This is a genomic window from Bradyrhizobium sp. LTSP849, assembly GCF_000938255.1.
Classification (GTDB): Bacteria; Pseudomonadota; Alphaproteobacteria; order Rhizobiales; family Xanthobacteraceae; genus Bradyrhizobium.
In genome coordinates this window covers 170,365-226,639 of sequence record NZ_JYMR01000004.1, presented here as the reverse complement: position 1 = coordinate 226,639, position 56,275 = coordinate 170,365, and the positions used below count along the sequence as shown (strand labels likewise).

Sequence of the window (56,275 nt, the reverse complement as noted above, 5' to 3'; positions counted from 1 at the left end):
CTCGGTGCCGACTTCGCCTATATCGGCTCGGCCTTCATTGCGACGAAGGAAGCCAACGCGGTCGAGAACTACAAGGAGATGATCGCGGGTGCGAGCGCCGACGACATCGTCTATTCCAACCTCTTTACCGGCGTGCACGGCAATTACCTGAAGCCCTCGATCCTCGCCGCCGGCATGGATCCGGAAAACCTGCCGACCTCCGACCCCTCCAAGATGAATTTCGGCACCGACGCCTCCGGCGAGCGCGCCAAGCCGAAGGCCTGGAAGGAGATCTGGGGCTCGGGCCAGGGCATCGGCAGCGTCGACAAGGTCTTGCCCGCCGCCGAGCTGATCGCGCGCTTCAAAAAGGAATATGACGAGGCGATCGATCCGCCGTTGTAGGCACCGTCGTCCCGGCATCTTTCATCTGTCGTCCCGGCGAAGGCCGGGACCCATAATCCCGACGGGTCGTCGTTGCGCTCGATATCAACCACGATTTCGCTTCACAACTGCTCCCTGTGGCTATGGGTCCCGGCCTTCGCCGGGACGACACTTTTTGCTGAACTCCGAATGTGCACCACGGAGAAACGATGACCGCGATCTACCGTGTCGACGGCAACAGTGTCGTCACCAGCCCTGATGCCGCGGGGCCGTGGGACCGGCGGATGCAGCATGGCTCGGCGCCGGCTTCGCTGGTGACGTGGGCGGCGGAACGCATCCCGACGCCGGTGCCGATGGCGATCGCGCGCGTCACCATCGACCTGATGCGCCCCGTCCCGGTGGCGCCGCTCACGATCGAGACCGAAGTCTTGCGCGAGGGCCGCAAGATCCAGCTCTGCGAGATCAAGCTGCTCGCCGACGGCGTGCAGGTCGTCGGCGCTACCGTGCTCAAGGGCAAGACGCAGGCGCTGACGCTCCCTGACGACGTGAGGGAGCTGCCGGTCAATTTGCCCTCGCCGGAGGACTCGCTCGCCGAGGACGGCCACGCCGCAACAAGCCCGTTCGTGCGATCGGTCTCGATGCGCGCCGCGCGCGGTCGCTTCGGCCAGGCCGGTGCGGGCGCGATCTGGTTTCGCGTCGACCATCCGCTGATCGCGGGCGAAGCGATCTCGCAGGCGATGCGCGCCGTGGTCGCCGCGGATTTCTCCAACGGCACCGCCTCGACGCTCGATTTCCGCGAATGGACCTACATCAACGCCGACCTTACCGTGAACTTTGCGCGCCAGCCGGTCGGTGAGTGGATCTTGCTCGACGGCGAATCCTGGATCGGTCCCGACGGCGCGGGCCTCGCGATGTCGCGGCTCGCAGACAGGCAAGGTTATTTCGGTCGAGCGGTGCAGAGTCTGGTGATCGAGAAGCGGTGAGCGTGACGGCTTTGGCCGCGCCAAGTCCGGGTGCTATTTGTCCTGGTGCCACTTGAATGGCAGACTTCCGCCGCCGCGGAAGGGATGCCCTGGTCGCGAACCTCTTCTTGTCCGGAGGCTCTCTTGTTCGACGCCAGCGTCCTGCCAGTTCACATGCCGTAGAAGATCTTGATCTCCCACAGCACCACAACGGTAGCCGTGATCAACGTGACCGCAGCCACCGCACTTTCCAAGGAAGCGACTCTCATTTGATACTCCGCTTCCCAGCCCCGTTCAGCGATCTAGTTGATTCGTAGATTCGCCGGCAATTGCGCGCGCACCGCCTCCACACGCTCTATGGCGCGCTGTTGTTTGCCGGCCACAACAACCCCGTAAAATCCCGGGTGAGGATGCTGCCGCGCGCCGGCTTTCGCGCGGCATGTGCGCGGGGAGGGAGAGCAGGCTTCGGCCCACCAGCACAGTTAATCCCGCATAGCTCCGGCCCGCCGCGCTTAACGGCAGATTAACCATCGTTCGCCCAGAATCCCCCTCACGGCCGCCAATCAGGACCGAGAGGGACAGGCTATGGACTTCGATTTTCTCAACTCCAAGACACAGGCTTCGCTGGACGAAATCCGCGTCCGCGTGGCGCATGCGCTGGCCCGTCATCCGATGTGCCGCAATGTCCGCTTTGACATCCTCAGCGTTCCCCGCACCCGCCGGGGCGGCAACTGGACGGTGACGCTGCAATCGGTCGAGCCGCGCGCCGTCTGGGAGGCCTCCGAGATCGTCGCCGACATCCAGGATGCCTACGATCTGGCCGCAGCTGCTTGATTTCACTCGGTTTTTGGCCATGTCGCCGCAGGCATGGCAATTGTCGCCTGAAAGGCACACTCAAGCCTTAATTATTGCCGTTTTTCCCGGCATTGCTAACAACATCGTGAAGCGGCCTCCCGGAGAGACGTTTGTCCAGAGCCATCACCATCATTGTGCTGACCTGTTTCCTCGTCCTCGGCGCCGCCACCACTGCCATTCTCGGGCGCGACAGCGTGCCCAGCGTCAGCGCCGAGATGATCACGCAGGCCCCACCGAAGCCGCTCGCTGCCAACCGCGCCGCCAAGGCCGACCGGCTGGTTCCGACGCTGGCCCTGGCCTCGGCCGCGATCGACCCGGTGCAGGTTCCCGCCGACAAGCTGTCGCAGGCCCCCGTCCTGACCGAGCCGTTGCGCCAGGCCTTTGCAGCGGCCGCGCCGTCTGATTTCCCCAGGCTCAAGGGGAGCGAGACCAAGGTTGCCTCGTTGGAGGCGCCAGCCACCGCAGAGGCGCCAACCGGTGCGCTCTCCGAGGCCCCTGCCAAGCCGAAGGTCGCCGCCAAGCCGCAGCCGCAGAAGTCCTATTCTTTGCTGTCCGAAGTGCAGATCGCTGGCATCAGGGATCGCCTGAAACTGTCGTCCTCGCAGGAATATTACTGGCCCTCGGTCGAGACCGCGCTGCGCAACGTCGTCCGCAAGATCTCCGCCAACAAGCTCTCCAATCCGAATGCGCCGGGCGTGCCGATCGATCCGAATTGCGACGAGGTCCAGCAGTTGAAGTCGGCCGCGATGCCGCTGCTGTTCCAGCTGCGTGACGACCAGAAAGAGGAAGTGCGCAAGCTCGCCCGCATCATCGGGCTCGAGAAGGTCGCGCAGCAAATCTGACGCCCGATTTCCCCTCGGGGAACCACTGATATCAGGAACATCCGGCAATCCTCACGCGTTGCCCGCTCCGAACAGGGAGTGGACCAATGCGCGCCTCGACAGCCTATTTCGTCGGTGCCGGATCGATTGTCGCCGCCATCGCCATTGGTCTCGGCGGCGGTATCGTCGCCGGCAACATCATGCATCCGATCGCGCCCAAGCAGGGGCCGGATACCGGTAAGATGGCGCAGCGCGCTGAACCGGCTGCGAGCCCGACGACCACGACGAGCGCGCCGTCAGAGCGCGTTCAATATCTCACCGGATCGCAGACCTTCGGCGGAGTAATCGCGGCGCCTGCGCAGGCGCAGGACGAAGCGAAGCCAGAAGCAAAGCCTGATGTGCAGACCACTCAGGCGAGCGCGGAACCTCCGGCGCCGCCACCGCCGCAGACAACAGCCGCGGTCGAGCCGCCGAAACCGACTCCCGCATCGCCTCCGCAAGTAACAAAACCCGTTGAGCCGCAGGCGTCCACAGAGCCGGCCTCTCCACCTGACAACGCCTATGCCAAGGCCAGGGATTCTGACGTGAAGCGTGCGGCGTCCGAGCGGCGACGTGTGGAGCGGCGCGAACGTTGGGCCGAGCGTCGCCGCTATGACCCGCGCGACGCGAGCGGCGCACGCGATCAGACCAATTGGGATGATGTCGCGCGCAACGTCCGCCAAGATTCCGATGTACGCGATGTTGCCCGCCGTCCGCGCAGTGGCTTCATGCTGTTCGGGACTGACGATTAACACCTGACGCATCTCGCTGCGCACGCGATCGTGAGCGGGGGTTCGTTCTACGGCAGCGCTTGCCGCAAATTTCAACTTCCGGATGATCTCCGTCCAAGGCATGATTGACGCTGCCAGCCAGAGGCCGCGTCATGGGAGTAGCGCTGCTAGCTTGGGAACGCTTCTTCGGTCCGCACGGCGAACGCGTGACCGTGCCGGCGCCCGTCGATGGGCGCGGCGCACCCTGGTTGCTCGATTTCCTCGCGACACATGTTCGCGCACTCCGCAATGTCGGCTTCACTGCGATCCAGCTGCCGCCGACGTCGAAGGCGCAGGGCGGCGCCGGTCCCGGCTGCGACGGTTACGGCGTGTTCGATCCCCGCGACATCGGCAGCAAGAACCAGCAAGGCTCGCTCGCCACGCGCTACGGACCGAAAGCGTCGCTGACGCGTCTGGTCGCCGTCGCGCATGCCTGCGATATCGACGTCTATCTCGATCTCGTTCTGCATCAGCGCAGCGGAGAGAACGGCGGCCCCGGTGTTTTCCGCTATCTCGGCGCGGACGGTGAGACGCTGAATGGCCGGAATACCACCGCGCCCGGCTGGTTTCGCGGTGTGCCGCCAGACGATCTGCCCGACGACGACGTGCCGAGCCCGCCCGACGATTTTCCGTTCGGTCGCGAGCTATCCTACCAGCGCTGCCGCCCGCCGCGCGTCACGATCGAGGATGCGCTCGACTTCGGCGAATGGGTGTTTCGCACGACCGGCGCAGACGGTGCGCGCTTCGACGACGTCAAGGGCACCTGGGCGCCCTTCGTCCGGGAATTCATGACCCATGGCGTGATGGCCTCGAAATTCTTCTACTCGGAGTATTTCGACGGCAATCGCGCGATCCTCAACGGCTGGGCGACGCAACCACCGCTCAGCGGCCGCTCGCTCGTGGCCGACTTCCCGATGCACTGGGCGCTGCAATCGGCCTGCGACGGCGGCAATGCGCGCGTGCTCGACGGCGCGGGTTACACCAGCTGGCGTCCCGATCTCACCTGTACCTTCGTCGACAATCCCGACACCGATACTTCGCCCGGCCAGCAGGTCATCAGCAACAAGCTGCTCGCCTATGCCTTCCTGCTGTCGATCGAAGGCTACCCGTTCGTTTACGGCAAGGACTACTTCCCGCCGAGCGTCTGGCCGGGTGCCTACGGACTGAAGCCGTGGATCGACAATCTCGTCTGGATCCACGAGCACCTTGCCAACGGGCCAACCGCCGGCCGCTTTCTCGATGACAAGGTCGTCGTGCTCAACAGGACCGGCGCCCCCGGCCTGCTGACCGCGCTGAATTTCGACACCATGAACGCGCGTGCGATCCGCTGCCAGACCGCGTTCGGGGCCAATGTGGATCTGCACGACTACACCGGCCATCACGACGATATCCGGACGGACGGAAATGGCGTCGCGAGCTTCACGATTCCGAGCAACGCCTTCAGCAAGGGCCAGAGCTATCTGTGTTTCTCGCGCGCCGGCCTGAACCTCGCGTCCATCCGGCATCCGCGCCACACCACGCAGACGATCTTTGGGGCGGCCGATCTCGACACGAGACCTGCCACCAATGCCGAGACCGAGACAGGACAAATCTGGGTGGAGCAGGGCTCGAAGATCGCCCTGCGTGTCGGCCTCGATCGCCACGGCGTGCCGGCAGATGGTTCGCTCAAGGTCACCGTCACCGACGCGCGCGGGCACAGCGTGGTCGAGGCCTTGTGCACCGGCGACCACGTCAGCGCGGAAGGAACGACTGGTGTGACGGGCGAACATCATATCCGTGTCGCGGGCCGGCAGCTACCGGAGCACGGCGCAGCGTTTTCAATCGATCTTACCTACCTTGCTCCACAAGTCATTTGAGAGGGTCTCATGTCATTGCATCTGTTGTGGACGTCCGCCGACAGTCTCATTGCTGCCTTTGCGCTCTCATTCATCGTTCCAGGGCGACACGTGCTGCCGCTCGCGCTGATGTTCGGCCTCTGCGACGGCCTCGGCTCGGCACTCGGGGTCAGCGTGCCGCTCGCGGGTGGGATTGCCGCGGTCCTGCTGATGGCGTGTGGCGCAGTGCTGGTCGTGCGCCATCCGATCGCGCAACGTCTCCTGAACGCGCCGGGCTGGCTCTATGTGCTGCCGCCGTTGCTGGCGATCGACAACGTCGTGTCGCCTACGCCCGAGGCGCCGGTTCTTGCGGCGCTGTCGAGCGCGATCATGGCTGGGCTCGGCTTTGCCTGCGGGGCCATCGTGCTGAACTGGTGGCGTGCAGGCCTGCGTGACGCGCGACCGCTTGCGGCGGCTTGCCTGATCGCAGCCGGCAGCCTGCTCGTTTGGGGAGCCTGACCATGGCCGCCTCCGTCACGACCCGCAGCTATGACCAGGCCAGGACCGGCGCGAACAATGCCGAGACGGTGCTGACGGCGACCGCCGTCCGCACCAAGGGCATCGCAAAACTCTTCAGCATTCCGATTCCCGACGATCCGCGGCTCGAGGCGCAGCCGCTGGCGGTTGGCGGCGTGCAGACGCCTGATGGCAAAACCCGCGATCTCATATTCCAGGCCACAATGGGCAACTGGGTCTATGCGTTCGATGCGGCGACCGGCGAGAAGGTCTGGGCGACGAATCTCGGCCGGCCGATCGTTGGAACGCGCGCGATCGACGGCCATTTGACCAACGTCAATTGGGGGATTCTCTCGACCCCCGTGATCGACGAGGCCGCCGGCATTCTCTACGCCTGCACCTGGATCAGCGACGACGGCAGTGTCGCCAAGGGCCAGCATTTTCTCGCAGGCTTGCGGATCAGCGACGGTTCGAAGGTGCACGGGCTGTTGAACCTCGAGGGCGCAGTTTATACGCCGCCGGGCGGCCTGACCGTGCAGAAATTCGTCTCGGCCGAGCGCAAGCAACGCAGCGCGCTGACACTGACACAGAATCATGTGCTGATTCCCTTCGGCACGATCGCGGAGACGTCGAAGACGGCGCGCGGCTGGCTGATCGCGGTCGATGTCCATGCCTGGCACCTTGCGGCCGCATGGTGCTCCACCGTCACCGACATCGGCGGCGGGCTGTGGCAGAGCGGGGCCGGTCCCGCGATCGGGCCCGACGGTGCGATCTACGTCATCACCGGAAACGGCGCGTTCTCGCCGCAGCATGGCGATTTCGGCGAGAGCATCGTGCGGCTGGCCTTGCACACGGGGCAACATGCGCGTTTCGAGGTGGTGTCGTGGTGGTCGCCATGGACCGATGCCAACCGCGTCGGCGCCACAGCCGCCGCGGCGCTCCACGACGATGATGATGACGAGCACGCGCTGCCGTCCAACGTCTCACTGACTTCGGTGATCGGCCATGCCAGGCGGATGGGAATGGCTCTGAAGCCTATTCATGCGCGTGAGATGGCGCATGTCGCAGTGACCTCCGGACCCAACGCGATGGATGCGCAGATCGCGCCAGTGGTTGCGCAGCAGATGGATGCGATGAACGAGTCGATGTGGAGCGACCAGGATTTTGGATCGGGCGGTCCGGTCTACGTCGCCTCGTCCCACGCCGTGCTTGCCGCGGGCAAGGATGGCGTTCTCTACACCGGCAATGCCGATGCGCTCGGCAACACGCAGCCGGATGATCTCGCGGCCGGCCATTTCGCCGCAAACTATGCCAAGCTGCGCATGCCGCCAATCCTCTATACTTACTTCGATCCCGCCGTGCCGCCGGCGCCGGCCTCGCCCATGCAATTGAATCTGTTTCCAGGTGGCGCAACGCGGCATCTGCACGGCACGCCGCTGCTGTTCTCGTCCGCCGTCCACGGTACGATGCATTTCGTTGGCGGCGAGAACAGCGCGCTGAGGGCCTGGTCGATCGCGGCCGACGGGACCACGACCTATCTCGCCGGATCCAACGAGATCGCCTCGCCGCAATCGCCGCGTCCGCCGGGCGGCATGCCCGGCTGGAGCATCACGCTCGCCGCCAACAACGGCGCGGACGGCATCATCGTGGCAATGGTGCCCTACCAGGACAGCAACATGCTGCGCAGCCCCGGCCGCTTCCTGGTCTATGACGTGCAGAACTTTGCGACCAACCCGGATGGCTCGAAGCGGCTCCAGGTGATCTGGGACAGCGAGAACTGGGGCCCGGAGCACGCCTTCACGCACCCCAAGTTCAATCGCCCGATCATCTGGAAAGGCCGCATCTATCGCCCGACCTATGACGGGCGCCTCGATGTTTATGGACTGACCAACTAGCTTTGTCGCGACCGGCTTATGCCGACCGCAGGCGCATCGCGAGGTGGTGCGACGCTACTTGCTCGCCAGCGGCGACGCCGTCTTCGCCGAGGGCAGCGGCGGTGCGGGCAGCCGCTGCACCGTGATCTTCGCCGTGCCGGTGTTGTTGTGGTAGTACAGATCCGGCGGTCCCTGGAGGACCTGGAGCCACGACGGGACCATCGATTCCGGCATGAGCTGCGGGAAGATCTGCACCGCATCGTTGACGTAGAAGAACAGCTCGCCGGAGTCGGGCGCGACGAACTCGGCGACGACGCGATCAGTCAGCCCTTCCTTTTTCCAGACCTGTCCTGCATCATCGAGCATGGCCTGCGGGATTGGCTCGAAATTGCCGAGGGTTTTCAGCCCGCCCTTGAACTGGTCGATGTCGTCGAGGCTGACTGGGTATTGATCCTGTCCTTCAACATCGTCCTCGGCAGGAATCGTCGGCTTCGTCCGACGCGGCAAAGCGTCAGCCGGGATCACGTTGACGGCCTGCAACGGCAGATCATTCATTCCTTTCGTTCCGATGCGAACCACTGGCTGGAACCAGTTTGCCGCGTACAGACGCAACTCGGGCAAAGCGACGTAGTGGCGCAGCCCGTGCGTCTGGAAGCCGTTCGCTCCACTCATGGTGGTGCGGTCGAACCAGGGGTCCTTGACCTCGACAAAGACGCGGTATTTGCGGCCCTTCTCGACGGCGAGCCCGCTCCACCAGCAGAAGGCCTTGGTATCGAACAGCGTCGTTGCGTCGGTCGGCTCGTCGCGTACTGGCGTGCCGATCTGAGGTGGGGCGGGATCCTGGCTCGTCATGCAGACCTTTCCGAGCGCAACGCGTCCGGTGAACAGGCTGTTCGACAGCACGAGCGCCGTCGAGCCGAAGACCGCAAACAGGAAAACCGCTGGCACCAGCCCTTTGGTGATGACCCGGCCTGTCGGTCCGGCATGCATCCGCATCCAGTGGCCGAACTTCAGGAGCGGGCCCGGCTCGTCGATGTGACTGCGGCTCGCCTTGCGGCGCGGCGTATTCCAGGCGAGACGCGCCCGCTCCTGGATGGTGTCGCGCAGCTCCGAGTTCTTGTTCCAGACCCACCAGGTCAGTGCGACCACGATCGAGGTCAGGAAAGGATAGTAAATCGCGATGTTGAGCCAGGGCGCGGCATAGGACGGCAGCACGTCCCTGATGAGATTGGCGAGCGGAGCCACCACGGCGCCAAACACCCAGTCGATGTTGGCGATGATGGAGATCCCCTGGTGGCCCACCGGCTGCTTGGACCATTGCACCAGCGGATACGCGATCAAGGGCCAGACGGCGATCACGCCGACCATGAACAGCAGCGAGAAATAGGCGACGCGTCGCCACCACACTGTGTCGCGCGTGAGCGAGGCCATCGCGGCGTCCGGCATGCTCATCGCGGTGAAGGCGTCGGCCTCCTTTAGCCGTCGCGGTCCCCTGGCCTTCGCCAGATAGGCCGTCTTCATCGTCTCGCGAGTTCCCTCGTCGGTGAGGTCGAGCTCGTCGCCATTCGGCATCAGCACCCGGGCGTCGGCCGGAAGCATGATCGGCGCATAGTCGTCGCAGCCGTGCAGCATGCGCTCGACCACGGCGAAATGCACCACAGGCGCGCCGCCATTCGCCGCGCCTGGCAGGACCGGACGCGGGCCGTAGCGGTACAGCACCGCCGCGCCACTGCGTGAATCATGCCTTGGCCCGATCGCCGATTGATAGTCCTCGAAGTGCTGGATGGTGCCGCTCTGGAAGCGGAGCCTGCCGGCGAGTTGATCGACCATCCAGACCAGCGGCACGAAGGACAATGTGCAATCCGGATAGCCGCCGCCGATGTCGGAATGGACGCCGGCAAACCACACCTCCTTGACGGTCTGGTCGGGCGCCAGGTGGCTCTGATCGATCCGCAGCGGATGGAAGGTGGTGCGCTCGTCGTCGAGCGCGAGCGCGTGACAGATGTGCTTCGCCTTGTGCGAGGGCCGGTGATTGCGGAACGAGATCGGCCAGATCGCCCAGTCGATCGCGACGCGCAGCTCCTCGACTGGAACGCCAAAGGCCTCGACCGTGTCGAACAGCCCGAGAAATTCGATGTTGACGTCCTTGCGGCCGTTCATTGCCGCACGGACATCGGCGTAGGAGCGGTGTCCGCAGATCGAATGATAGAGATGGAGCAGGACGTCGCGGATGAAACGTGCGATCCAGATCGTCGGCAGGCTCTTCTTCATCGGCACGGTGTCGCTGCGGTATTCCCGCCAGGCGGACATGACGTTGCGCTCCATCTCCGCATGCGACACCGGGGTGTCGCCGATCACCGCAGGCACCAGGCCCTGGCTCGCGATCAAGGCTGCCAGCGTGCGCGCGGTGAAGGCGCCACGGCTGAAGCCGAAGATGTAGATCTCGTCGCCCTCGCGCCAGTTCCAGCACAGGAAGCGATAGAGCTTGCGGACGTTGGAAGGCACGCCAATGCCGGTGGCGCCGTCGATGGCCGCAAACGGCGCCCAGCCGGCGGTGCCGACGCCCTTGATGTAGTGCGCGATCTGATCTGGCTGGGTATGGTCCAACGCCTCGTAGAGGCGCCAGACGCTGGATTCCTGGGTCGTGAACGCGTTGCCCGTTCCGTCCGCGAACAACACCAGCTTGCGCTTCGCCTGACTGGCGCCGGCATTGGCCTGGTTGCGCGCGTCGTCTTGAGCGGAATGAACGGCACGATCTTCCACGTCGTGGTGCGACATGAGCCCCTCCGGCAATTGCGGGAGCGCGTCCGATTCCGGATCGGGCGGCGCCCGAATTCAATCAATGGTTTGCGTAATTAAAATGTGAGTGCATTCTGTGCACAAACCCGCCGAGGTAGCAAGTGCGATTGCGGTGCCTCGCCGTGGCGGCTCGCCGCGGAATGAAGGAAGAAAAAGCCCGGGACATCTGGCGCGAAGACGCGCTTCGCGCTTTTGCCCGGGCATGACATGTTTTGTGAAGCGGCCGCTCGTGACGCTGTGCAACAGCGCAGAGAGGTCGCGTGGCTCAATCCTTACCGGCCGTTGCCGCGGCAGGCGCCGCCGGGGCCGATGTGATAGCCGCGCGGGCAGGCATGCGCGGCGGGATCCGCGAAGTTCTTCAGGCAGCCGCCATTGGGGCCGCGGTGCCAGCCGGCGCCGCAGCCGCCGGCAATTGCGATGACATCGCCATTGCCCTGCGCGCCGAACGGCGCCAGCGGCATGGCTTGGGCAGAGCCCGCGATCGCGCCGAGCGCGAGCGCCGCGGCAAAAATGGTCCGTATCATGCGTTGTCCTCCTGGATGTCAGTGGGTAGCGGCGAAGGCGATGCCGGCGCGCACTTCGGCGATCGCCTGGTCGATCAGTCCCAACGCCCTTTCGCGATGGCCGCCCTTGTTAGGCTCGGCCTTGGCGAGTTCGGCGCGCGCCGATTGCAGGATTGCGACGGCTTCGTCCATGTGCGGCTGTGCGCCGAGCGCATAGCCGATGCAGAGGCTGCTTGCGATGGCGCCGCCGAGCACGAGGCTGCGGGGTAGAGAGGTTCGCATGTCGTTGTCTCCTCCAGCGGGCGTCGGCTGGGGCCGCCCGGTTGCCCGGACGCGATTCGCGTGTGGCGGGATGTCGCATCCGCGGCCTGAATAGGATGAGGGCGGGCCGCCCGTCTTGGACTATCCGGCGCCGGCCGCGCGCCGGCTTGGACTGACCGGCGCTGCTTGAATCAGGTCGCCGTGCTGGTAGCCTGTGACCGCCGACCTTCAGCGCAGGTTCATCCCCGGTCTGCGAGGCTCGGCCATTTCGCGCGCGTTTTTTTCGAAAAAGTCTTTCCTGGAAGTCCGTATCGATGCCCGTGATCAAGAAGACGCTCTCGACCGACATGCTGCCGCAGGGTCTGTCCGACCGGCAGCGTTTCATCCAGTTCGCTGAACTGTTCGAGCACTTCTCGAACACCGGTGAGCTCGATCCGGCCGCCGACGTGCCGTTTCGCGCGACGATGAATTCGATCCACATCGGCACCACCATGCTGGGCCGCTGCGACGGCAGTTTCATCACGGTGCGTCGGGAAAAGCGCCAGGTGATTGAGACCGGCGACGACCGCTATTGCCTCGCGCGCAACACTGGTGATCGGCCCTCGCAGGTGATCCATCGCGGCCGCGAATTCACAATGCGGCCGGGATCGATGGTATTGTTGAAGCTCGACGAGCCGTTCTTCGCAGCCGACGGCGCCAGCCACAAGCGCTTCACCAACGTGCATCTGCCGGTCACCACGCTGCGGGCGATGGTGCCCGACGTGGACGATCTCGTCGGCCGCGAGCTCGAGCCCGGCGGCGCGCTGTCGCTGGCGATGGATTACAGCGATCTCCTGCTTCGCCATCCCACTGCCGCCGACGAAGCCGGCATGGCGATCGCCGCCCACCTGCTCGATCTCGCCGCGATTGGCCTCGGCGCGCGTAGCGACGTCGCGGCCTCGGCGCGCCGCCGGGGCCTGCGCGCGGTGCGGCTGAAAGCCGTGCTGACGATCCTGGAGGCGCGTTTCCACGAACCGGATTTTTCCGCGCAGAAGCTCGCGGCCGGCGCCGGTCTCTCGGAGCGTTACGTCAATGAGCTCTTGTTCGAAGCCGGCGCCAGCTTCACCACCCGCCTGACCGAATTGCGCTTGCGCAAGGCCGCCGACCTGCTCGCCCATCGCGTAGGCCGCATCAGCGATATCGCGTTCGCCTGCGGCTTCAACGATCTCTCCTATTTCAACCGCTGCTTTCGCCGCCGCTACGGCCTGACGCCGACCGCGGCACGGGGGAAGTGAGGGATTGATGCTGCGTAGGGTGGGTTAGCGGCCTGCCGAAGCTCGAAAAGCGAAGGCTGGGCGCGTAACCCAGCTCTTCTGCCCCCGTGGAGACAGACAGTGGTGGGTTACGCTTCGCTAACCCACCCTACGAAATCTCGACCCTCGGCGGCGGATAACGCCCGGCCAGCATCGACAGCGGCAGGCGTCGCTCGTCCTCCGGCAGCTCCAGCCACGCCAGCACAAGCGGCCGCTTCCAGTCACCGACGCCGAAATCTATCGCCACCCATTTCTGCGGCTCGGGCCCCTCGAGACCCCGGACCCAGACGAAATAGCGGGGGAGGTCGTCGGTGTCCGTCTCCGTCGTGCGTCTCCTGGCCATCACATGCTCGCTACATCGACACGCGTTGCCGATAGGATATAGGCATCGGCTCGGTGAAGTCGAACGCCCCGGCTTTAGAAGCCGAACCGGCCGGTGAACGCGTAGGTCCAAAGATATGAACGAAACCGCGATCGATGGCTGGGGTGACGCCTCGGAGGTGACGGAAAAGCTGATCGGCTCCTGGTCGTTCAACCGACTTATCGAAGGTCAAGCGACGATGCAGGGCATCGCGACCTTCACAGCATTGAACGAGGGAGGCCTGGCGTACCGCGAGCAGGGACATCTGAAGCTCCTGGACGGCACCGAGCTAGAGGCGGAGCGCGAGTACATCTTCAGCAATAGCAACGGGGGATTCGAGGTCTTCTTCAAGGAAAATCCGCGGCGGCTATTCCACTCGATTTCATTGTCTGCATCCTTTGGAGGTGAGCTGAGCGGAAGCGCGGGCCATCTCTGCAATCTCGACAATTATCAGTCGAGCTACACCTTCCTGGCCGACGGTCGCTTTGTCGTGCGTCACGTCGTGTCGGGTCCACGCAAGGACTACACGATGACGACGACATACGCGCGGCTGTCGTGACGCGCGCGGTAGCTTCGCGGCGTCACTGCCAGAGCTCGCAGGTCGCCACGCGATCAGCAGGCGATGATAGGCGTCGTTGGCGACCCGCGACCGGCAAGCCGGGGCCTCGTCAAACGCCTCGACATAGCTCGCGAAGCGGAGCGAACAGCGCCTCATCCCGGATACTATTGCCGCCCAGCTGACGTCTCTGACATGCCGATCCGCAAGGTGGCCTGCGAAGGCGGGCAGGTGATCGCAGCCTCCAGCATGTCGAGGATGTTCTCGATGGTGAAGGGCTGGCCCCACAGACGACTGCTCTTGGTGTTCCGTGACTCCCGCGCGGCTTCCTGCGCAGAGAGAACCGCGTTGGAATAGATCGCCAACATCGAAAGGCGCTGTTCAACGATGGCCGCGGGTCCGGGCAACATCCGCTTCAGATGATTGACGCACTCGACATAGCCGGCGTTCCATCGGTTGCTCAGCGCATCGCGGAGCGCCTTGGGGTCGGATGCCCGGAGGTGTGAGATAAATCGGATATAGCCGCGCCATCGCTCGTGCTCGCCGAGCTCGATGACCGGCATGAACAGGACCAGCATCACCTCGCGAATGCTCGCCGGGCCGCCGCGCTTTTCCATGTCGTCGAGCATTTCGCGCCGTCGGGCGTCGAGCACGGCGGCTCCATCGACCACCATCTGCCGAATCAGCTCTTCCTTTGTTCGGAAGTGATAGTACAGCGCGGCGTTGTTCCGCTGTCCGGCGGCATCGACAATCTGCTGAACCGTCACGGCGTCGATGCCATGGCGCGCGAACAGCATTTGCGCCGCCATCTTGATCTGGTCCCTGGTCTGTTCCGAGGCGGCGCGGGGCGCCGTTTTCATTCTGCTTGACATTCAAACCTGCCCGATCCTAAGTTAAGTGAAATCGCTTAATAAGTCAAGATGAGGAAACCAACTATGCGCGTGCTCGTGGCGGGTGGTGGCATCGGCGGACTGGTGACTGCAATTGCATTGCGTCATCACGGGATCGAGGTGATTGTCCTCGAACAAGCAGAAGCGCTGGGCGAGGTTGGCGCCGGCATCCAGATCGGCAGCAACGCCGCTATCGTGCTCCGCGAACTGGGGCTCGAAACCGCCATGCAGGCTGTCGGCGTCAAACCTGAATCCTACGACTATCGCGATCTGCGCACGGGGCGCCTGCTTTATCAGGTGCCGCTCGGCGATGAGGCGGCCCGCCGCTACGGAGCGCCGATGTACAACGTCCATCGCAGCGATCTCATTCAGTTGCTGTTCGACGCTGTCCCTGCGGAATCGAAGCGGCTGGGCGCCTGTTGCGTCGCGCTCTCGCAGACGGATGACGCGGTCGAAGTCAGATTGCAGACCGGCGAGACGCTGAAGGGCGACGTATTGGTGGGGTGTGACGGCATTCACTCCATCGTGCGACAGTACCTGCGCGGGCAGGAAGAGAAGCATTTTTCCAACATTCTGATGTGGCGCTCGTTGATTCCGGCGCAGCGGCTCGAAGGCCTCGAGCTTCCCGAGCGCGGGAATTATTGGTTTGGGTCCGGCCGTACGCTGATCACCTATTGGGTGAGGCCCCAAAATCTGTACAGCATCCTGGCTTCGGTGCCGGCCGATGAAGTACGCCGCGAATCCTGGACCGAGAGCGGCGACATTGCCGAAATGCTTCGCTCTTTCGAGGATGCCGAGCCGCGGGCGCGCGCCATGCTTGAGCAGTGCAGGACGGCCTTCATCACCGGAATGTACTACCGCGATCCGATCGACAGCTGGAGTTCGGGGCGCGTCACGCTGCTGGGCGACGCGGCACATCCGATGGTGCCGTTCCTGGCGGCGGGAGCCGGACAGAGCATCGAGGATGCCTGGACGCTCTCGCGCGTCTTGTCCCGACGGCAAGACGACGTCCCGGGCGCGCTCCTCGAGTACGAGCGGCGTCGCCTGCCACGCACGACGCGCATCCAGGCTGGAGCCCGTGCGGCCGTAAAGCTCGTGCATGAGACCGACACGGCTCGCCTGCGCAATCGCAATGCGCGCTGGAAAGGCATGGCACGCATCGATCCGCTGGCGGAGACGAGCTGGGGCCTGGCATGGGACTACGATGTCGTGAAGGCGGTGGAGGGGGCGCCGGGCGAGGTCGTCAATGTCACTGGCCTGCGTGAAGGCAAGCGGCTGAAGCGTCCGGAGAGCCAACGCGCCTTCGAGCTCTGGAAATACGCGTTCCGTCCCGAGGACGTGGCGCGTGGTCATGACGGCCTTCGAGAGGCCTATGATCGCTTCCTGACCACGAACTTCCCGTTGCCCGACGGCTTCGAGGCGATCGAGGACGAACTCGGTGACGTCAGGGCGTTCCGCGTCTCAGCAAAGGAAGCTCACTCCGACGGTGTGGTGCTGCACTTCCACGGCGGCGGCTACCTGATCGGTTCGGCCGAGGGGTCGCTCGAATATGCAAGCAGGCTGGCAACAGCTGCCGACGGGGTCTGCTACACCATAGACTACCGGCTTGCGCCTGAGCATCCTTATCCGGCCGCGATCGACGACGCCGTCGTCGCTTATCGTGCATTGCTGGGAAAAGGCGTCCCCGCGGGTTCAATTTTGCTGTCGGGCGAATCCGCCGGTGGCGGCCTTGCGGTCGCGCTGGCGCTTGCGCTGCGCATGGCCGGCGATCCCTTGCCCGCCGGCATCCTTGCGGTCGCGCCATTTGCCGACCTCACCCTATCGGGTGAGAGCGTCCGCGCGTTCAATGGAGATGATCCCGCAGCGAACCGCGATCTCCTGACCTTCATGGGAGCGTCGTATTTCCAGGGCCATGAGCCGACGGATCCTCTGGTGTCGCCACTGTTCGGCGATCTCACCGGCCTACCGCCGCTTTTCGTTACGGCAACGCAAGGCGAGGTGTTGCTCAGCGACGCCATACGCCTGGCCCAACGCGCGGAAAAGGCCGGTGTCGACGTGACGCTGCGTCTGGTAGAGGATTCCGTCCATGTTTACACGATCTTTCCCTTCCTCCCCGAAACGGAGAGCACGATGGGCGAGGTCGCTGATTGGGCGCGGCGGAATCTGCAACGCGGTGCCGCGCACTCGCAAGCCGCGGAATGAGAGACGCAGGACCAGTCATGGCGCCGAGCGGCCATTCGGTCGAATAGCGACGTCGGCAATCCGATCATGATTGCTTCCGCCTAGCGAGGCATTCGAGCGCCGTCAGAATCTGACCATGGTCCATCAAACTGCGGCACTCCACATCAACGAAGGCCAGGGCAACCAGTCCCGTCTGATCGACGACATAAGTCGCAGGGGCGGACCTAATCTCACGTCCCCGTGGGTTACCATTTGTGGCATTAATGTCTGGGCTATTTGGTGCCGACACCTGGAAGGTCAATCCGTAGGACTGGGCCACGTCTCCGTTTTTGTCGGCCAGGATGGGAAAGGGAAAGGACGCCGTGTCTTGCCCAAGGGACGAGGGTCGAACGGTTCGACTGCAATAACGACCAGCGTCGCCCCTAATCGTTCCATATCGCCTTGGAGCGCCGACAAAGAGTTGAATTCGCGAACACAGCTGGCCGTATTCTCATTGCGGCAGAATCGAAGAACAACCGCGCTGCGAAGCAACAGCTCGCTCAGCGCCACGCGACGGCCGTGTTGATCGCGAAGGCGGAAGTCAGGGGCCTTCTTCCCCGCTCGCATGGCGCGCAAGCCAAGACCACGCGTATCGGTGTCATCAGGCGAGCGAGAGCGCCCGGCGGGTAAGCCAGGTGGGTCCGATCCGTCGTTTGACCATATCAATCTGGTCACCATCTATTCTCGGGCAGGTCGAAGCGCCACACCATGGGCGATCTATCGCTCTGACGGCACCCTTCTCGGGGTGATAATGCTCATTCCAAGGGAGAATGGATATGGACCGGCACCTTGCGATGGAGACGTTCGTTCGCGTCGTTGACACGGGATCGTTCTCCGCCGCAGCGAGTCAGATGAGAGTGGGGCAGCCAGCGGTATCCAAAGCGATTGCTCAGCTTGAGGAATGGCTTGGTGTTCGTCTTCTGTTGCGATCGACGCGCAGCCTGACCCCTACCGAAGCGGGGATGAATTTCTATGTCAGGGCAAAACGCTCTATCGAAGAGGCTGAAGAGGCCGTTCTGGCAGCGCGCGGCGCCGGAGCCGCACTGACTGGAAAGCTGCGCATTGCGGCTTCTGTCTGCTTCGGGCGCCTTCACATCATGCGCCAGCTTGATCGTTTTCTGGAGAAAAACCCCGAACTCGAGATCGACATGGTGCTGGATGATCGACCCATCAATCTGGTGGAGGAAGGCATCGATGTTGCCTTCCGCAGTGGCTCGTTGGCGGATTCGACCTTGGTGGCACGAAAGCTTGGTCAGGCGCGCCGGCGGGTCATCGCGACCCCAAACTACTTCGCGAAACACGGAGAACCCAAAAGTCCGGCAGAGCTGATCGCGCATCAGACCGTCATCTACACTCCGGATGGAGGCGGCGTGTCCTGGACGTTCCGTCAAGGATCGGCTGAGACGTCGGTGGCGGTCGGGGGCAGGTTAAAAGTCACCGCAGCGGAGGGATTGCGGGAGGCGGTGTTTGCCCACCTCGGCATTGCCATAACGTCTGAGTGGAACTTCGCTCCCGAACTTGCGTCAGGCATCGTCAAATCCGTTATGGATGAGTGGGAGCTTCCCGGCTTGGAGCTCTGGGCAGTTTATCCGACCGGGCGGATGGCGAGCGCCAAGGCAAGAGAGTTCGCCTCATTTGTCGAGACTTGCATTCCGACCGCACAGAGCGAGTCTCTGAAGAGACCTCTGACCGCGTGAGGTAAGGCGCGCGGGCCATTCATTCTTGGTCAGAATATCTATTAGTCCCCCCTCGTGTCTAATGCCGAGAGGATCCTGCCGCTACCTTGCTTTCGATGATTGAAATCGAACGACGCTGACGATCATCGTCACGCGACGGTGCGATCACGCATGGACGACAGCGCCGTCGGGCTTCCGGCGACCAACAGAGGATCGTAGAATGAGCACGCAAGTTGTTTTGATCACCGGTGGACTCACAGGCATCGGGCGCGCCGCTGCCGTCGCCTTCGCCAAGAAGGGCGCAAAGGTGGTCGTTGCCGGCCGGCGGGATGAGGTCGGCAAGGAGCTGGTCAAGGAGCTTCGTTCTCTCGGCGCCGAGGCTGAGTTCATCAAGGCCGATGTCCGCAAGGAAGATGACGTCCGCGCCATGGTCGACAAGACCGTCGCACGATTTGGTCGTCTCGATGTCGCAGTGAACAATGCCGCTACCGAAGGCCAGGTTGGCCCGATCACGGACCAGACCGCCGAGACCGTTGCCGCGACGTTCGAGACCAACGTTGTCGGCGTGGTCCTGAGCATGAAGCACGAAGTGCGTGTCATGCAGGCCCAGGGGAGCGGGAGCATCATCAACATCTCCTCGACCTATGGGCACGAGGGCGCGGCCTTTGCCTCGATCTATGTCGGCGCCAAGCATGCGGTCGAAGGCATTACCAAATCGGTGGCGCTCGAAGTTGCCAAGTCGGGAATTCGCGTGAATGCGGTCGCGCCTGGTCCGACGGACACCGGCATGCTGACCCGCTTCACCGGCACGACGGAGAACAAGGCGGCTTTGGTGACCCAAGTTCCGCTGGGTCGGCTCGGACTCTCCGAGGAGGTCGCCGACGGTATCGTGTTCATCGGTTCGGACGAAGCCAGGTTCATCACCGGTCACGTTCTCAACGTCGACGGCGGACACAGCGCCAACTGATCCTGTTCGGGCGCGGAGGCTTACTCCGCGCCCAATACGCGCGTGGTCTTCCCGTCTCGCAGCTTCACGGCGCGTCTGGACGTCACCACTTTCAACCGCTTCGTACCCAGGCTTGAGCTGCCGCAAGAAGGGAATCAATGACCCAGCATAACCACCAGACCGCGCCGACGCAGTTTGTCGAAGCCAACGGCATCCGCTTTGCCTATCGCCGCTTTGGCAAAGCAGCCGGCGCGCCGCTCGTCTTCAACCAGCATTTCACCGGCACCATGGACCATTGGGATCCGGCAGTGACCGACGGTCTCGCCAACGACCGCGAAGTGATCCTGTTCAACAACGCCGGTGTATCCAGCTCCTCTGGAGAGGTGCCCACCACGATCGCGAAAATGGGCGCCAATGCGGTGGCGTTCATCAAGGCGCTAACACTGACGAAGGTCGATGTGCTCGGCTTCTCGATCGGCGGCTTTGTCGCGCAGGAAATCGCCGTTCAGGCGCCCGACCTCGTGAGGCGACTGGTCTTGGTCGGCACCGGTCCGCGCGGTGGCGAGGGCATGGCCGCGCTCACGCCAGAGGCGCAGGAAATCTTCGGCGCCACATACGACGAGCCCGATCATCTCTGGCTTCGCGTGCATTTCACGAAGTCCGAGAAGAGTCAGGCTGCGGGCCGCGAGTTCCTCAAGCGCTTCCGGGTACGCGCCGAGCATCGCGATCCCGAGGTCAACGAGAAGGTCGCGCCCGCCCAGCTCGAGGCGATCGGCGAATGGGGCGCGCCGCGGGAGAAGCCGTTCGAATATCTGAAGTCGATTCGTCAGCCGACGCTGGTCGTGAACGGTGGCAAGGACGTGATCATCTACTCCGTGAACTCGTTCATCCTGCAGCAGCACCTGCCGGACGCCCAGCTTGTTCTCTATCCAGACGCCAATCACGGTTCGCAGTACCAATATCCCAAGCAGTTCGTCCAGCACGCTTCCGCATTCTTGTCTGAAGCGGAAGCGCGATAACGCAGCGCTCGTGCCGCTTGTCAAATCTCCCCTCGATCCAAGAGCACCCATGTCAGTTCCAGTGAAAATCGTCGTCGTCTATCACAGCGGATACGGCCACACCGTGAAGATCGCCGAGGCAGTCGCGCGTGGCGCAGCAGCCATCAGTGGCGCGAGCGTGGAACTTGTAACGGCAGAGCAAGCGACCGGCCGATGGGAGCTTCTCGATGGTGCAGACGCCATCATCATGGGAGCTCCCACCTACATGGGGAGCCTGTCGGCACCGTTCAAAGCGTTCATGGATGCGACCTCGCACCTTCAATATGCCGAGAAGCGCTGGGAAGGCAAAATCGCCGCCGGCTTCACCAATGGCGCGTCCCGCGGCGGCGACAAGCAGAACTCGCTGGTTCAGCTGATGACATTCGCGGCCCAACACCAAATGCATTGGGTCAATCTCGGGCTAAACTATGGGAACAATCGCTCCTACACTAACGAGGACATCCTCAACCGCGACAGCTACACGCTCGGGATGGCCGGCCAGGCCGATATGGATCTGAGCGGCGATGTTGCCCCTCCGCTCTCCGATCTTCGGACCGCGGAATTCCTCGGCCGCCGAGTGGCCGAGGTCGCGCAGGAGTTGTCGGCTGGCCGGGCGGCGCTCGGCCGGCCAGCTCACCGCGGCGTTTCGGGTGGTGCCGACAATCAGGATCCGGAAGGCCGGGGCGTGGTGGCTTCCAAACACAATCGAAGCGCGACTGGACTGGTCACCGCCTAAGGTTTCCGCACGATCCGCTTCCATTCAGGAGAGACATCATGACTGACAGGCCGATAAAGATTCCAGGGCTCGATCACCCCATTTCGATCGAGGCGAACCCGTCTCGCGTCGTTGTCAAAGTCGGCGGAAAGATTATCGCCGACACAAGCGATGCATTGACGCTTCGCGAGGCGTCCTACCCGCCCGTTCAGTATATCCCCCGCCGCGATGTCGATATGGCCGCGCTTACGCGCAGCGAACACACCACCTACTGCCCCTACAAGGGCGACGCTTCCTACTACAGCATTCCAGCGGGGAGTGATCGTTCACGCAACGCTGTGTGGACTTATGAGACCCCGTTTGAGGCGATGGCGCAGATCAAGGATTACGTCGCGTTCTACTCGGACCGGGTTGACGAGATCAGGCTGGCGTAGGGGAGACAGCACGGATGCCAACGACAAAACGTACCGCACTTGTCACAGGCGCCTCCGGCCTGGCCGGCGGCTACATGCTGGCTCACCTGCTTGAGCAGGGTGGCTGGGATGTCGTTGCGGCGTCGCGGCGCAAGCCGCAGATACCCGGTGACTACAGGCACATTGCCGTGGATCTTGTCGATCCGGCTGACTGCCAGGCCAAGCTCGGTCCGCTCACCAACATCTCGCACCTGTTCTATCTGGCCATCACGGAGCGGGCGGATCCCGGCGAGACGATGTCGGCGAACGCCAACATGTTCTTCAACCTCGTCAAGACCGTCGACGCCGCGTCACCTGTGCTCGAGCACGTTCATCTGTCCCAGGGCACCAGGTGGTATGGAAATCACCTCGGTCCCTATAAGACTCCGACCAAAGAAGACGATCCGCGGCACATGCCGCCGAATTTCTATTACGATCAGCAGGACTTTCTCGAAGAATTCCAGAAAGGAAAGCTCTGGACATGGTCGGTCGGGCGTCCGCACGCGGTCTGCGGATTCTCCACGGGAGGACCGATGAACCTGACGCTGGCGATCGCAGTCTATGCGAACGTCTGCAAGGCGTTGGGGCTGCCTCTCAGCTTTCCGGGTAAGCCGGGAGCCTATACCGCACTTTACCAATGTACGGACGCCGCTCTTCTGGCAAAGGCCGTCGCGTGGATGGCGACCGATCCGAAATGCGCCAACCAGGCGTTTAACATCACCAACAGTGATCTCATCAGATGGCAGAATTTGTGGCCCAGATTCGCCAGTTTCTTCGAGATGGAGCTGGCGCCGCCGCGACACATCAACCTCGTACGGTCCATGGCGGACAAGGGGCCGATCTGGGACAAAATTGTCGAGAAGAACGGATTGCAGAAATTCCGCTTCGAAGAGATCGCGGCCTGGGGTTACCCGGACGGCGTATTCGCCTCCGATTACGATATCGTCTCCGATACCAGCAAGGCCCGTCGTTTCGGATTCCACGACCTGGTGGACACCGAGGACATGTTCTTTCGGATGTTTTCAGACTTTCGGCGTGAGCGGATCATTCCGTGACCCGTCGAACCGAGCGGCCAGCCCTTTACGGAATGCTTCCGCTTCCACGCGCGATCAGGTCGTCCACTTTGGAGAGAAACATCTTGAGAAGTGAGGACGTGTTTGCCCTGTTATAGCCGATCACAAGATCGATCATCGGTGCTTCGCCTTGCAAAGGGCGACTGACGACCGATGGCGGAAGAAGATTTCGGGCATAGAGGGGTAACAAGGCCAGGCCGCGGGTGGATACGATCATTGAGATCGCCATCGAAATATTATCGACTTCCTGGTCAGGCGTGAGATCGATTCCGGTGCGCGCCGCATAATCGTCGATGACAGCCCTGAGAGCAGGTGATGTCGTCTTGGGAACGCTGATGAAGGTTTCGTGCGGGATGTCTTGCGGGCGAATGGTATCGTGCGTGGCGAGGCGATGATCGCTCGGCAGCAGGACGACGAGGGGCTCTTTGGCCAGAAACTTGAATGCCAGGCCCGGCATCTGGTCTTCCCGCCGGAGAAACGCCACATCGAGTTTGCCCTGAAGCAGCCCCCTTGCAAGGTCGGGCGATAGCTGACTGTGCACGATCACTTCAATGTTGGATTGATCGTCGCGGAGAATCCTCAGCGCTTCGGGAAGCCACGTCACCTCGTGTCCGGTCAGAAATCCAAGAACGAAAGACGGCTTGGCGATCTGGGCCGCCCGCCGCGCCGCTTCGCCGGCCACCTCGACCTGCGCCAGCGCCAGGCGTGCGTGATCGAGAAAGGCGCGGCCTGCCGGGGTCAGTTCGATTCCACGCGGATTGCGTATCAGTAATTGGGCGCCGACCTCCAACTCGAGATCGCGGATCTGCCGGCTCAGGGACGGCTGGGCAGTGTGAAGCCGCCGCTCGGCCGCCAGCGTGAGGCTTCCTTCCTCAGCCACTGCAATGAAATAGCGCAGATGACGCAGCTCCATGCTCTATCCATACTTTTAGAGTATGGCGTGGACTCTACAAAGTCTTTCTCCTTTCCGCCATGGCCACCTAAATCACTTGTAACAAAGCTTTGCGGGAACGCGGCGCCCGCCTTGACCCTAGGGGTCACCTGCCAAGCAAGGCTTTCCAGCAATACTGCCCGATCTTACAGGAGAAGCTTCATGACCACCTCCGTTGTCCTGATCACCGGCGCCTTGGCCGGTATTGGCCGTGCCACCGCCCTGGCCTTCGCGCAGGAGGGGGCTCGGATCGTCGTCTCCGGCCGCCGTGATGAGGCGGGACATGCCTTGACCCAGGAGCTCCGCAGCCTCGGCGTCGAAGCCGAATTCATTCGCACTGACGTTCGCCACGAAGACGAAGTCCGCAACTTGATCGACAAGACCGTGGCACGGTTCGGCCGACTCGATGTAGCCGTCAACAACGCTGGCACCGAAGGCAAGCCCGGTCCGGTGACGGAACAGACCGCCGAAAGCTACGCGGCCACTTTCGACACCAACGTGCTCGGTGTGCTGTTCAGCATGAAGCATGAGATGCGCGTGATGCAGGCGCAGGGCAGCGGCAGTATCGTGAACCTCTCGTCGACCATGGGACATCGAGGCGCGCCGGGTGCATCGCTCTACACCGCCAGCAAGCACGCGGTCGAAGGTCTGACCAAATCCGCAGCGCTCGAAGGTGCGGCATCAGGCATTCGCGTCAATGCGGTCGCGCCCGGGCCCGTTGAGACGGGAATGCTGGACCGGTTCACCGGCACGCCCGAGAGAAAGGCCGGACTGATCGCGGGAGTGCCTCTCAAGCGTGTCGGCACCCCTACGGAGATCGCCGATGCCATCGTGTTCGTCGCTTCCGCCAAGGCGTCGTTCATCACCGGCCAGATCATCGCCGTGAATGGCGGCAAAACCGCTTCGTAAACTTCCAGACGCTTTGTGGAATTCGCGAGGACGACAGCGATGACCAAGGTAGCGCCTGCGTCCGTTCGCCGTAGCATGGCGGACCGGACTCAGCCTTCGATGGGAGGGCGGTTCGTCCTCGGGCGTCGGGCGAGCCTGTTGGTGTCGGCGGGCGTGGTCGGTCATACGCTTTGGACAAGTGCGGCGCCGGCACTGACCTACGGGCTTTATGCCGAGGAGTGGCATCTCACCCATACGATGACGGCGGGCATCTTCGCCATCTATCCGATGACCGTCGTCGTCATGCTGGTCGGCTTCGGCGGCATTTCCGACCAGATTGGCCGCCGTGTCACGATGCTGGCGGGCCTCTTTGCCTCACTCGTCGGTGCGCTATTGTTTGCGGTCGCACCTAGCGTGTGGTGGGTGTTTGCAGGGCGCGCGCTGATGGGCATCGGCGTCGGCCTGGCGGCGAGCCCGTCGACCGCCGCGATTCTGGAGTTCACAAGCCCGGAGCATGCGAAGAGCGCCGCCTCGCTTACGATGGGGGCGCAGGCCATCGGATTCGTTGCGGCTTTACTGCTCGGCGGCGCGTTGACGGAATACGGGCCATGGCCGACGCGCCTTTGCTTCTGGGTACTGGCCCTTTTTCTCATCGTCCTTCTGATCGGGACGTGGTTCCTGCCTCGTCATACACCCGGCGATGCGGGCGGTGACCGGCGCTCGCGAATGCCATCGGTTCCGAAGCATGTACGTCGGGCTTTTGCGGTGTCATCGACCGCCATGGTCGCGGCCTATACATTCGGCGTCCTGATCCTCTCGCTCGGCGGCCAGGTCGCGCATGATCTCATCGGCTCGCCCAACGCCTTTCTCAACAGCGCCGTTCTTTCGTTGTTTCCCATCGTGATGGGCGCGATTGGGATCATCGCCCGGCCGTTCTCGCCGCGGGCGGCGCTAATCGTCGGTGCGCTGGTCTCGTGTTCGGGCATGGTGCTGCTCGTCCTCGCGGTCAGCTTGCGCGATCTGGTTATCTATCTGCTGGCGACCGCCGCCGCCGGAGGGGCCTACAGCCTGTTATTTGTCGGCGGCCTGCAAGTGATCAGCGCGGTGGCTCCCGAGCGTAACCGCGGCGGCATACTCTCCGCCCTCTATCTCCTGGGTTATCTGTCGATGGGTGCGCTGGCCCTCGTTCTGGGCGCTATTGCGACGGCGAGGGGACTCAGTCTCGCCGTCGATATCGGTGCGGCTGCGATCATCCTGATGAACGTCGCCACGCTTGTGCTCGCAACGGCGACGCCCACCATATCGCCTTCTGCCACCCGACCTGCATCCACGTGATGACCACGCGAACGATCGTGCGTCGGTCGGCTATGACGGACCTGATGTCCTGTCGGGCAGGAGGAGAAGCAGCCCGACGACTGCGAGCAGCATCAGCACGTTGCAAAGGGCGACCGCACCAAACGCCTGGACATAGGATGCCGTCTGGTTGAGGCCTCTCGATCCGGCACCAGACAGCGTCAGAAAGAAAGGAACCTCCAGTGCCGCTACCCCCAATGCATTGCCGCCGCGCTGCATCGTCGTCAGGACCCCGGATGCGGATCCGACGTGGCGGTCGTGGATGCCGCTCATCACCACGTTCAGGATGGGCGTCATGAAAAGGCCCATACCGATGCCAACGAGCAACAGGGACGGAAGGAGCCATGCGGCCGGAAGCGGATCGATCGTCCTGCACAGGACCAGCGCCAAAAGCATGCCGGTCAAGTCCACGAGGACGCCTGCCATCATGATGCGGCGCACCCCGAACGACACAAGCCGACTTGCAATCGGCGAAACGATTCCGAACGCACCACCAAGCATTGCCAGGCTCGCTGCTGTGGCCAGTGGCGAGTACCCATAGCCGATCTGCATGAGCAACACATAGGAGAAGCTGAAGGGTGTCGTGGATGCCCAAAAGATAAGGATCAGAAGCGCGCCGACATTGAACGCGCGGTCGCCAAACAGATCGGTCTCGAGCAGCGGAGAGAGACCGTGCCGCGACTTCCAGCGTTGGTGGAGGTAGAACCCGACGAAGGCGACCGGGGACGCGACCAGCATCGCGGTTGGCCACCCGGCCCAGCCGCGCTCCGGGCCCTCGACCAGCGGCAGCATCAGCAGCAGCATGGCGAGTGTGCTCAGCGCGACACCCGCAAGGTCAAGCCGCTTGTGCTCACCAGAACGGACGTCGGCCAGCACGAGCGGTGTCAGGAGCATTGCAGCGATCCCAATTGGGAGGTTCACCAGAAAGATCATGCGCCAGCCAAGGCCGAACAAGTCGGCTTGGACGAGGAATCCCCCAAGGATAAGCCCGGCGATGTTGGCAAGGCCGATCGCCACGCCCATTGCGCCGAACGCTGCCGTGCGCTCGCCGCCATCGGCAAAGGACATTCGCACCAAGGCAAATACCTGGGGCGCGAGCATCGCCGCCGAGGCGCCCTGTAGCAGCCTGGCGGCAATCAGAACCTCAATGTTCGGCGCAACCCCGCAGGCGAACGACGTCAGCGTGAACGCTGCAAAGGCCACCATGAAAACACGACGCTGACCCCAGATGTCGCCAAGTCGTCCCCCGGTGATCATGCCTGCTGAGAAGGCCAGTGCGTAGCTTGCTACCGTGAGCTCGGCCTCGCCGAAGCTCGCGTGCAGCGAGCTTCTGATTGCCGGAATCGCAATGTTGACGATCGAATTGTCCATGACCGTCACGAAAATGCCCGAGAGGACGACGGCGAGCGCAACCCAGCGGCGGGCGCCGATGCCCGCGCTGGCGACCTCTGCGCTCGGCTCGTGGTCGCTCAAAGGGTAACGACGATCTTGCCGAATTGGCCGCTATTCTCCAGATAGCGGTGCACTTCCACCATATCGTCGAACTTGAAGATATGATCGATGATCGGCTTGAGAGCGCCGCTCGCAAGACCCTTGGTAACGTACTCCACCGCGGCCTTCCGGCGCGCCGCGTCGCCCGTGACCAGCCGGATACTGTACCCTTTGACGATCGTCATCTTGCGGATCATCTCCAGCACCGGGATCGGCGTGTCATCCTCGCTCAGTGCGCCGTAGATGTAGGCGATGCCCTGGTTCGTCAGCGCGGCGATCAGCTTGGGAAAGTCTGCACCGCCTACGGGATCGAAGGCGACGCGTGCGCCATGACCGTTGGTGATGCGCATCACCTCGGCGACCATATCCTGCTCCTGGGTCGCAACGACATGGGCTGCGCCGGCCTCGTGCAGCCGTTTTCTCTTGTCCGACGTGCGGGTCAGCGCGATCGGAGTCGCACCGGCATGGTTGGCAATTTGAATCGCCGCCAGGCCGACGCAGCTCGAAGCTGCGGGAATGATGACGAATTCACCGGCTTTGACGTCGGCGTCGAAGACGAGCGCGCCGTAGGCCGTTATGAACATCATCCAAACCGACGCCGCTTCAGCGAATGACAGCGATTTCGGATGCTTCACGACAGCATGATCGGGCGCAAGAATGATCTCTCCGTAGGTGAAGTACTTGTTTAGGGAGAATGCGGGGATCGTGCTGACTGTGTCGCCCACTGCAAAATCGGTGACGTCCTTGCCCACGGCGTCGACAAGGCCGGCGCAATCATATCCGAGACCAGCCGGGAATATCGGTGACTCGACATATCTATCGTTGCGCCACATTGAATCGGCGCGGTTGATGCCGATTGCTTTCACCTCGATGCGAACCTCGTGCGGGCCGGGATCGGGCACATCCGTCTCGATGAATTCGAGGACCTCCGGTCCTCCGGCCTGTGCGAATTTGATCGTGCGGGACATGATGCTTCCGTCAAGTGGGGTTGGGGCATGGTATTCGGCACGTGCGCGAAACGGCAGTCTGCGCAGAGCCGGTTACGAGCGCGCGCGTCTAGAGAAGGTGTCCGGAAAGCTGGAGGATCTGTTCCGTTCCGGTCAGGAGGCACACGAAGCCCTTGCTGGCTTTGAGCCGGATCGGCTGCACCGCCTGATATGCCTCGGAGTGATAGAAGTTCTTCACGGCCTCGGGGCTATCGAATTCGACGATTACCCGGTGGCGGTGCTGAACGAGGCCATCCAGCGGTTGCGCGTCTTCGCCGCGCACGAGAATCCTGCCGCCGTGTGCTGCGATGATATCCGGAACGCTCGTGCGATAGGCCTCATAAGCCGCCGGATCAGTGATCTCGATTTCGACAAAGAAGTATCCTTTGGGCATGACCTATCTCCTATTGGCCTGCAGTCAGCCACGGAGTTGCTTTCGCGTCATGCATTTGTGCTGGGCCGCGCCGAAACCACATCTTTCCAGCGCATCAGCGCTCGGTGCTCCGCCGGAATCGATATGTCGAGCGCCTTTGCGAAATCGATCGTCACCAGCGCAGTGATGTCTGCTGCCGAAAACCTTTCCCCGGCGACGAAGGGCACCTGTTCGAGCCGTTCGTTCAAGTCGGTGAGAAAGTTCTTCACGCGCAGCATGCTGCGGTCGACCAATCCCGGGATCTGCTCATAGCCGTGCGGTCCGGCGATGGCGCGGCCCTTCAGCCGCTCCGCCTTGTTGCGCACGCCTTCCATCACCGGCGCAAAACCTTCGAGCTCAGCGAACCGCTCCCACATCACGACCAAGCCCTTGTCCTTGGGCGTCGCGCCCAGCAACGGCGTTTCGGGAAAGGCTTCATCGAGATACCGCATGATGGCCGGCACCTCGCCGATGGCGGTGCCATCTTCGAGCACGAGTGCCGGCACGACGCGGCCGGGATTGATTGCCTTGTAGGCTTCCGAGTGTTGCTCGCCGGCGCCGAGATCGACGGAGATCAGCGTCGGCTTGAGTCCCTTCTCGGCCAGGAAAATTCGGACGCGCCGCGAATTGGGCGAGTTGGCGGCGTGGTAAAGCTTCAATGTGTCTGACATCCCGTGACTCCTCGTGTTCGACTTGGATGGCCTAATGCGCTTGGTCAGGGACCTCGGTTCGGGGCGACGTCACCGCTGCGTGTCCTGCACGAAGCGCCGTGTCACCTCATTCCGCGTCTGGTTGACGGCCCCGATTCGCTCGATGAGCTCCGCGGTCCGGCTGCCTCTCAAACCGGCCGTGGTGATCACGCCATCGCGGACATAGGTGTAGACACCGCTCACCAGGAATGCGCCGACTGAGCGAAGATGCCTGCGCTGGTCCGTGATGGTTGCGCGATAGGTCTCGCTTTCGCAGAACTCTCGTGCGGTGAGCGCGCTTGCGAAACCGATCTCGATGACGCCGATGTCCTTGCGTTCGTCGCTGACCCGATGATCGCCGTGGGGCGAGGGCGGCGATGGGCGCGCGTTGTCGTACGGCTCCGGCAAATGCAGGCGCAACTTCCGTACCGCCGGCGCGGATGACAGATGTCGTGCCCATTCCGACAGCCAGGGCCGAAATCCCTCGGCAGATCCGCCGTTCAGGTGCAAATGCAGGCGGTACAATCGGTCCGGCCCGTTTGGAATGCCGTCGGGCTCGCGATCAACCAGCGTGTGGGACCCCCTCGGCAGATTGTAGGCGACGATGTGCTCGAACAGATGGAACACGTCTCCGAACAACACCGGGCTTGCCTCGGCGTAGCGGTTGAGGCCGTCGATGTCGGCAAAGCCGATCTCCGCGGCGCCGTCGAGCACGACGTCCATGTGGCGAACGCCATCCGGCAGAGGCCAGAGGTTTGCCCGGCGGTCCTGTGAAAAGTGGTGCTGCACGTAGTAGCTGATGCCGGGAAGCCGCGCGCAGAGCGGCCCGAGGACATCGCGCCAATAGTCGGCGAACAGATCCTGCGGAAGCCCGGCAAGCTTGCGGAGGACACCGTAGGAAAGGCAACGGAGATTCTCATCGCGCCCTGCAAAGTTGGCGGTGTCCACGAACTGGGTCGGTTCGTTCGGGCGGCTGTGCTGGGTCATGGAAAAATCCTAGCGGCGTTGGGTCGGGCCAACTCGCCGACTGATGTTTTCCTTGGGGCCGTTCGCAACAAGGGCCAATTACCGTGCATTCAATCGGCGGCGCCGATTGATCGGCCGTCGCTCGCGAGCTGATGTCCAGGGCTGGGCCAGGTGCTGAGCAAGGTTGTAGCGCCTCCTGCCTCATCCTGATTGCAGGCAGCATCACCGCAGCGTAGGCTCGCGTTCAATCGACCCATCCGATCAATCGGTTGACGCGAGGATTGGCGTGGAACTGCGGCAGATCGACTGCTTCCTGGCGGTCGCAAAGGATCTCCATTTCGGAAGAGCGGCGAAGAGACTGTCGCTCGCGCAATCCTCCGTCTCCGAAGCGATACGCACCCTGGAGCAGGAAGTGGGCGGACCGCTGCTGGTCCGAACGAGCAGGCGCGTCCAGCTGACGTCGCTTGGCGAGAAGTTTCGCCTCGGCGTTGAACCCGCCGCGCTGGTTCTGCATGCCACGCTGGACGATTGCAGGAAGACCGTCCTTGGTCAGCCAAACCGGCTAAGGATCGGTTTCCTCGGTGGTGGTCTCTATGAGTTGACCCTGCCGTTCGTCAAGCATCTCAGGAGCAAGTTTCATATCGATGTCGAATGGGTGGAGCTTTCGCTGCTGGACCAGTTTGAGGCGATTGCGGCGGGCAAGGTCGATGCGGCGTTCTGTAGGCTTCCGCTCTCGCATGACGGCCTGGTGCAATGCACGGTGCTGCTCGTGGAGAAGAAGAAGCTGGTGGTGCCGGCCGATCACAGGCTCTCAAATAGGGACTGGATCGATCCTGAGGAGCTCGCGCTCGAGACCTTGCCGACTTTGCCCGACAATCATCATTTGGGCGCTTGGGCGGCGATCCATTTCCCGGATCACACACCTTCGGGACGGCCGATCGCGCGAGGGCCGGTCGTCACAACGATCCGCGAATCTCTTGCGGCCGTCGAATCCGGCGAGGCCGTCGTCATCGTGGGAGCGCGAGCGGAGCTCTATTATTCCAACCCCCGCATCAGGTTTGTCGAGATCGGCGTTGCTCCCGTCAGTACCGCTCTCGTGAGGCGCCGAGCTGACCGTCGGCGTGTGATACAGGACCTCGAAGAATGCGCACGCGACGTCGCGGCCGGTTTGGTCGAAACCGTAGAGCATTGAGGGTTACCGAATTGAGGTCCTGTCGGGCAGGAGGATACCCACTTCAGCGCGTCCGTTTTTGATGGGTTTTCGTCCTCACCACACGCAGCATCTCTAGCTACAACAACCGAACCGTAACAGGTGCGCAGCGCTTCTCCGAGTGCCGCTTCCGGCGGATCGCCGAGTTGGAGCGCAGAACGGGACGAACCAAGCATGACATACCGACATGTCACGGCCCCCACCCAGTTCGTTGAAGCCCACGGAATTCGCTTCGCCTACCGCCGGTTCGGACAGGAACGCGGCACGCCGCTTCTTTTCATGCAACATTTTCGGGGCGGAATGGATCATTGGGATCCCGCGGTCACCGACGGCTTTGCGGAAAATCGTCCGGTCATTCTGTTCGACAATGCGGGGGTCGCCTCGTCGAGTGGCGAGACGCCGGACACGATCGATACGATGGCGGAGCACGCCGCCGATTTCGTCGGGGCGCTCGGACTCTCGCAGATTGATTTGCTGGGCTTCTCGATCGGAGGATATGTGGCGCAGACACTTACGTTACGTCATCCCGAACTGATCCGCCGTCTTATTCTCGCCGGCACCGGGCCGCGAGCGGGCGAACCGCCGCAAGACCCGAAATACGCCGAGTACGGCGGTCTGACTGATCCGAAAACCGGGCAAAGCCCAATAGAGACGTTCCTTTATCTATTCTTCCGGCCTTCGCAGACGAGCCAGTTCGCCGGCAAGGCGTTCTGGGCGCGCCGGCACGCGCGGAAGGAAGATGTCGACGTACCGACATCGGCACAAACGATGGCGGCGCAGCGGGCAGCCATCACCGAATGGCGTCAGACCCGCGGCGAGCGGTTCGCGGAGCTCAAGGCCATCACGCAACCGACACTTGTCGTGAACGGCCATAGCGACATCATGGTTCCGACCGTCAATTCGTTCACGCTCTCCCAGACTATCCCAAACGCTCAATTGATCGTCTATCCGGACTCCGGGCACGGTTCGTTGTTTCAGTTTCCGGAACTCTTTGTAACCCATGGGCGGATCTTCCTGGATGGATCTCTTGCGGTCACTGGCCGCTAGAGCCGCCGCGCAGCGCGTGGTCCGGCGATCTGATGAACGAGCGATTGGTACGGGCTACGCACAGGGGACCATCAAATGAACGAACTACTTGAGCTCGCCGTGTCCGCTCATGGAGGGCTCGACAGGTGGAAGCGTATCAGGTCGATCGATGTATCGCTGATCATTTCCGGCCAACTGCTCGAGGTGAAGGGTTTCCCGGAACATCAGCATACGAAGGTCACCATCGATGTCGATCGGCCTCGAACCGTCATGGAGCCCTATGGTGAGGAGGGCACACGGGGAATCTACACGCCGGGCCGCGTCTGGATCGAGGCGCGCGATGACGGTCGGGAGATCATCGACCTCAAAGAACCGCGCGCCTCCTTTGCCGGGCATGTTCGAGATACCAAATGGGACCAGCTCCAGCGTCTCTATTTCCTCGGCTACGCGATGTGGAACTACCTTGCGACGCCGTTTATTTTCGTTCGGGACGGCTTCGACATCCAGGAGCTCGCTCCTCACGAAGAAGACGGCCAGAGCTGGCGCGTTCTACAGGTGCGTTATCCGAAAGACATCCCGACGCACTGCGATACGCAACAATTCTACTTCAACAGCGACGGATTGCTGAAGCGCATCGACTATACGACCGATGTGCTCGGCGGCGTAGCCTCGCACTACCTCTATGACCCGAAAAGCTTCGCGGGCCTCGTCGTTCCGACCCGGCGCAGGGTGGTGCAGCGGACGCCGGCCGGCCCAAAGATAACGGGCATAACTGCGGTTTTCCTTGACTACCTGGACGTCGAGATTCACGACCGATAAAGATGCGTCAAGGATACGACCTTGCGTCCGGGTCTAGTCCCCGACGCGCATGAGCACGCGGCCGAACGGCCGGTCCTCGATCAGGTGGCGGACCGCGTCCGCAGCATCGGAGAGCGGAAACACTTTGGCGATGGTTGGCTGGATCGTACTTTCGGACAGGTAACCGATGAGTGTCTTCTGCGCGGCAGCGAGCGTCTCCGGCGCAAAGGCCCTGAAAGTGAAGCCACGGACCTTCGCCGCCTTCCAGATGATGTCGGTGAGATTGACGCTTGCGTGGCGACCGCCAGCATAGCCGACCACTGCATACGTCCCTCCTGGAAGCAGGCAACCAAGCGCCTCGCCCGTGAGCTTTCCGCCGACGCCATCGATAATGACGTCCACACCACGGCCGTCGGTCAGCCGCATCACGCCGTCCCGCAGGCTCTCGCGCGAGAGGTCGATGACGTGCTCGTAGCCGGCAGCATGCGCAGTCTCCGCTTTTGCGCTGGTGCTGGCGGTGGAAATCGCGAGCGATGCGCCGAGCTTGCGTGCAATCTGCACACTCTCCATACCCACCGCGCCACCTATTGCGGGAGCAAGCACGCTCTGCCTGGGTTTGAAGGCAACAAACTCCGTCAGCACGAGATACCCGGTCAGATAGCCCGCACCGGCGAGAAAGGCAGCGGCCTGATCATCGTCGATATGCGAGGGGATTGGCATCAGGCCGGTGGCGGGTGCGGCGACCAGTTCTCGCCAAGTGCCATCTGCAATAATGCCGAAGCCAGGTCCCGTGACGAATACGCGGTCGCCGACTTTGAAGCTGGGGCTCCTTGTCTCCACCACGATGCCGGCCCCCATCTGCCCACCGACACGCGGCAAATTTTCCGGCGTCGCAGCATAATGGTGGCCGGACCGAAAGGTGTTATCCAGCGGATTGATCCCGACCGTGCGCATCCGCACGAGCACCTGACCGTCGTTCGCAGCTGGTGCCGGAAGATCAACGACCTTGTTCTCCGCATAATCGCCGTAGGCGCGATACTGAATGGCTCTCATCGGTGAGGCTTCCTTCAAGTTGCGCTTTGATCAGAGATGGGCCTTCTTGACGGGGCGCGGTGCGTAAAGAAGCTTGGCGGAGAAATCGACCCAGTCGGCTTGCTGCCGGTCGGGGAAAGCGGCTTTCAGGCTCGCGCTATAGGCTTTCGCGTCGGCGGAAGCCGCATGGATCTCGTTGGCACGCTTGACGTAGGTGATCGTGCTGTCGACCGCGGAGCGGTTGACTGGCGTGTCATGCCCGATGACGAGGGTGTCGTAGCCTTGAATCGCCTTGAGCTGCTCGAGTACGGTTATCCAGTGATCGAAATGATCGACGACCGTGAAGGCGTGTTCGTTCGGTGAAAACACCAGGTCGAATACCATCAACACTTTTTGCTCGGGCAGCAGAGCGGCGAGCTGCAAATCCGATTCAGCGTCGACGAATCGCTTGAAGTCATAGGTGATGCCGTCGATCCGTTGCACGCCTTCGGCGATTGTCTGCGTCGGGACGGTGACCTTGGTCGCGATCCTGTCACCGTATATCGGGCGGAAGCTATCGAGTCTGGCTTGACCTCTGGCGCGGAGCTGGTCGGAGATCCCGTCGAGGGCGAACACACGGGCGTCGGGGAAACGCTCGGTCAGAATCTGAAGACCAGACCAGTGATCCGTATGCGCATGCGAGAGAATGATCCGGTCGACGGGCTTGCCGAGCGTCTGCACGTATGACGCGACTTCGTCGGCATACGGCAGCAGGAGCTGACCATCGAAGATGACGACTGCCGTCGGCCCCTCGATCATCTGCGTATTGACGTGAAAGCCGTCCGGGGGACTGAGGTAGGAGTGAATTTTGACGGGGCCGAACTGGCTTACGAGGATGGCCCCCATACGGCCCGACGCCGCCGCATCCTTGGTCCCTGGCGCGGCACCGTTCTGCGCCGGCTCAGGGTTTTTGACGGCGGCGGACGACGAGGGCAAGCCGATGAATGGGACTAGCGCGCCCGCAGCGAGCTGGAGAAACCGAGAACGGGATAGAGCGGCTTGCGACAAGCGCTGAAGATGGGAGTGGCTTGACTGCATTTCTCTTGTCCCTTGTTTAGCATCACCGCGCAACTGGGGCCGACTTGGAAGTACCGGGCCGTAGCGCGTTTATCCACGCTCGGTCTGTGGCGAGATCCGCACGGATCTGTGAAGCAGATAGACGACCAGGAATTGGAGGACGGCAATAAAGAGCGGCCCAGCGAATTTTCCCAGATCATGCTGAAACAGACCGATTCCGGCATCTAGCAATTGCATGGCGCCCGCGAGCGGGCCCAGGATCAGCAACGCAGACGTCGCTCGTTTGTAGATTGCCGCCAATGCAAACAAAGCCAGTGGAATTGTGCGCGCCGCCGCGTACATGGCTAGTAGTAAGGACGCCTCTGTTGGGATGGAGCCGGCAGGCACCACGGCTTCCGGACGGAAGATTGCCGCGATGGAAAAGCCGCTCGCGACCAGGACATTGATTGCAGTGACGAGCGAAGTCAGCTGCATCGCCTTTATTGTTGTCATCGGCTCGCTACCAGATCCACTGGGCGGCTTCCCAGTGGTATGCCGCGTCGCGTCGGGCGACATGTCCAATGGCCGGGAACGGAAAATGATAGCCCATCACCATGATCCGGTCGGTCGCGACGCGGTCCAGAATGGTTTTGCGTGACTTGATCGCCTGCGCGGGGTCGTAGTCGAAGATGGGCGACCAGTCGGGATGCTGTAGGCTGGTCACCGGGTTATGGGCGATGTCACCCATGTGCATGAACTGGTCCTTGCCTGAGGTGAACAGGATTGCGGCATGGGACGGCGAATGTCCGGGCGCCGAAACATAGTGCACGCCGCTTGTGATTTCGCCGCCATGCTTGATGAACCGGGAACGGTTGGCGACCGGTGGCAGATTATCTCGTGCCGCCCCAATCGTGCCCTTCTTGAACGGGTCAGGCATCGGTGAACTGTTGACCTCACTTTCGTAACGGCTGCCGGTCCAGTAATTCCACTCCGTATCGACAAAGACGAACTGAGCCTTCGGAAACGCCAACGCGCCCGATTTCGTCACCAAGCCGCCGATATGGTCGAGATGACCGTGCGACGTCACGACCAGATCGATGCTCTCCGGCGAAATTCCGGCCCGGCTCAGATTCGCCTCGAGTCCGGGAAAGCTACCGAAGGACGGGCCGAGTTTCTCACCAAAGCCGGAATCGACGAGGATGCGCTCGTGTCCCGTGTCGACCACCAGGATGTTGTTGGTGACTTGGATCACCGGCTGCATGAAGTTTGCCTTCAACACCGGAGCAAGTTCAGCTTCAGAGGCATTCATGACGAGGATCGGCCGGATCGGTATCTGCCCAGAGCCATCCGAGATCACGGTTGCCTGGAAGTCTCCGATCTTGAAGCGGTAGAAGCCGCCACCGTTTAGCGGCTCCGCGCCGGCTGGACGGACGCCTTCCGCCAGCCCCGACGCGGGGGTGAGCATCGGCGTTCCCACAGCGGCAAGGGCCAGCCCGGTGCCGGCACGAAATACACTGCGACGCGTCAGGATCGTCGGGCGATTGATCATGTCTGTCTCCAGATTGAAGGCGCTGCGTGTCAGCGCGGAAGCGGCGGTATTCGATGAAAAGACAATGTCGATCACAATTGTCTTTGTCAACCTAAAGATCGTCGGCTTCGATCATTTGAGGGACGGGCAGGATGCTTTATTTCTAGAAAACCTCAAAATTTAAGCGTCAAAGGGAGCCGGTGGCGCTCCCATGCACGTCAACCTGGCAGCATCCTGACCGTAAGAATCGATTGTAAACACAATCGTGATGTATTAGGTCAATGGGCGTGGTGGCAAGGAATCGAGGAGCAGGCTTTTGGGCGTGTCGAGAGAACAGGCTGCGGAAAACCGCCGCGCGATTGTCGCGGCGGCCACGCTGCTATTCAGAGAGCGCGGAGTGGAGGCTGTCGGACTGAGCGAACTGATGAAGCACGCTGGCTTCACCCAAGGTGGCTTCTACAACCACTTCAAGTCGAAGGCCGACCTGGTTGCCGAAGTGCTTGCTTCGGCAATCGCTGAGGGGAATACCGAGTTCACCAAATTCGTGAGGGGCCCGGTCGATGAGTCAACTACTGCACTTCGGTGCTACGTAGACTGGTATCTGTCGCAAGCCCATCGCGACAACATCGACCACGGGTGCCCTGTCGCCGGATTTGTTGGCGATGCGCCTCGCTTGGGCGCCGCAGCGCAGTCTCATTTCGCCGGCGGATTGGACGATCAGATAACGATCCTGGCCGGGTTGATCGCGGAGAGTGGATCTCTGGCTGCGCAAGGCGAGCGCGGGACGTTGCGCGAGCAGGCAATTAATCTGCACTGCGAAATGCTGGGTGCGCTCATCCTGTCACGGTCTGTCGCACAGGCTGCGCCAACGTTTTCGAACGAGATTTTGGAGAACGTTCGGCGAGACGTGCTCGCGTCTCTCGATGAGCGTGCGAGTCAGCGCTCTAAACCGCGGAAGAAACCCTAATCAGGCTGGTCCCGTGCGAGTGATGAGCACGAACTAATTGCAGGCTAAGTATATGAATCCTACCGCAAACGAAGGCGTTTCCGCTTTCTCTGGTCTTAAATACTTCAGAGCGCTCATGGAGGGCTCCATTGCGCGTTCGGCGATGCTCGCGCTTTTCGATATCAACATCGAAGCGGCTGAGCCTGGGTTCGTCGTGCTAACCGCGATACCGACCGCAGAGCACTACAATCCCTTGGGATTCGTCCATGGTGGGTACGCAGCCGTCCTGCTCGATACCTGTATGGCAGCGGCCATCGTAACATCGCTCGAGCCGGGCCTCTCGTCCGTCACCCTCGAATACAAGATAAACTTTGTAAGACCTATGTCCGCCGATACCGGGGTCGTCCGCGGGGAGGGCAAGACGCTACATGTCGGTCGACAGATGGCGATCGGCGAGGGCAGATTGCTCGACGCGAAGGGTAGGCTTCTCGCCCACGGGACGACTACCTGCCATGTCGTGCGCGATGGGGGTTCCTGAGAGGTGTTGACTTGCCACCCCTCCGGCCGCCCTTCCGCTGATCAAACTTGACCTCGACCGCCATCGACGAAGAGTTCGATGCCCGTGACAAAACTGGAATCGTCCGAGGCCAGAAACACCGCCGCCTTGGCGACTTCGTCCGGCTCTCCCATGCGTCCCATCGGAATGGTGGCCAGTATCCTCGCAATGGCCTCCGGCGGCTGTAGATCCACCAACGGCGTCTTGATCGGACCGGGGCTCAGCACGTTCGAGCGAATGCGACGGTCCTTCAACTCCACGGTCCAGGTTCGCACAAAATTGCGAACCGCGGCCTTGGTCGCGCCGTAGGTACCGAAGGAAGCTGTGCCTTTGATGCTCGCGACGGAGCCGATGAGAATGATTGATCCTCCGTCGTTCATCAGGGGCAAGGCCTTTTGCACCGTGAACAGCGTGCCCTTGACGTTGAGATCGAAAAGCTTGTCGAAATGCTCCTCGGTGAGGGTTGCCAAGGGAGCGAATTCGCCGATCCCGGCATTGGCGACCAGGACATCGATCTTTCCTTTCGCCTTTACGGTCTCGCAGAGACGATCGAGGTCCGGAAGTTTGGAGACGTCGCCGCGAACGCTTGCAACGTTGCTGCCGATCGCCTTGACAGCCTCGTCGAGCTCCTTTTGGCGGCGGCCCGTTATGAAGACGTAGGCGCCCTCTTCAACGAACCGCTTCGCTGTAGCGAAACCTATTCCCGTGGTCCCGCCGGTCACCACGGCCACCTTTCCCTGCAACTTGCCCATTCTCGTCGCTCCTTCAGACGGTCACGACCACCTTGCCGAACTGCGCCCCGGTCTCGACGTAGCGATGGGCGGCCACGATCTCATCAAAGGGGAATGTTCTGGCGATGATCGGCCGCAGCGCGCCAGACGTAAGCCCTTCGCCGATGAACTGTTTAAGCGCTGCAAGCTTGTCGTCGCGCGCAATCGCGGTCGGGAGAACGAAGCCGCGGACCGTCAAATCCTTCCACAAGACCTGCGCGAGGGGCAACGGGGTCGCGTCGGGACTGAGTCGACCGTACGCGACCAGCAAGCCTCCGATCGCCGTCGCCTCGACAAGTTTCTCGAAGGTTGCCCCACCCACTGCATCGAACACCACCTCGGCGCCCTTGCCGTCGGTCAACCGAGCCACCTCCGCAACTAGGTCCTGTTCCTCGGTTGCGATGACGTGAGCGGCTCCCGCCTCGCGCAGTGCCGCCGCCTTCGCGGAGGTCCGGGTGAGTGCAATCGGGATCGCACCCACCTTTCGCGCGATTTGGATCGCAGCAAGACCCGTGCTGCTCGATGCTGCCGTTATCAATACTGTCCGCCCCGCCGAGATGCCGGCGATACTGATCAACCCGGTCCAGGCGGTGCCGAACGCCATCCAGGTTGCTGTCGCCTCCTGCCAACTCTGATCGTCCGGTATTTTCACGAGTGTCCTGGCGGGCGCGAGGGCAACCTCGCCATAGTAGCCGCGGCCAGTCTCGCCGGGAATGACTGCCACCCTGTCGCCGACCGCAAGACCGTCCACTTCCGATCCTAGCGCTTCGATCAGACCCGCAGCCTCCAAACCAAGTTGCGCGGGCAACGGTGCCTTCGTTGCGGCTTTACCGGATCGGGTCAGGACCTCGCTTCGATTCAGGCCGAAGGCCTTTATCTGTAAGCGGACCTCCTTGGGGCCTGGATCTGGTATGGTCACATCTTCGATCTTCAGGACCTCCGGACCGCCGAACTCGTGAAATCGAACGCTGCGTGACATGCGGTTGCTCCCAGGATCGATAACCAAGTAAATCGTCCCTCAGCATCGAGAAACGCCATTTTTGCCACCTTCCAGGACACACGCAGGACTCAACGGCGAGGCCGACGGAATCCTGCGGCATCCTTGCTGGCGTTCCTTCCGATGTTCACGGGCTTGGCGCCTGCGTCTCGATCCAGGCTCCGATCGCCGCCGCCGCGTCGCCATAGAAAGTCCGGTAGAGGTCTTCGGCGACGAATCCGATATGCGGCGTCGCCAGCACGTTCTCTAGGGATCGGAACGGATGCCTGGCCGGCAAGGGCTCGGTATCGAAGACGTCGACCGCCGCCCCCGCGATAGCTCGTGCGCGCAAGACCTCGATGAGCGCTTGCTCGTCGACGATCGGGCCGCGCGACGTGTTGACCAACCGCGCCGTCGGTTTCATGAGCGCCAGCTCGGCAGCGCCGACGAGACCGCGGGTGCGCTCGCTCAGGATGAGGTGGATGGTCACGATATCGGCCCGCCGAAAGAGTTCGTCTTTGGTCACGAGATCGGCACCCGCGGCTGCCGCCGTTTCTGCGGTCAAGTTCTGGCTCCAGGCGATGATCTTCATGCCCAACGCGCGGCCGATCCTCGCGACCTGTCCGCCGACGTTGCCGAGACCTAAGACTCCAAGGATCCTGCCGTCGAGTTCATGGCCGACCGAGGTTTGCCAGCCGCCGGCCCGGATTGAGTTGCTTTCTCCGACGAGATGACGCGCGCTGGCGAGGATCAGCGCCCAGGTCAATTCGATTGTCGGCGTGGATCTGTAGCCCGTGTTGGCGACTAAAATGCCGCGCTCATGAGCGACGGCCATGTCGATGGAAATGTTCCGAGGTCCGGTCGAGGCAATGAACCTCAGCCGCGGTAGACGTTCGATAATGTCGCGGCGCAGGGGCGTGCGCTCGCGCATGACGCAAATCACGTCGAAGGGCAAGAGTCTCGCGACCAATGCGTCGACTTGGTCGATATGATCGTTGAAGACGGTGATGTCCGCCCTTTTGGCGACCGCGGACCAGTCGGCGCTGCTCAGTGCGACGTTCTGGTAATCATCCAGGATTGCGATCTTCACTGCGTGCCTCGCTTCCGTGAAACTGGTCGGAGAACTCGCGCCTTCGAGCGTCGCGTGTCCGGGAGCTCTCTTGGTCCGGGCAACCAAGTAGATCGTTCGGCCGAAGCGGGAAACGCCATTTATCCCACCTTCCAGGACATGAGCACCTTCGTGCGAAGGGAGCGGAACCGAGGCGCTGTCAGTTCAGGAAGTGTCGGGTGGGAGACGTCGGCTCCGCGACCCATGCACGACGAAAAGCGGCCGCGATTTTTCCGCGAGATATCTCCCTGTCGGACTGGGCCGGGAATTTCGGGAAATGCTCGTCATGGGAGCTGTCGGCAACGAAGGGCAGCATGGAGAACCCAAGATACTCTCCGGACGCGGAAAGCGCGGTTGGGTCACCGATAAGGGCAGGGCGCGTCGCCATCCCCGCGGCGCTGCCTGCACGCCAGTGTAATTCGCGGAACTCCCGCTGTCCGACCGACGGTCCGGACAAGACGCGAACCGCGCTTTCATAAGAGATGAGATAGACGCTGTGATCCCCGCTAAGTGCAAGATTTGCATCCCGCATGCTGTCAAGTTCGGCCAGGATCCCAGCCTTTGACGGTGGATTTGCCAAACCTATTGCCGTCAGCCCAAAGAGTGCGTCGAAAACCATCATGGGGTGTCTGGCGTGCGACAATCTCCGTAAATAGCCCTCCACGACGGATTCGCCGAACGCGGCCGCCGACCTCGCTGCGATGGCGGCAAGCCAGAACGTACGTTCTCTCAGGAGCACAAAGCTTGGTGTCCAGCTTTCCCATACGAAGCTATTGGCCATATCCGCAAGCCATGGCCGAGCCTCGTTACTTGACGCGACCAGGGTAAGTTGGCCCAGTGCATGCAGAAGCTGCCAGTATGCGCGCAGGCTCGTTGCGCCGATTCCCGACGTCCCGCTCAATTCAAATCTCACCACCGATCGAAGCGTGTCGAGGACCGGAAGGATGCGCATCGCAGCATTGTAGGCCATCTGTTCCAACAGGGGAGCCCAGGCGAAGATCTCGTGGAAATTCGATCGCGATTGTATGGGCGACGGTTCGAAGAGAGCTTCGAGAATGCCGTACGCATCCCTCGTGGCGTATGTTCGCTGCATCGAATCCTGCAGCGATTTTTCGAATTCCGGTAGCGTCCGAAGCACTTCATCAAGATCGACGACGGACCATCCGGTCTGTCGCTTGCGATCGATGGTGTACCCATGCCGTCCGACCTTGAGCCAGCTTTGGTTCTTGAGTTGGCCGATCAAGAAATCCTGACCCGGATCGACCCCGGCAATTTTGCCGAGCCGTTCCCGAAGCGGTGCATCTCGGATGATGGCCATGGCGGCGGCCAGTTGGGTGACCATGTCAGTGCGGGCAGCCCCCAGCAGCTCGACCATCCTTTCGATTTCGCCATTCACCTCCAACATTTCGCCATGTGCTCTCGTCGTTTCCGAAAACGCTTGATGGAGTGCGGTTCAGAAGCGCTAAGGCTAGGCGATCAAAGCTGAGCGCCAAACGACGTTTTGCCCACGTTTCGGGACATCCCATGTTTCGACAAGGCGACGGCAAGCGCAAGTATCTGGAAGGGGGCGATCTCGACAGAAAAATTCGAAACACGCCATATTGCTGTGCGATATTTTCTATGAATGCAAACCGACAAAGCTAAAAACTTCCAAAGTCTGGGGCGACATTGAAAGTCCGTTTGAGTGAGCCGCAAGGAATCCCGGCAATATCGCGAGGCGAGGAGACAATCGCAGCCCAATAGACGCGCCCGACCAATTAACGCCATTCTCCCGGAACAGGCACTCGTCTGGGCTGCCGTCTGGTGCCGGAATTGGCCAGTGGCCAATTCCGAGATCGGACCTACATAGAGCCCGGGTTGCTCGATCCCCGAACAACGTAATGCTTATCACGGATAGTGGGAGGTTTGCTTGCAGCGAATAGGAGTAGTGACCTTTCCAGGTTTTCACGTGATGAGCTTCGCGGCGATGTCGGTCTTCGAGGTCGCCAACTCGGAGTTTGGCGAACGCCGCTACGACGTTCATTTTATCTCGGAGAACGGAGGACCAATAAGGACGACGGCCGGGCTTGTAGTAGAGACCGAGCCGTTCGACAATTCCCTCTTCGACACACTTATTGTCGGCGGCGGCACGGACCGGTCGCTAAGTCCGTCCGAGGGAGTGCTGACGTACCTACGAAAGGCTCCCGAGATTTCCCGCAGGGTGGCCGCGACGTGCGTCGGTGCATTTACGCTGGCTGAAGCAGGACTTCTGGACGGCAAGCAGGCGACGACGCATTGGGACTACACGGCGGAACTTCAGCGACGTTATCCGAAGGTCAAGGTGCAGGAAGACCGGATATTCGTCATCGACGGATCGGTATGGACGTCGGCGGGCATGACGGCGACGATGGATCTCGCACTGGCGATGGTCGAGAACGATATCGGTCCGGACGTCGCTCGAGCGGTCGCGAAGAAAATGGTGATCCATCATCGCCGTTCAGGCGGACAGTCGCAGTTCTCGGCGCTCCTCCAACTCGAGCCGAAGTCCGACCGAATTCAAAGCGCACTCGCATTCGCGAGGAAAAATCTCCATACCGAACTTACGGTGGAAAAGCTCGCGGAGGCGGCCCATCTGAGCCCCCGTCAATTCACTCGTGCGTTCGCGGCGGAGACCGGCGAGTCGCCGGCAAAGGCCATCGAAAAGCTCCGTCTCGAGGCCGCCCGATTGATGTTGGAGGACAGTCGGCATCCGATCGAGATCATCGCGCGGCAGACGGGCTTTGCGGATCGAGAAAGAATGCGGCGGGCATTCGTGCGTGTGTTCGGCCTGCCACCTCAGGCAATGCGACGACAGGCTCGGACGGATGCGCAACTGGGACACGACGCTCCGTCGGGCACACTGCCCGCGCTCCGTGATGCCGATCTTATGGTCGATCAGGAGCCAGCCACCCTGCAAGGCGATGCGCCTTCATTCCGGGAATTTCTCGCCGAGCATCGGCAATCGGCTTTACGACTCGGCCCGGGTCGCTTCGTCCTCCAGCACATCCCAATGCTCAGCGAGGACACCGTCGGCGATGCGCACGATGTCCGTGGCAATCCGATTTTTCGGTAGTTGTGCGATGCGCGGGCGACCGGTCACCTCATGAACCTCAAGCGGGAAGGTTGCGCGCCCGAGCGAGCCGAGGAAGCGGTCTGACCGAAGCTAATTCGAGTAGAGATGGCGCTGGGCTTCGTGTACGAAAGCCGCACCGATCAAATCCGGAGCGAACCAATTCCCCAACTCATATTCGGCCTGGCCTATCTGCTGATCCTGACCCGCTTCATCTGGCCGCTGCAGTTGCCGCTTTCGATCAAGATCTTGGTGGCGGCGCTCGCGTTGGTCGCATTGCAGTTTCACCGGTGGAGCAAGCTCTCGTCGGGCTCGGCATTCTCTCCGGAGTTTCCGCGCCCGGTGGTCGTCCTCTTCAACTGGGCGTTCGGCGCGATCGTCTTGCTGGCGCTGCTGCAACTGGCGCTCGATGTCGGACTCCTGGTCGGACTTCTGATCCATGGGGACATCGTGAGCGCACCCGACGGCGTCCGCTATGGATTGGCTGCGTTGGCTGCCGTCGCGGCCGCTGTCGGTGTCCATCAGGCGATGCGGATTCCGCCGCTGAAGGACATCGAAGTCGGTATCCACGGACTTCCGCGACAGTTCGACGGGTACACCATTCTGCAACTGACTGATCTGCACATCAGCCGGCTGTTTCCCGCTTCATGGGCGCGCGCCGTCGTCGAGCGATCGAACAAACTCGGCGTCGACTTGATCGCGATCACGGGAGATCTGATCGACGGCACTCTCGATGCGCGACGCGCCGACATCGAGCCGTTGCGGGACTTGAAGGCGACCGACGGCGTCTACGTGATCTCGGGCAATCACGAATACATCTTCGGCTACAGCACGTGGATGGCGCACTTCGCCGAATTGGGACTGCTCTCGCTCGAGAACAGGCACATCGTTCTCGATCGCGACGGAAGCAAGCTGGTCCTCGCCGGCATTACCGACCGGGCGTCGCGCCGCACTAGACATCTCGTCCGAGACCTAGCCGCCGTCCTCGAAGGCGCCCCCAAAGGCGTCCCTGTCATCCTGCTCGACCATCAGCCGAGCGACGCACGGAACGCCGCGAAGCTCGGCGTGGCTCTGCAACTGTCCGGACACACGCATGGAGGACTGATTCTGGGCATCGACCGGCTGGCCGCACGCGCCAACGCCGGCTACGTGTCGGGTCGTTACGACGTCGACGGGATGACGCTTTACGTGAACAACGGCACCGCGCTGTGGCCCGGCTTCGCGCTGCGACTCGGTCGCCCCTCCGAATTGACGCGGATCACGCTCCGCCAGCCGGGCGCCACCTGATCGCGCGAGGGCCTGCGATGGCACTGCCGTGTCCCTCAGGTGCTCGCCGCAAGAGTGATCAGGGCGACGAAGACGCTAAGCGGCACAAGGTGCGAAAGCAGTCAAGGACTGTCTGAAGAGTAGTCGCTACATCGAAATCTATCAGGCCGCTTATGCATTTATTCGGTCGGCTATCGTTTCGCCTCGTTCTCGACGGCCTTCGCACGCGCAGGTGAGGATTTTCGCGCGCCGGGGCCAGGATGAACATGGACCTCCTTCGCGGTCAGAGGCTCACCGCATTCGGAGCAGACCATGACGGGGTCGAACATCTTGTGGCAGTTCTTGTGTTCGTGCAGCAACGGCCGTCCGCGCGCATCGACCATGTGGATATTGCCCCAGTGCACGATCGACATGATGATCGGATAGAGATCGAGACCCTTCTGCGTCAGGATATACTCGTAGCGCTTGGGCGCGTCCTGATAGGGAGTTTTGCGAAGGACGCCAAAGCGGACGAGCTTCTTCAGCCGATCGGCCAAGAGGTGCCGGGTCACGCCAAGCGACGACTGGAACTCGTCGAATCTGCGGATCCGAAGAAAACATTCACGCAGGATGAGCAGGCTCCAGCGGTCGCCGATGACCGCCACGGTGCGGGCCAGCGAGCACGGCTCCTCCTCGAGAGCATCCCATTTCATCAACGTCTCCAGTCGATCTGCGGCATCCAAGAAAATAAATTCTAAATCAGAACTCACTACATTTCAATAGGATGCCTCATTCCACGCGGAAACGGGCGCATTGAATGATGATGATCATATTGACAGTTCTAAAATAGAACTTTAGGACTCGCGCCACGATCAATCAGGTGGCGAACGATTGCCGCCATCGAAGGGAAGAGCGTTCCATGGCAGCTCCGCTCAAGGTCGAATTTCACTTCGATTTCGGCAGTCCCAACGCCTACCTCGCCGAGCTTGCGCTGCCTGCCATCGAGCAGCGAACGGGAGTCAGGTTCGACTACGTGCCGGTGCTGCTCGGCGGCGTCTACAAGGCGACCGGCAACATGTCGCCCGCGGAGTCGCTGCGCGGCATCAAGAACAAGCCGGAATATAATGCGCTCGAGACCGAGCGTTTCCTGCGCCGCCACAGCATCACCAAATTCAAGACGAATCCGTTCTTTCCGGTGAATACGCTGATGCTGATGCGCGGCGTTGTCGCGGCCGAGTCCGAAGAGATGTTCGAGCCCTACTTCCGTGCCGCCTATCACCACATGTGGGTCGAGCCGAAGAAGATGGACGATCCGCAGGTGTTCCGCGAGGCGTTCCTGTCATCCGGGCTGGACATCGATCGCATCATCGCTCGTGCCCAGCAGGACGACGTCAAGAAGAGGCTGATCGAGAATACAGGCGGCGCGGTGGCGCGCGGCACGTTCGGCTCTCCAACGTTCTTCGTTGGCAACGAGATCTACTTTGGCAAGGACAGTCTGCGCGATGTCGAGGACGAAATCCTTGCGCAATTGAGCTCGGCGCAGCGCAAGAGCGCCTGACCGCGCGGAGGCATGGAACGAACCGAGCCCGCAAAGGGCCTTTCAACGGGAGGTGTCATTGGCGAACTGGCAGCAGGCTGCAGCCGAAATCACGAACGCGTTGCCGCAGCGCATCCATGAGGTCATGGACCCCTATGTTGCCGCCACTCCCGACCAGACGGCGCTGATCGAAGACAATGCCAGCCTGACCTATCGCGAACTCGATCGGGCGGTTGGTGCTACGGCGGAGGCGCTGCGCGCGCTAGACATCCGCGCCGGCGATCGCATGATGATCGTCAGCGAGAACTCGATCGCGCTCGCCTGCCTCCTGTTCGCAGCAAGCCGCCTCGATGCCTGGGCGATTGTCGCCAATCCGCGGCTGTCGCCGCGTGAGCTCGATCAGATCAGGGATCACAGCGGCGCCCGGCGCATGTTTTTCACGGCAAAGGTCTCCGAAGAGGCGGCCGCGCACGCGACGCGTTACGACGCTCGGGTGCAGGATGTTGGGCCGCTCCACGACATCGGCGTGTCTGCTCTGAACCAGGACACGCAGGCGGAGCCGGTCGAGGCCGACGGCACACGTCAGGTAGCGGTCCTTATCTACACCTCCGGCACGACCGGAACGCCGAAAGGCGTCATGCTCTCGCATCGCAACCTGCTGTTTTCGGCGAGGACCACGGCGAATTTGCGCAGCATGACGGCGGACGACGTGCAGTATTGTGTGCTGCCGATCTCGCATATTGTCGGTATCTCGTTGCTGACGATGACGCTGATGGTCGGTGGTGTCACCCGGCTGGTCACCAAATATAATCCCGCTGCGCTGGCCAAGGCGCTGGCCGAGGAAGGCATCACGCTTCTGAACGGCGTGCCCGCCACCTATCAACGGCTGCTGGAATACAAGCAGATGGCAGGCTTGCCGAAACTTGAGCGTGGTGCGCTGCGCCTGATGAGCGTCGCCGGCGCCCCGCTCGACCTCGAGCTAAAGGCAAGGGTCGAGAAGGAGCTTGGTCTTCCGCTCGGCAACGCCTTTGGTATTACTGAATGCTCGCCCGGAATTTCCGGTGTGCGGCCTGAGGCGCCGCGCAGCGACAATTCGGTCGGCGTCCTCGTGCCGGGTATCGAAGCCAGGATCGTGGCGCGTGATGGCATCGTCGTGACGAACGGTGAGATCGGCGAACTGCATGTCCGCGGACCGAACGTCATGCGCGGCTATTATCGCGCGCCCGACCTCACGGCGAAGGCGATCGACCCGGACGGGTGGTTCAACACGGGAGATCTCGCGCGCTTCGAGGGCGATGCGATGTTCATCGTTGGCCGCACCAAGGAAATGATCATCCGTTCGGGCTTCAACGTCTATCCGGCCGAGATCGAGGCGGTGCTCAGCACCCATCCCGACGTGGTGCAATGCGCCGTGGTCGGGCGGCCGGTCATGGGCAATGAAGAGATCGTGGCCTTTGTCCAGCTCCTGAAGGGCTCCTCGGCCACCGCGCAGGACGTGATGGCGCATGTCGCGCCGGAGCTCACGTCCTATAAGCGGCCGTCGGAGGTCATCCTCATGGACGCGCTGCCAGCCACGTCGACCGGCAAGCTCCTGAAGCACAAGCTGGCGGAATCGCTACGCAGCTAAAGCGGGCGAGATCGCTTCAACGTCTCACAAGGCTGGAGAAGTCCCATGCAGAAGAGAAACAGGACGGTTGCGGTGATCGGCGCCGGTGACTTCATCGGCGGCGAAATTGCCAAGAAATTTGCCTCGGAAGGCTTTACGGTCTTCGCCGGTCGCCGCAATGGCGACAAGCTCGCGCCCCTGGTTGCGGACGTCGAGACCGCCGGCGGCGAGATCCACGCCCGCTCGCTCGATGCGCGCAAGGAGGAGGAGATCACCGCCTTCCTGAACGACGCCGACAAGCACGCGCCGCTCGAGGTCTGCATCTTCAACGTCGGCGCCAACGTCAATTTTCCGATCCTCGAGACCACCGAGCGGGTGTTTCGCAAGGTCTGGGAAATGGCCTGTTATTCCGGCTTCCTTGCGGGGCGCGAGGCAGCGCGGCTGATGCTGCCGCGCGGCGGCGGCAACATCTTCTTCACCGGCGCGACCGCGTCCTTGCGCGGCGGTTCCGGCTACGCCGCCTTCGCCAGCGCCAAGTTCGGCCTGCGGGCCGTAGCGCAGGCGATGGCGCGCGAACTCGGACCGAAGAACATCCATGTCGCGCACCTCATCATCGACTCCGGCGTCGATACCGAATGGGTGCGGCAGCGCCGGCTCGAAGCGCTCGGCCCCGATGCGCTCGACAATCCGGACCTGTTGATGCCGCCCGCGTCGGTGGCCGCGTCCTATTGGCAGCTCTACCAGCAGCCCAAGAGCGCCTGGACGTTCGAGCTCGAGATCCGTCCTTTCGGCGAGAAGTGGTAGGGAGCGCATCCCATGGAGCTCGCGCTATCCCCTGAAGACGCGGCGTTTCGCGGCGAAGTCCGCGCCTTCATCAAGGACAACTATCCGGCCGAGATGCGCGTTCCCAACCCGGAGACCGACCTCTCCAAGGAGCAGATGCTGCTGTGGCATCGCATCCTTTATAAGGAGGGTTGGATCGCGCCGCTCTGGCCCAAGGAATATGGCGGGCCCGGCTGGTCGATCACCCGCCGTTTCGTGTTCGAGCAGGAGACCAGCCGTGCCGGCACCCTGCCGCCTCTGGCGTTCAGCGTCACCATGGTCGGCCCGGTGATCTACACCTTCGGCAATGAGGGGCAGAAGAAGAAATTCCTGCCGCGTATCTTGTCGGGCGAGGACTGGTGGTGCCAGGGCTATTCCGAGCCGGGCTCGGGCTCGGATCTCGCCACCGTCCGCACCAAGGCGGTGCGCGACGGTGATCACTACATCGTAAACGGCCACAAGACCTGGACCACGCTGGCCCAGCACGCCGACTGGATATTCTGCCTGGTGCGGACCGATCCGACGGCCAAGCCGCAATCCGGCATCTCGTTCCTGCTGATCGACATGAAGTCGCCGGGCGTCACCGTGCGTCCGATCATCACCATCGACGGCTCCCATGAGGTCAATGACGTCTTCCTCGAAAACGTCCGCGTCCCCGTCGAAAACCTGATCGGCGAGGAGAATAAGGGCTGGACCTACGCCAAATTCCTGCTCGGCAATGAGCGCACCAGCATGGCCGGGATCGGCCGCTCGACGCGCTATATCGAGAAACTGAAGAAGATCGTGAAGGCGGAGATTCGCGCAGACGATCCGGCGCATCTGGAATTCATCAGGGACATCGCCCGCGTCGAGCTCGACGTGTTGGCGCTGGAAGCGACCGAGCTTCGCGTCGTGGCGCAGATGGCGCGCGGCATCGATCCGGGGCCGGCGGCTTCGCTGTTCAAGATCCGCGGCACCGAGATCTTCCAGAACATCACCGAATTGACTCATCGCGCGATCGGCAATTACGGCCTGGCGATCCGCGAGCATCCGGTCAGCGCCAACCATTTCATGCCCGGTCCGGACTACGGCCACACCGCGGCGGAGAAATATCTCAACGCGCGCAAGCTCTCCATCTACGGCGGATCAAACGAGATCCAGCGCAACATCATCGCCAAAGCAGTGCTCGGTCTCTAGCAATAGCGCCACAAGAGGATCGGATGGATATCCAGTTCACGGAAGAGCAGGAATTGTTGCGGTCCAGCGTCCAGCGCCTGTTGCGCGACAAGTATGATTTCGATGCGCGCCGCAAGATCGTCGCGAGCGAGGAAGGGTTCAGCCGAAAGCAATGGGCCGAATTCGCCGAACTCGGCCTGCTCGCCGCGCCGTTCTCGGAAGATGTCGGCGGGCTCGGGGGCGGGCCGTTGTCGACCATGATCATCATGCAGGAGTTCGGCCGCCATCTCGTCGTCGAGCCCTTTGTCGAGACGGTCGTGGTGGCCGGTGGCTTGATCGAGCAGGTGGGTTCCGACACGCAGAAGCAGGCCTACATCGCCGACATTATTGCGGGAGCGAAGCTCTGGGCACTGGCCTGGACCGAGAAGGGCTCGCGCTTCGATCTCGCCACCGTGACCACGACGGCGCGCCGGGACGGCAACGACTATGTTCTCACTGGCGAGAAGACCGCGGTGCTGGCCGCACCCTGGGCGGATTATCTCATCGTCTCCGCCCGGACCTCGGGCCATCATCATGATCGCGGCGGCGTCAGCCTGTTCGTGGTCGATCGCCGCGCCGCCAACCTCGATCTGCAGAGTTTTAAGACCATCGATGGCCGCAAGGCAGCCGAGGTTAGCCTTAGGGGCGTGCGCGGGGAGTTATTGGGCAAGGAGGGCGAGGGCGTTGCCGCGCTGGAGGCCTGCCGCGACCGCGCGATCGGCGCGCTCTGTGCCGAGGCGGTCGGTGCGATCGGTGAGCTGAACGCGGCGACGCTGGAGTATTCCAAGACACGAAAGCAGTTCGGCGTCACGATCGGCAGCTTTCAGGTCCTGCAACACCGGATGGTCGACATGTTCATCGCGCATCAGGAGGCGCTGTCCCTGATGCAGCATCTCAGCCTCAGCCTTGGCGAGGATGAGGCCGGCGTCTCGCGGCTCGCCTCGGGCGCCAAGTCCAAGATCGGCTATGCCGCAAAATTCGTGGCCGATCAGGCCGTGCAGTTGCACGGCGGCATGGGCATGACCGACGAGCTCAATGTCGGTCATTACTTCAAGCGGATCTCTTCCATCAATATCCAATTCGGCGATCCCGCCTACCACGTGTTGCGTTACGCGCAGCTCGACGCGGCCGCCTGAGACAGAGAGGCAAGCATGTCGTCACCCGAAGCAGTCATCGTCTCCACCGCACGCACCGGCGTCGGCAAGGCCTATCGCGGCGCGCTCAACAACACCGACGGACCGACGCTCGCCGGCCATGTCATGGCCGAGGCGGTGAAGCGCGCTGGCATCGCGCCCGGTGAGGTCGAGGATGTGGTCATGGGCTGCGCGATGCAGCAGGGCACCATGGTGATGAACGTTGCGCGCAAGGGCGCGATCCGCGCCGGGCTTCCGGCGACCGTTGCCGGCACGACGATCGACCGCCAATGTGCCTCTGGCCTGCAGGCGATCGCGGTGGCCGCGCGCTCGGTGATGCTCGACGGCGTCGAGATCGCGATCGGTGGCGGCATCGAGTCGATCAGCCTGGTGCAGAACGATCACATGAACAAGTTCCACGCGGTCGACCAGGATCTCATGGCGATGAAGCCTGAGATGTACATGTCGATGCTCGAGACGGCCGAGGTCGTCGCCGAACGTTACAACATCGGCCGTGACAAACAGGATGAATACAGCCTCGAGTGCCAGCGCCGCGTCGGCGCCGCGTTGCAGGGCGGCCGCTTCAGCGACGAGATCGTGCCGATCACGACGAAGATGGCGGTGGTCGACAAGGACACCAAGGAGGTCAGCTATCAGCAGGTGACGCTGGCCGGGGACGAGGGTCCGCGGCCGAATACCACGGCGGAAGGCCTCGCCAAGATCAAGCCGGTGTTCGAGGGCAGGACCATCAGCGCCGGCAATGCCAGCCAGCTCTCGGATGGCGCCTCGGCCTGCGTGGTCATGAGCGACAGGATCGCCGCGCAAAAGGGACTCAAGCCGCTCGGCATCTTCCGCGGCTTTGTCGCCGCCGGCGTCGAGCCCGACGAGATGGGCGTCGGCCCGGTCGCCGCGATCCCGCGGCTTCTCAAGCGGCACAATCTGAAGATCGACGACATCGATCTCTGGGAGCTCAATGAGGCCTATGCGGTGCAGGTGATCTATTGCCGCGACAAGCTCGGCATCGATCCGGACAAGCTCAACGTCAATGGCGGCTCGATCGCGATCGGCCATCCCTATGGCATGACCGGGTCGCGGCTGACCGGCCACCTCCTGATCGAGGGGCGGCGGCGCAAGGCGAAGTACGGCGTCGTGACCATGTGTATCGGCGGCGGCATGGGCGCAGCCGGCCTGTTCGAAATCATCCACTGATCGGGAAAAGCGGGAGATCATCGTGAAGACAGCGATCACTGAACTGTTCGGCATCCAGCACCCGATCATCCAGGGCGGCATGCACTATGTCGGCTTTGCCGAGATGGCGGCCGCGGTGTCCAACGCCGGAGGCCTCGGCATCATCACCGGCCTGACGCAGCGGACGCCTGAGCTATTGGCAAACGAAATCGCGCGCTGCCGCGACATGACCGACAAGCCGATCGGCGTCAACCTCACGTTCCTGCCAAGCTTCACCGCACCGCCCTATCCGGAATATATCGCCGCGATCAGGGAAGGCGGCGTCAAGGCGGTGGAGACGGCCGGTCGCAGCCCTGAGCAATACATGCCGGCGCTGAAGGCTGCCGGCATCAAGGTGATCCACAAATGCACTTCGGTGCGGCATTCGCTCAAGGCTGAGAGGATCGGCTGCGACGCCGTCAGCGTCGACGGCTTCGAATGCGGCGGCCATCCCGGCGAGGACGACATCCCTAACATGATCCTGCTGCCGCGCGCGGCCGACGAGCTCAGGATTCCGTTCGTGGCCTCCGGCGGCATGGCCGATGCGCGCAGCCTGGTCGCGGCGCTGTCGATGGGCGCCGCCGGCATGAACATGGGTACGCGCTTCATCGCCACCAAGGAGGCACCGGTCCATCCCAATGTGAAGCAGGCGCTGCTTGACGCCACCGAGCTCGATACGCGCCTCGTGATGCGCGCGTTGCGCAACACCGAGCGGGTGCTGAAGAACAAGGGCGTCGATGAGCTGCTCGAGATCGAGCGCGAGAAGGGCGCCACGTTGAAGATCGACGACATCCACGAGCGGGTCGCGGGCGTCTATCCGAAGGTGATGATCGACGGCGAGATGGATGCCGGAGCCTGGAGCTGCGGCATGGTGGTCGGCTTGATCAACGACATTCCGACGGTGAAGGAGCTAATCGACCGCATCATGGCCGAGGCCGAGGCGATCATCCGCCAGCGGCTGACTGGTTTCCTTGACGGGACGATCGAGCCTGCACGGACCCGCGCGGTCGCCTGACGAGGCGACTACGAGCACGTCAAGACCGGGATAGCTGACGGCGTCACGAGGCTGACGCCGCAGTACCCGGAGAAAAAAGAACGCCAGGGAGGAAGAGCATGCCAGTCGCCGGTAGCCATCAATACCCCACCATGGAATCCGTGATCTACGGCAAGCCAGCGGCAGAGGCGCTACGGGAGGAGGCCGAACGGCTGCGCGCCAAGCGCGTCTATTTGATCGCCAGCCGCACGCTCAACACCGCCACCGACGAGATCGAGAAGATCAGGGCGGCGCTCGGTGACCGCCATGCCGCGACCTTCGATGGCGTGCCGCAGCACACCACCCGGGACGTGGTGACGCAGATTGCGCGACAAGCCAAGGATGCTCAAGCCGATCTGGTCGTCGCGATCGGCGGCGGTTCGGTGGTCGATGCGGCCAAGATCGTGCTGATGTGCATGGAGCACGAGATCTTCGAACCGATGGGGCTCGACGGGTTCGAGACCACGCCGGACCGCCGCTTCGGGGCATTTCGCGCGCCGAAGGTGAGGATGATCGCGATCCCCAGTACGCTCTCGGGCGGTGAGTACAATTCCGGCGCGCTGGTCACCGATACCGGTCGCAAGCTGAAGCAGATTTTCAATCATCCGATGATGATGCCGCGCAGCATCATCCTCGACCCCGCGATCACGAAATACACGCCCGAGAAGCTCTGGCTGGGATCCGGCACACGCGCGATGGATCACGGCATCGAGGCGATCTGCTCGAGCCGCCCTAATGTGCTCGTCGATGCCGTGTGTCAGCAGGGGCTGCGTTATCTGCACGATGGGCTCCTGCGCACCAAGGACAATCCGAACGACGAAGCGGCGCGGCTGAGCTGCCAGTTGGGTTCCTGGATGTCGGCCTTCGGGTTGCAGGCGCGGGTGCCGATGGGCGCGAGCCATGCCATCGGCCATGTTCTTGGCGGGACCTGTGATGTACCGCATTATTTCTGCACGGCAGTGATGATGCCGAGCGTGCTGCGATACAACCTGCCGGCCACAGAGGTCGCCCAAAAATCGGTCGCAGCCGCACTCGGTGCGCCGGGGCGCGATGCCAGCGAGGCCTTTGCAGCGTTTATCGCTGAGCTCGGCCTGCCGCGCAGGCTTGCCGACGTCGGCGTGGCCGAGGACCGTTTTGAGCTGATCGGCAAGAACGCCATGCTGTCGATCTTCACGCGGGCGAACCCCCAGCCGATCCGTGAGCCCGGCGACATCGTCAAGATACTCAAGCTGGCCGCCTGAAGCGGCCACTCAATCTCCGTCGCGTCTGCTGCATGCAGGGCGCGCGCAAAACAACAATGGAGGAACACGCGATGTCCTGGAGCACACGACTGGCCTGCGCACTCGTGATTGTGATGTCCACGCCTTGCTGGGCGGCTGACGCGCCGGGTGTCACGCCGACGAGGATCAAGATCGGTGGTATTTTCCCGCTGAGCGGACCAGCTTCTTCGATCGGCCAGGTCGGGCAGGGCGTGCAGGCCTATGTGCAATCGATCAACGACCGCGGCGGCATCCACGGGCGCAAGATCGACTATGTCATGATGGACGATGCGTACAGCCCGCCCAAGGCGTTCGAGCATGTGCGAAAGCTGGTGGAGAGCGACGAGGTCGCCTTCATGTTCAGCCAGCTCGGCACGGCGGGTAACTCCGCCGTGGCAAAATATCTTGCGGCAAAACGTGTGCCGACGATCGCGATCGTCACGGGAGCGAGCAAGTTCACTAGTGTCAAGGACTATCCGCTGACGACCACCGGCCTCGTCAGCTATGACACCGAAGGCAAGATCTACGCAAAGTATCTGATGCGTGCGCTGCCCGCGGCGAAATACGCAATCCTCTACCAGAATGATGATCTCGGCCGCGACTACGTCAACGCTTTCAAGGCAGTCCTGGGCGCCGAT

The 56,275-nt window shown here is 62.4% G+C and carries 55 protein-coding genes and 1 pseudogene (2 of these 56 running past the window's edge); 35 read left to right on the top strand and 21 right to left on the bottom strand.

The features are described from left to right. From UB31_RS03390 to UB31_RS03350, 8 genes are all read left to right on the top strand, one after another. A protein-coding gene (locus UB31_RS03390; protein WP_045002406.1) for an NAD(P)H-dependent flavin oxidoreductase crosses the window boundary here: on the top strand, positions 1-381 show its 3' portion. It extends 588 nt beyond the left edge of the window; only the last 381 of its 969 coding nucleotides appear in the window; the start codon falls outside the window, past its left edge; it ends in the stop codon at positions 379-381. Positions 382-569: 188 nt separating this feature from the next. Next, the gene (locus UB31_RS03385) at positions 570-1,343 is read left to right on the top strand and encodes a thioesterase family protein (protein ID WP_045009808.1); all 774 of its coding nucleotides are present in this window, start codon (positions 570-572) and stop codon (positions 1,341-1,343) included. 564 nt (positions 1,344-1,907) lie between these two features. Then, a complete protein-coding gene (locus UB31_RS03375; RefSeq protein ID WP_045002409.1) occupies positions 1,908-2,156 on the top strand; it encodes a hypothetical protein in 249 nt (82 codons plus the stop codon). A gap of 131 nt (positions 2,157-2,287) precedes the next feature. Then, a complete protein-coding gene (locus UB31_RS03370; RefSeq protein ID WP_045009806.1) occupies positions 2,288-3,019 on the top strand; it encodes a hypothetical protein in 732 nt (243 codons plus the stop codon). An 86-nt stretch (positions 3,020-3,105) separates the two neighbouring features. Beyond that, complete coding sequence (locus UB31_RS03365) at positions 3,106-3,789, top strand: hypothetical protein (protein WP_045009805.1); 684 nt, start codon at positions 3,106-3,108, stop codon at positions 3,787-3,789. A gap of 131 nt (positions 3,790-3,920) precedes the next feature. Then, entirely contained in the window at positions 3,921-5,663 is a 1,743-nt protein-coding gene (locus tag UB31_RS03360) for an alpha-amylase family protein (protein WP_045009804.1), read from the top strand. A gap of 9 nt (positions 5,664-5,672) precedes the next feature. Then, on the top strand, positions 5,673-6,140 hold the full coding sequence (locus UB31_RS03355) for a hypothetical protein (RefSeq protein WP_045009803.1): 468 nt from the start codon (positions 5,673-5,675) through the stop codon (positions 6,138-6,140). 2 nt (positions 6,141-6,142) lie between these two features. Then, complete coding sequence (locus UB31_RS03350) at positions 6,143-8,032, top strand: PQQ-binding-like beta-propeller repeat protein (protein ID WP_045009802.1); 1,890 nt, start codon at positions 6,143-6,145, stop codon at positions 8,030-8,032. 54 nt (positions 8,033-8,086) lie between these two features. Here the strand turns inward: UB31_RS03350 and UB31_RS03345 are convergent, their stop codons facing one another. The 3 genes from UB31_RS03345 to UB31_RS03335 form a co-directional block, all read right to left on the bottom strand. Then, a complete protein-coding gene (locus UB31_RS03345; protein WP_045009801.1) occupies positions 8,087-10,789 on the bottom strand; it encodes a T6SS phospholipase effector Tle1-like catalytic domain-containing protein in 2,703 nt (900 codons plus the stop codon). A 293-nt stretch (positions 10,790-11,082) separates the two neighbouring features. Next, a complete protein-coding gene (locus UB31_RS03340) occupies positions 11,083-11,334 on the bottom strand; it encodes a GCG_CRPN prefix-to-repeats domain-containing protein (protein ID WP_050031594.1) in 252 nt (83 codons plus the stop codon). Between the two features lie 18 nt (positions 11,335-11,352). Beyond that, positions 11,353-11,595, bottom strand: coding sequence for a hypothetical protein (locus tag UB31_RS03335; RefSeq protein ID WP_045002416.1), 243 nt, complete (start codon positions 11,593-11,595; stop codon positions 11,353-11,355). A gap of 293 nt (positions 11,596-11,888) precedes the next feature. On the opposite strand from UB31_RS03335, the gene UB31_RS03330 reads away from it, so the two are divergent. Then, on the top strand, positions 11,889-12,848 hold the full coding sequence (locus UB31_RS03330; RefSeq protein ID WP_045009800.1) for a helix-turn-helix transcriptional regulator: 960 nt from the start codon (positions 11,889-11,891) through the stop codon (positions 12,846-12,848). A 127-nt stretch (positions 12,849-12,975) separates the two neighbouring features. Here the strand turns inward: UB31_RS03330 and UB31_RS03325 are convergent, their stop codons facing one another. Continuing rightward, positions 12,976-13,209 (bottom strand): hypothetical protein, encoded by a 234-nt coding sequence (locus tag UB31_RS03325; protein ID WP_045009799.1) that lies wholly within the window; start codon positions 13,207-13,209, stop codon positions 12,976-12,978. Positions 13,210-13,324: 115 nt separating this feature from the next. Between UB31_RS03325 and UB31_RS03320 the strand changes: the two genes are divergently transcribed. Further along, on the top strand, positions 13,325-13,786 hold the full coding sequence (locus UB31_RS03320) for a DUF6314 family protein (RefSeq protein ID WP_045009798.1): 462 nt from the start codon (positions 13,325-13,327) through the stop codon (positions 13,784-13,786). 164 nt (positions 13,787-13,950) lie between these two features. Here the strand turns inward: UB31_RS03320 and UB31_RS03315 are convergent, their stop codons facing one another. Continuing rightward, positions 13,951-14,592, bottom strand: coding sequence for a TetR/AcrR family transcriptional regulator (locus UB31_RS03315; RefSeq protein ID WP_245305940.1), 642 nt, complete (start codon positions 14,590-14,592; stop codon positions 13,951-13,953). Between the two features lie 126 nt (positions 14,593-14,718). Here UB31_RS03315 and UB31_RS03310 point away from each other — a divergent pair, with 126 nt between their 5' ends. Beyond that, positions 14,719-16,875: an alpha/beta hydrolase fold domain-containing protein gene (locus UB31_RS03310; protein WP_045009797.1), complete on the top strand. Its 2,157-nt coding sequence runs from the start codon at positions 14,719-14,721 to the stop codon at positions 16,873-16,875. Between the two features lie 276 nt (positions 16,876-17,151). Here the strand turns inward: UB31_RS03310 and UB31_RS42995 are convergent, their stop codons facing one another. Further along, positions 17,152-17,460 (bottom strand): redoxin domain-containing protein, encoded by a 309-nt coding sequence (locus UB31_RS42995; RefSeq protein WP_502691245.1) that lies wholly within the window; start codon positions 17,458-17,460, stop codon positions 17,152-17,154. Between the two features lie 209 nt (positions 17,461-17,669). On the opposite strand from UB31_RS42995, the gene UB31_RS03305 reads away from it, so the two are divergent. The 6 genes from UB31_RS03305 to UB31_RS03280 all read left to right on the top strand — a co-directional run bounded on the left by UB31_RS03305 (position 17,670) and on the right by UB31_RS03280 (position 22,774). Next, positions 17,670-18,590 carry a LysR family transcriptional regulator gene (locus UB31_RS03305; RefSeq protein WP_045002422.1) on the top strand — a complete coding sequence of 307 codons (921 nt, stop codon included), beginning with the start codon at positions 17,670-17,672 and terminating at the stop codon, positions 18,588-18,590. A gap of 199 nt (positions 18,591-18,789) precedes the next feature. After that, on the top strand, positions 18,790-19,536 hold the full coding sequence (locus UB31_RS03300; protein WP_045002423.1) for an SDR family NAD(P)-dependent oxidoreductase: 747 nt from the start codon (positions 18,790-18,792) through the stop codon (positions 19,534-19,536). A 137-nt stretch (positions 19,537-19,673) separates the two neighbouring features. Further along, positions 19,674-20,534, top strand: coding sequence for an alpha/beta fold hydrolase (locus UB31_RS03295; protein WP_045009796.1), 861 nt, complete (start codon positions 19,674-19,676; stop codon positions 20,532-20,534). Between the two features lie 49 nt (positions 20,535-20,583). Further along, entirely contained in the window at positions 20,584-21,288 is a 705-nt protein-coding gene (locus tag UB31_RS03290) for a flavodoxin family protein (RefSeq protein ID WP_082078389.1), read from the top strand. Positions 21,289-21,326: 38 nt separating this feature from the next. Continuing rightward, positions 21,327-21,701 carry a DUF427 domain-containing protein gene (locus tag UB31_RS03285; protein ID WP_045009795.1) on the top strand — a complete coding sequence of 125 codons (375 nt, stop codon included), beginning with the start codon at positions 21,327-21,329 and terminating at the stop codon, positions 21,699-21,701. A gap of 14 nt (positions 21,702-21,715) precedes the next feature. After that, complete coding sequence (locus UB31_RS03280) at positions 21,716-22,774, top strand: SDR family oxidoreductase (RefSeq protein WP_045009794.1); 1,059 nt, start codon at positions 21,716-21,718, stop codon at positions 22,772-22,774. Positions 22,775-22,799: 25 nt separating this feature from the next. On the opposite strand, the gene UB31_RS03275 is transcribed toward UB31_RS03280, so the two are convergent. After that, positions 22,800-23,705 (bottom strand): LysR family transcriptional regulator, encoded by a 906-nt coding sequence (locus UB31_RS03275; protein WP_045009793.1) that lies wholly within the window; start codon positions 23,703-23,705, stop codon positions 22,800-22,802. Positions 23,706-23,885: 180 nt separating this feature from the next. On the opposite strand from UB31_RS03275, the gene UB31_RS03270 reads away from it, so the two are divergent. Both UB31_RS03270 and UB31_RS03265 read left to right on the top strand, forming a co-directional pair. Then, complete coding sequence (locus tag UB31_RS03270; protein WP_045009792.1) at positions 23,886-24,632, top strand: SDR family NAD(P)-dependent oxidoreductase; 747 nt, start codon at positions 23,886-23,888, stop codon at positions 24,630-24,632. A 39-nt stretch (positions 24,633-24,671) separates the two neighbouring features. Next, a complete protein-coding gene (locus tag UB31_RS03265) occupies positions 24,672-25,946 on the top strand; it encodes an MFS transporter (protein WP_082078388.1) in 1,275 nt (424 codons plus the stop codon). 30 nt (positions 25,947-25,976) lie between these two features. Here UB31_RS03265 and UB31_RS03260 read toward each other — a convergent pair whose 3' ends face one another. The 5 genes from UB31_RS03260 to UB31_RS03240 form a co-directional block, all read right to left on the bottom strand. After that, complete coding sequence (locus UB31_RS03260; RefSeq protein ID WP_045009790.1) at positions 25,977-27,437, bottom strand: MFS transporter; 1,461 nt, start codon at positions 27,435-27,437, stop codon at positions 25,977-25,979. Further along, on the bottom strand, positions 27,434-28,423 hold the full coding sequence (locus UB31_RS03255; protein WP_045009789.1) for a zinc-dependent alcohol dehydrogenase family protein: 990 nt from the start codon (positions 28,421-28,423) through the stop codon (positions 27,434-27,436). The genes UB31_RS03260 and UB31_RS03255 overlap by 4 nt, the downstream gene beginning before the upstream one ends. An 88-nt stretch (positions 28,424-28,511) precedes the next feature. Continuing rightward, positions 28,512-28,835 (bottom strand): DUF1330 domain-containing protein, encoded by a 324-nt coding sequence (locus tag UB31_RS03250; RefSeq protein ID WP_045009788.1) that lies wholly within the window; start codon positions 28,833-28,835, stop codon positions 28,512-28,514. Between the two features lie 47 nt (positions 28,836-28,882). After that, positions 28,883-29,524 carry a glutathione S-transferase family protein gene (locus UB31_RS03245; RefSeq protein WP_045002432.1) on the bottom strand — a complete coding sequence of 214 codons (642 nt, stop codon included), beginning with the start codon at positions 29,522-29,524 and terminating at the stop codon, positions 28,883-28,885. A gap of 69 nt (positions 29,525-29,593) precedes the next feature. Beyond that, a complete protein-coding gene (locus UB31_RS03240) occupies positions 29,594-30,529 on the bottom strand; it encodes a hypothetical protein (RefSeq protein ID WP_045009787.1) in 936 nt (311 codons plus the stop codon). A gap of 265 nt (positions 30,530-30,794) precedes the next feature. Between UB31_RS03240 and UB31_RS03235 the strand changes: the two genes are divergently transcribed. From UB31_RS03235 to UB31_RS03225, 3 genes are all read left to right on the top strand, one after another. After that, complete coding sequence (locus UB31_RS03235) at positions 30,795-31,700, top strand: LysR family transcriptional regulator (protein WP_045009786.1); 906 nt, start codon at positions 30,795-30,797, stop codon at positions 31,698-31,700. A gap of 192 nt (positions 31,701-31,892) precedes the next feature. Continuing rightward, entirely contained in the window at positions 31,893-32,765 is an 873-nt protein-coding gene (locus tag UB31_RS03230) for an alpha/beta fold hydrolase (protein ID WP_045002435.1), read from the top strand. A gap of 75 nt (positions 32,766-32,840) precedes the next feature. Continuing rightward, positions 32,841-33,563: a hypothetical protein gene (locus UB31_RS03225; protein WP_045009785.1), complete on the top strand. Its 723-nt coding sequence runs from the start codon at positions 32,841-32,843 to the stop codon at positions 33,561-33,563. Between the two features lie 33 nt (positions 33,564-33,596). Here the strand turns inward: UB31_RS03225 and UB31_RS03220 are convergent, their stop codons facing one another. The 4 genes from UB31_RS03220 to UB31_RS03205 form a co-directional block, all read right to left on the bottom strand. After that, complete coding sequence (locus UB31_RS03220) at positions 33,597-34,595, bottom strand: quinone oxidoreductase family protein (protein ID WP_045009784.1); 999 nt, start codon at positions 34,593-34,595, stop codon at positions 33,597-33,599. A gap of 30 nt (positions 34,596-34,625) precedes the next feature. Next, complete coding sequence (locus UB31_RS03215; protein ID WP_082078387.1) at positions 34,626-35,651, bottom strand: MBL fold metallo-hydrolase; 1,026 nt, start codon at positions 35,649-35,651, stop codon at positions 34,626-34,628. A gap of 69 nt (positions 35,652-35,720) precedes the next feature. Next, positions 35,721-36,122 (bottom strand): hypothetical protein, encoded by a 402-nt coding sequence (locus UB31_RS03210; RefSeq protein ID WP_045009782.1) that lies wholly within the window; start codon positions 36,120-36,122, stop codon positions 35,721-35,723. 7 nt (positions 36,123-36,129) lie between these two features. Beyond that, the gene (locus UB31_RS03205) at positions 36,130-37,233 is read right to left on the bottom strand and encodes an MBL fold metallo-hydrolase (protein WP_156175149.1); all 1,104 of its coding nucleotides are present in this window, start codon (positions 37,231-37,233) and stop codon (positions 36,130-36,132) included. 226 nt (positions 37,234-37,459) lie between these two features. On the opposite strand from UB31_RS03205, the gene UB31_RS03200 reads away from it, so the two are divergent. Beyond that, positions 37,460-38,104: a TetR/AcrR family transcriptional regulator gene (locus tag UB31_RS03200; protein WP_245305946.1), complete on the top strand. Its 645-nt coding sequence runs from the start codon at positions 37,460-37,462 to the stop codon at positions 38,102-38,104. Positions 38,105-38,156: 52 nt separating this feature from the next. After that, entirely contained in the window at positions 38,157-38,621 is a 465-nt protein-coding gene (locus UB31_RS03195) for a PaaI family thioesterase (protein WP_045009779.1), read from the top strand. A gap of 41 nt (positions 38,622-38,662) precedes the next feature. Here UB31_RS03195 and UB31_RS03190 read toward each other — a convergent pair whose 3' ends face one another. From UB31_RS03190 to UB31_RS03175, 4 genes are all read right to left on the bottom strand, one after another. Beyond that, positions 38,663-39,391, bottom strand: a complete 729-nt coding sequence (locus tag UB31_RS03190; RefSeq protein ID WP_045009778.1) for an SDR family NAD(P)-dependent oxidoreductase — start codon at positions 39,389-39,391, stop codon at positions 38,663-38,665. Positions 39,392-39,404: 13 nt separating this feature from the next. Further along, positions 39,405-40,388 (bottom strand): zinc-dependent alcohol dehydrogenase family protein, encoded by a 984-nt coding sequence (locus UB31_RS03185; protein ID WP_045002442.1) that lies wholly within the window; start codon positions 40,386-40,388, stop codon positions 39,405-39,407. A gap of 145 nt (positions 40,389-40,533) precedes the next feature. Continuing rightward, the gene (locus UB31_RS03180) at positions 40,534-41,475 is read right to left on the bottom strand and encodes a D-2-hydroxyacid dehydrogenase family protein (protein WP_045009777.1); all 942 of its coding nucleotides are present in this window, start codon (positions 41,473-41,475) and stop codon (positions 40,534-40,536) included. A gap of 178 nt (positions 41,476-41,653) precedes the next feature. Further along, positions 41,654-42,898, bottom strand: coding sequence for a hypothetical protein (locus UB31_RS03175; RefSeq protein ID WP_045009776.1), 1,245 nt, complete (start codon positions 42,896-42,898; stop codon positions 41,654-41,656). A gap of 504 nt (positions 42,899-43,402) precedes the next feature. Between UB31_RS03175 and UB31_RS03170 the strand changes: the two are divergent. Then, positions 43,403-44,344: pseudogene (locus tag UB31_RS03170) on the top strand (GlxA family transcriptional regulator); the annotation flags it as partial. A 345-nt stretch (positions 44,345-44,689) separates the two neighbouring features. Next, a complete protein-coding gene (locus tag UB31_RS03165) occupies positions 44,690-45,868 on the top strand; it encodes a metallophosphoesterase (RefSeq protein ID WP_082078386.1) in 1,179 nt (392 codons plus the stop codon). A gap of 170 nt (positions 45,869-46,038) precedes the next feature. Here UB31_RS03165 and UB31_RS03160 read toward each other — a convergent pair whose 3' ends face one another. Beyond that, positions 46,039-46,539 (bottom strand): winged helix-turn-helix transcriptional regulator, encoded by a 501-nt coding sequence (locus UB31_RS03160; RefSeq protein ID WP_045009978.1) that lies wholly within the window; start codon positions 46,537-46,539, stop codon positions 46,039-46,041. A 206-nt stretch (positions 46,540-46,745) separates the two neighbouring features. Here UB31_RS03160 and UB31_RS03155 point away from each other — a divergent pair, with 206 nt between their 5' ends. The 9 genes from UB31_RS03155 to UB31_RS03115 form a co-directional block, all read left to right on the top strand. Beyond that, positions 46,746-47,384, top strand: coding sequence for a 2-hydroxychromene-2-carboxylate isomerase (locus UB31_RS03155; RefSeq protein WP_045009775.1), 639 nt, complete (start codon positions 46,746-46,748; stop codon positions 47,382-47,384). 52 nt (positions 47,385-47,436) lie between these two features. Beyond that, positions 47,437-48,990 (top strand): class I adenylate-forming enzyme family protein, encoded by a 1,554-nt coding sequence (locus UB31_RS03150; protein ID WP_045009774.1) that lies wholly within the window; start codon positions 47,437-47,439, stop codon positions 48,988-48,990. Positions 48,991-49,035: 45 nt separating this feature from the next. Continuing rightward, positions 49,036-49,773 (top strand): SDR family oxidoreductase, encoded by a 738-nt coding sequence (locus UB31_RS03145; protein WP_045009773.1) that lies wholly within the window; start codon positions 49,036-49,038, stop codon positions 49,771-49,773. Between the two features lie 12 nt (positions 49,774-49,785). Continuing rightward, a complete protein-coding gene (locus UB31_RS03140) occupies positions 49,786-50,967 on the top strand; it encodes an acyl-CoA dehydrogenase family protein (protein ID WP_045009772.1) in 1,182 nt (393 codons plus the stop codon). Between the two features lie 23 nt (positions 50,968-50,990). Next, positions 50,991-52,121, top strand: a complete 1,131-nt coding sequence (locus tag UB31_RS03135; RefSeq protein ID WP_045009771.1) for an acyl-CoA dehydrogenase family protein — start codon at positions 50,991-50,993, stop codon at positions 52,119-52,121. A gap of 15 nt (positions 52,122-52,136) precedes the next feature. Beyond that, complete coding sequence (locus UB31_RS03130) at positions 52,137-53,327, top strand: acetyl-CoA C-acyltransferase (RefSeq protein ID WP_045009770.1); 1,191 nt, start codon at positions 52,137-52,139, stop codon at positions 53,325-53,327. Between the two features lie 22 nt (positions 53,328-53,349). Further along, positions 53,350-54,360, top strand: coding sequence for an NAD(P)H-dependent flavin oxidoreductase (locus UB31_RS03125; protein WP_045009769.1), 1,011 nt, complete (start codon positions 53,350-53,352; stop codon positions 54,358-54,360). Between the two features lie 98 nt (positions 54,361-54,458). Beyond that, positions 54,459-55,619, top strand: coding sequence for an iron-containing alcohol dehydrogenase (locus tag UB31_RS03120; protein WP_045009768.1), 1,161 nt, complete (start codon positions 54,459-54,461; stop codon positions 55,617-55,619). Between the two features lie 71 nt (positions 55,620-55,690). Next, positions 55,691-56,275: the 5' portion of an ABC transporter substrate-binding protein gene (locus UB31_RS03115; RefSeq protein ID WP_045009977.1), read on the top strand. It continues 615 nt past the right edge of the window; the window shows 585 of its 1,200 coding nt (coding positions 1-585); it begins with the start codon at positions 55,691-55,693; the stop codon falls past the right edge of the window.

What these genes read in the sequence shown, in the direction of transcription:
- UB31_RS03355 (WP_045009803.1), top strand. Translation starts at nt 5,673, where the DNA reads ATGTCATTGCATCTGTTGTGGACGTCCGCCGACAGTCTCATTGCTGCC.
- UB31_RS03140 (WP_045009772.1), top strand. Translation starts at nt 49,786, where the DNA reads ATGGAGCTCGCGCTATCCCCTGAAGACGCGGCGTTTCGCGGCGAAGTC.
- UB31_RS03285 (WP_045009795.1), top strand. Translation starts at nt 21,327, where the DNA reads ATGACTGACAGGCCGATAAAGATTCCAGGGCTCGATCACCCCATTTCG.
- UB31_RS03160 (WP_045009978.1), bottom strand. Translation starts at nt 46,539, where the DNA reads ATGAAATGGGATGCTCTCGAGGAGGAGCCGTGCTCGCTGGCCCGCACC.
- UB31_RS03290 (WP_082078389.1), top strand. Translation starts at nt 20,584, where the DNA reads ATGTCAGTTCCAGTGAAAATCGTCGTCGTCTATCACAGCGGATACGGC.
- UB31_RS03335 (WP_045002416.1), bottom strand. Translation starts at nt 11,595, where the DNA reads ATGCGAACCTCTCTACCCCGCAGCCTCGTGCTCGGCGGCGCCATCGCA.
- UB31_RS03340 (WP_050031594.1), bottom strand. Translation starts at nt 11,334, where the DNA reads ATGATACGGACCATTTTTGCCGCGGCGCTCGCGCTCGGCGCGATCGCG.
- UB31_RS03240 (WP_045009787.1), bottom strand. Translation starts at nt 30,529, where the DNA reads ATGACCCAGCACAGCCGCCCGAACGAACCGACCCAGTTCGTGGACACC.
- UB31_RS03295 (WP_045009796.1), top strand. Translation starts at nt 19,674, where the DNA reads ATGACCCAGCATAACCACCAGACCGCGCCGACGCAGTTTGTCGAAGCC.
- UB31_RS03245 (WP_045002432.1), bottom strand. Translation starts at nt 29,524, where the DNA reads ATGTCAGACACATTGAAGCTTTACCACGCCGCCAACTCGCCCAATTCG.
- UB31_RS03305 (WP_045002422.1), top strand. Translation starts at nt 17,670, where the DNA reads ATGGACCGGCACCTTGCGATGGAGACGTTCGTTCGCGTCGTTGACACG.
- UB31_RS03350 (WP_045009802.1), top strand. Translation starts at nt 6,143, where the DNA reads ATGGCCGCCTCCGTCACGACCCGCAGCTATGACCAGGCCAGGACCGGC.
- UB31_RS03280 (WP_045009794.1), top strand. Translation starts at nt 21,716, where the DNA reads ATGCCAACGACAAAACGTACCGCACTTGTCACAGGCGCCTCCGGCCTG.
- UB31_RS03145 (WP_045009773.1), top strand. Translation starts at nt 49,036, where the DNA reads ATGCAGAAGAGAAACAGGACGGTTGCGGTGATCGGCGCCGGTGACTTC.
- UB31_RS03385 (WP_045009808.1), top strand. Translation starts at nt 570, where the DNA reads ATGACCGCGATCTACCGTGTCGACGGCAACAGTGTCGTCACCAGCCCT.
- UB31_RS42995 (WP_502691245.1), bottom strand. Translation starts at nt 17,460, where the DNA reads ATGCGAGCGGGGAAGAAGGCCCCTGACTTCCGCCTTCGCGATCAACAC.
- UB31_RS03195 (WP_045009779.1), top strand. Translation starts at nt 38,157, where the DNA reads ATGAATCCTACCGCAAACGAAGGCGTTTCCGCTTTCTCTGGTCTTAAA.
- UB31_RS03270 (WP_045009792.1), top strand. Translation starts at nt 23,886, where the DNA reads ATGACCACCTCCGTTGTCCTGATCACCGGCGCCTTGGCCGGTATTGGC.
- UB31_RS03215 (WP_082078387.1), bottom strand. Translation starts at nt 35,651, where the DNA reads ATGCAGTCAAGCCACTCCCATCTTCAGCGCTTGTCGCAAGCCGCTCTA.
- UB31_RS03190 (WP_045009778.1), bottom strand. Translation starts at nt 39,391, where the DNA reads ATGGGCAAGTTGCAGGGAAAGGTGGCCGTGGTGACCGGCGGGACCACG.
- UB31_RS03375 (WP_045002409.1), top strand. Translation starts at nt 1,908, where the DNA reads ATGGACTTCGATTTTCTCAACTCCAAGACACAGGCTTCGCTGGACGAA.
- UB31_RS03220 (WP_045009784.1), bottom strand. Translation starts at nt 34,595, where the DNA reads ATGAGAGCCATTCAGTATCGCGCCTACGGCGATTATGCGGAGAACAAG.
- UB31_RS03130 (WP_045009770.1), top strand. Translation starts at nt 52,137, where the DNA reads ATGTCGTCACCCGAAGCAGTCATCGTCTCCACCGCACGCACCGGCGTC.
- UB31_RS03250 (WP_045009788.1), bottom strand. Translation starts at nt 28,835, where the DNA reads ATGCCCAAAGGATACTTCTTTGTCGAAATCGAGATCACTGATCCGGCG.
- UB31_RS03185 (WP_045002442.1), bottom strand. Translation starts at nt 40,388, where the DNA reads ATGTCACGCAGCGTTCGATTTCACGAGTTCGGCGGTCCGGAGGTCCTG.
- UB31_RS03210 (WP_045009782.1), bottom strand. Translation starts at nt 36,122, where the DNA reads ATGACAACAATAAAGGCGATGCAGCTGACTTCGCTCGTCACTGCAATC.
- UB31_RS03320 (WP_045009798.1), top strand. Translation starts at nt 13,325, where the DNA reads ATGAACGAAACCGCGATCGATGGCTGGGGTGACGCCTCGGAGGTGACG.
- UB31_RS03325 (WP_045009799.1), bottom strand. Translation starts at nt 13,209, where the DNA reads ATGGCCAGGAGACGCACGACGGAGACGGACACCGACGACCTCCCCCGC.
- UB31_RS03300 (WP_045002423.1), top strand. Translation starts at nt 18,790, where the DNA reads ATGAGCACGCAAGTTGTTTTGATCACCGGTGGACTCACAGGCATCGGG.
- UB31_RS03360 (WP_045009804.1), top strand. Translation starts at nt 3,921, where the DNA reads ATGGGAGTAGCGCTGCTAGCTTGGGAACGCTTCTTCGGTCCGCACGGC.
- UB31_RS03120 (WP_045009768.1), top strand. Translation starts at nt 54,459, where the DNA reads ATGCCAGTCGCCGGTAGCCATCAATACCCCACCATGGAATCCGTGATC.
- UB31_RS03165 (WP_082078386.1), top strand. Translation starts at nt 44,690, where the DNA reads ATGGCGCTGGGCTTCGTGTACGAAAGCCGCACCGATCAAATCCGGAGC.
- UB31_RS03365 (WP_045009805.1), top strand. Translation starts at nt 3,106, where the DNA reads ATGCGCGCCTCGACAGCCTATTTCGTCGGTGCCGGATCGATTGTCGCC.
- UB31_RS03315 (WP_245305940.1), bottom strand. Translation starts at nt 14,592, where the DNA reads ATGGCGGCGCAAATGCTGTTCGCGCGCCATGGCATCGACGCCGTGACG.
- UB31_RS03225 (WP_045009785.1), top strand. Translation starts at nt 32,841, where the DNA reads ATGAACGAACTACTTGAGCTCGCCGTGTCCGCTCATGGAGGGCTCGAC.
- UB31_RS03310 (WP_045009797.1), top strand. Translation starts at nt 14,719, where the DNA reads ATGCGCGTGCTCGTGGCGGGTGGTGGCATCGGCGGACTGGTGACTGCA.
- UB31_RS03265 (WP_082078388.1), top strand. Translation starts at nt 24,672, where the DNA reads ATGACCAAGGTAGCGCCTGCGTCCGTTCGCCGTAGCATGGCGGACCGG.
- UB31_RS03255 (WP_045009789.1), bottom strand. Translation starts at nt 28,423, where the DNA reads ATGTCCCGCACGATCAAATTCGCACAGGCCGGAGGACCGGAGGTCCTC.
- UB31_RS03175 (WP_045009776.1), bottom strand. Translation starts at nt 42,898, where the DNA reads ATGTTGGAGGTGAATGGCGAAATCGAAAGGATGGTCGAGCTGCTGGGG.
- UB31_RS03230 (WP_045002435.1), top strand. Translation starts at nt 31,893, where the DNA reads ATGACATACCGACATGTCACGGCCCCCACCCAGTTCGTTGAAGCCCAC.
- UB31_RS03345 (WP_045009801.1), bottom strand. Translation starts at nt 10,789, where the DNA reads ATGTCGCACCACGACGTGGAAGATCGTGCCGTTCATTCCGCTCAAGAC.
- UB31_RS03275 (WP_045009793.1), bottom strand. Translation starts at nt 23,705, where the DNA reads ATGGAGCTGCGTCATCTGCGCTATTTCATTGCAGTGGCTGAGGAAGGA.
- UB31_RS03155 (WP_045009775.1), top strand. Translation starts at nt 46,746, where the DNA reads ATGGCAGCTCCGCTCAAGGTCGAATTTCACTTCGATTTCGGCAGTCCC.
- UB31_RS03330 (WP_045009800.1), top strand. Translation starts at nt 11,889, where the DNA reads ATGCCCGTGATCAAGAAGACGCTCTCGACCGACATGCTGCCGCAGGGT.
- UB31_RS03135 (WP_045009771.1), top strand. Translation starts at nt 50,991, where the DNA reads ATGGATATCCAGTTCACGGAAGAGCAGGAATTGTTGCGGTCCAGCGTC.